Origin of the sequence: Robertmurraya sp. DFI.2.37, assembly GCF_029211245.1 — a bacterium.
Classification (GTDB): Bacteria; Bacillota; Bacilli; order Bacillales; family Cytobacillaceae; genus Robertmurraya; species Robertmurraya methanolica_A.
In genome coordinates, this window is the sequence record NZ_JARGEJ010000001.1 from 115,344 (window position 1) to 173,014 (window position 57,671).

The 57,671-nt window shown below is 37.5% G+C and carries 59 protein-coding genes (2 of these 59 cut by a window edge); 7 read left to right on the top strand and 52 right to left on the bottom strand.

Annotation, left to right across the window (positions count from 1 at the left end; translation table 11 throughout):
- The 28 genes from pgeF to PZE06_RS00710 all read right to left on the bottom strand — a co-directional run.
- Positions 1-380 carry the beginning of a peptidoglycan editing factor PgeF gene (gene pgeF, locus PZE06_RS00575; RefSeq protein ID WP_150913345.1) on the bottom strand. It extends 460 nt beyond the left edge of the window, so the window shows 380 of its 840 coding nt (coding positions 1-380); it begins with the start codon at positions 378-380; the stop codon falls past the left edge of the window.
- A gap of 99 nt (positions 381-479) precedes the next feature.
- Positions 480-743, bottom strand: coding sequence for a YlmC/YmxH family sporulation protein (locus PZE06_RS00580; RefSeq protein ID WP_150913343.1), 264 nt, complete (start codon positions 741-743; stop codon positions 480-482).
- 512 nt (positions 744-1,255) lie between these two features.
- A complete protein-coding gene (gene sigG / locus PZE06_RS00585) occupies positions 1,256-2,035 on the bottom strand; it encodes an RNA polymerase sporulation sigma factor SigG (RefSeq protein WP_150913341.1) in 780 nt (259 codons plus the stop codon).
- Between the two features lie 185 nt (positions 2,036-2,220).
- Positions 2,221-2,940, bottom strand: a complete 720-nt coding sequence (gene sigE / locus PZE06_RS00590; RefSeq protein WP_150913339.1) for an RNA polymerase sporulation sigma factor SigE — start codon at positions 2,938-2,940, stop codon at positions 2,221-2,223.
- Positions 2,941-3,030: 90 nt separating this feature from the next.
- Positions 3,031-3,963, bottom strand: coding sequence for a sigma-E processing peptidase SpoIIGA (spoIIGA, locus tag PZE06_RS00595; protein WP_150913337.1), 933 nt, complete (start codon positions 3,961-3,963; stop codon positions 3,031-3,033).
- Between the two features lie 240 nt (positions 3,964-4,203).
- On the bottom strand, positions 4,204-5,340 hold the full coding sequence (ftsZ, locus tag PZE06_RS00600; protein WP_150913335.1) for a cell division protein FtsZ: 1,137 nt from the start codon (positions 5,338-5,340) through the stop codon (positions 4,204-4,206).
- 110 nt (positions 5,341-5,450) lie between these two features.
- Positions 5,451-6,734, bottom strand: coding sequence for a cell division protein FtsA (gene ftsA / locus PZE06_RS00605; protein WP_150913554.1), 1,284 nt, complete (start codon positions 6,732-6,734; stop codon positions 5,451-5,453).
- A 264-nt stretch (positions 6,735-6,998) separates the two neighbouring features.
- Positions 6,999-7,340, bottom strand: a complete 342-nt coding sequence (locus PZE06_RS00610) for a small basic family protein (protein ID WP_095313063.1) — start codon at positions 7,338-7,340, stop codon at positions 6,999-7,001.
- Positions 7,341-7,342: 2 nt separating this feature from the next.
- Positions 7,343-8,071 carry a DUF881 domain-containing protein gene (locus tag PZE06_RS00615; RefSeq protein WP_150913333.1) on the bottom strand — a complete coding sequence of 243 codons (729 nt, stop codon included), beginning with the start codon at positions 8,069-8,071 and terminating at the stop codon, positions 7,343-7,345.
- A 46-nt stretch (positions 8,072-8,117) separates the two neighbouring features.
- Entirely contained in the window at positions 8,118-8,819 is a 702-nt protein-coding gene (locus tag PZE06_RS00620) for a DUF881 domain-containing protein (RefSeq protein WP_150913331.1), read from the bottom strand.
- On the bottom strand, positions 8,797-9,591 hold the full coding sequence (locus tag PZE06_RS00625; protein WP_309145441.1) for a cell division protein FtsQ/DivIB: 795 nt from the start codon (positions 9,589-9,591) through the stop codon (positions 8,797-8,799). The genes PZE06_RS00620 and PZE06_RS00625 overlap by 23 nt, the downstream gene beginning before the upstream one ends.
- Before the next feature lie 203 nt (positions 9,592-9,794).
- Entirely contained in the window at positions 9,795-10,703 is a 909-nt protein-coding gene (murB, locus tag PZE06_RS00630) for a UDP-N-acetylmuramate dehydrogenase (RefSeq protein WP_150913327.1), read from the bottom strand.
- A 68-nt stretch (positions 10,704-10,771) separates the two neighbouring features.
- Complete coding sequence (murG, locus tag PZE06_RS00635) at positions 10,772-11,872, bottom strand: undecaprenyldiphospho-muramoylpentapeptide beta-N-acetylglucosaminyltransferase (RefSeq protein ID WP_150913325.1); 1,101 nt, start codon at positions 11,870-11,872, stop codon at positions 10,772-10,774.
- Positions 11,873-12,280: 408 nt separating this feature from the next.
- Entirely contained in the window at positions 12,281-13,381 is a 1,101-nt protein-coding gene (gene spoVE, locus PZE06_RS00640; protein ID WP_150913323.1) for a stage V sporulation protein E, read from the bottom strand.
- Positions 13,382-13,451: 70 nt separating this feature from the next.
- On the bottom strand, positions 13,452-14,804 hold the full coding sequence (gene murD, locus PZE06_RS00645) for a UDP-N-acetylmuramoyl-L-alanine--D-glutamate ligase (RefSeq protein WP_150913321.1): 1,353 nt from the start codon (positions 14,802-14,804) through the stop codon (positions 13,452-13,454).
- Positions 14,805-15,779 carry a phospho-N-acetylmuramoyl-pentapeptide-transferase gene (mraY, locus tag PZE06_RS00650; RefSeq protein ID WP_150913319.1) on the bottom strand — a complete coding sequence of 325 codons (975 nt, stop codon included), beginning with the start codon at positions 15,777-15,779 and terminating at the stop codon, positions 14,805-14,807. It abuts the gene before it with no gap.
- 3 nt (positions 15,780-15,782) lie between these two features.
- Positions 15,783-16,235, bottom strand: coding sequence for a hypothetical protein (locus PZE06_RS00655; protein WP_150913317.1), 453 nt, complete (start codon positions 16,233-16,235; stop codon positions 15,783-15,785).
- Between the two features lie 74 nt (positions 16,236-16,309).
- The gene (locus PZE06_RS00660) at positions 16,310-17,779 is read right to left on the bottom strand and encodes a UDP-N-acetylmuramoyl-L-alanyl-D-glutamate--2,6-diaminopimelate ligase (RefSeq protein WP_191963108.1); all 1,470 of its coding nucleotides are present in this window, start codon (positions 17,777-17,779) and stop codon (positions 16,310-16,312) included.
- A gap of 252 nt (positions 17,780-18,031) precedes the next feature.
- Positions 18,032-19,975 carry a stage V sporulation protein D gene (locus PZE06_RS00665; protein ID WP_150913313.1) on the bottom strand — a complete coding sequence of 648 codons (1,944 nt, stop codon included), beginning with the start codon at positions 19,973-19,975 and terminating at the stop codon, positions 18,032-18,034.
- A gap of 290 nt (positions 19,976-20,265) precedes the next feature.
- The gene (locus PZE06_RS00670) at positions 20,266-22,449 is read right to left on the bottom strand and encodes a penicillin-binding protein (RefSeq protein ID WP_150913311.1); all 2,184 of its coding nucleotides are present in this window, start codon (positions 22,447-22,449) and stop codon (positions 20,266-20,268) included.
- Positions 22,446-22,802: a cell division protein FtsL gene (gene ftsL, locus PZE06_RS00675; protein ID WP_150913309.1), complete on the bottom strand. Its 357-nt coding sequence runs from the start codon at positions 22,800-22,802 to the stop codon at positions 22,446-22,448. Before ftsL ends, PZE06_RS00670 begins: the two co-directional genes overlap by 4 nt.
- A gap of 27 nt (positions 22,803-22,829) precedes the next feature.
- Positions 22,830-23,762, bottom strand: coding sequence for a 16S rRNA (cytosine(1402)-N(4))-methyltransferase RsmH (gene rsmH, locus PZE06_RS00680; RefSeq protein WP_150913307.1), 933 nt, complete (start codon positions 23,760-23,762; stop codon positions 22,830-22,832).
- 53 nt (positions 23,763-23,815) lie between these two features.
- Positions 23,816-24,247 carry a division/cell wall cluster transcriptional repressor MraZ gene (gene mraZ / locus PZE06_RS00685; RefSeq protein WP_150913305.1) on the bottom strand — a complete coding sequence of 144 codons (432 nt, stop codon included), beginning with the start codon at positions 24,245-24,247 and terminating at the stop codon, positions 23,816-23,818.
- A 255-nt stretch (positions 24,248-24,502) separates the two neighbouring features.
- On the bottom strand, positions 24,503-26,137 hold the full coding sequence (gene bshC, locus PZE06_RS00690) for a bacillithiol biosynthesis cysteine-adding enzyme BshC (protein WP_150913303.1): 1,635 nt from the start codon (positions 26,135-26,137) through the stop codon (positions 24,503-24,505).
- Between the two features lie 870 nt (positions 26,138-27,007).
- Positions 27,008-27,397 (bottom strand): DUF3397 domain-containing protein, encoded by a 390-nt coding sequence (locus PZE06_RS00695; RefSeq protein WP_150913301.1) that lies wholly within the window; start codon positions 27,395-27,397, stop codon positions 27,008-27,010.
- A 1-nt stretch (position 27,398) separates the two neighbouring features.
- A complete protein-coding gene (locus PZE06_RS00700; protein ID WP_150913299.1) occupies positions 27,399-28,298 on the bottom strand; it encodes a 2-dehydropantoate 2-reductase in 900 nt (299 codons plus the stop codon).
- 368 nt (positions 28,299-28,666) lie between these two features.
- Positions 28,667-30,208 carry an acyl-CoA carboxylase subunit beta gene (locus PZE06_RS00705; RefSeq protein WP_150913297.1) on the bottom strand — a complete coding sequence of 514 codons (1,542 nt, stop codon included), beginning with the start codon at positions 30,206-30,208 and terminating at the stop codon, positions 28,667-28,669.
- A gap of 25 nt (positions 30,209-30,233) precedes the next feature.
- Positions 30,234-30,446: a biotin/lipoyl-containing protein gene (locus PZE06_RS00710; RefSeq protein WP_150913295.1), complete on the bottom strand. Its 213-nt coding sequence runs from the start codon at positions 30,444-30,446 to the stop codon at positions 30,234-30,236.
- A 202-nt stretch (positions 30,447-30,648) separates the two neighbouring features.
- Between PZE06_RS00710 and PZE06_RS00715 the strand changes: the two genes are divergently transcribed.
- Positions 30,649-31,122, top strand: a complete 474-nt coding sequence (locus PZE06_RS00715) for an N-acetyltransferase (RefSeq protein WP_150913293.1) — start codon at positions 30,649-30,651, stop codon at positions 31,120-31,122.
- Between the two features lie 50 nt (positions 31,123-31,172).
- On the opposite strand, the gene PZE06_RS00720 is transcribed toward PZE06_RS00715, so the two are convergent.
- The 4 genes from PZE06_RS00720 to PZE06_RS00735 all read right to left on the bottom strand — a co-directional run bounded on the left by PZE06_RS00720 (position 31,173) and on the right by PZE06_RS00735 (position 33,565).
- Positions 31,173-31,778 carry an RsfA family transcriptional regulator gene (locus PZE06_RS00720; RefSeq protein WP_150913291.1) on the bottom strand — a complete coding sequence of 202 codons (606 nt, stop codon included), beginning with the start codon at positions 31,776-31,778 and terminating at the stop codon, positions 31,173-31,175.
- 87 nt (positions 31,779-31,865) lie between these two features.
- A complete protein-coding gene (locus tag PZE06_RS00725; RefSeq protein ID WP_150913289.1) occupies positions 31,866-32,639 on the bottom strand; it encodes an enoyl-CoA hydratase/isomerase family protein in 774 nt (257 codons plus the stop codon).
- 142 nt (positions 32,640-32,781) lie between these two features.
- Entirely contained in the window at positions 32,782-32,955 is a 174-nt protein-coding gene (gene rpmF / locus PZE06_RS00730) for a 50S ribosomal protein L32 (RefSeq protein WP_009791160.1), read from the bottom strand.
- 85 nt (positions 32,956-33,040) lie between these two features.
- Entirely contained in the window at positions 33,041-33,565 is a 525-nt protein-coding gene (locus PZE06_RS00735) for a YceD family protein (protein WP_150913287.1), read from the bottom strand.
- A gap of 213 nt (positions 33,566-33,778) precedes the next feature.
- On the opposite strand from PZE06_RS00735, the gene PZE06_RS29485 reads away from it, so the two are divergent.
- Positions 33,779-35,764, top strand: a complete 1,986-nt coding sequence (locus tag PZE06_RS29485) for a nucleotidyltransferase (protein WP_191963109.1) — start codon at positions 33,779-33,781, stop codon at positions 35,762-35,764.
- 60 nt (positions 35,765-35,824) lie between these two features.
- Here PZE06_RS29485 and PZE06_RS00750 read toward each other — a convergent pair whose 3' ends face one another.
- The 3 genes from PZE06_RS00750 to PZE06_RS00760 form a co-directional block, all read right to left on the bottom strand.
- Complete coding sequence (locus PZE06_RS00750) at positions 35,825-36,403, bottom strand: CDP-alcohol phosphatidyltransferase family protein (protein ID WP_191963110.1); 579 nt, start codon at positions 36,401-36,403, stop codon at positions 35,825-35,827.
- Between the two features lie 178 nt (positions 36,404-36,581).
- On the bottom strand, positions 36,582-37,607 hold the full coding sequence (locus PZE06_RS00755) for a SepM family pheromone-processing serine protease (RefSeq protein ID WP_150913280.1): 1,026 nt from the start codon (positions 37,605-37,607) through the stop codon (positions 36,582-36,584).
- Complete coding sequence (locus PZE06_RS00760; RefSeq protein WP_150913278.1) at positions 37,608-38,393, bottom strand: patatin-like phospholipase family protein; 786 nt, start codon at positions 38,391-38,393, stop codon at positions 37,608-37,610.
- Between the two features lie 294 nt (positions 38,394-38,687).
- Here PZE06_RS00760 and ylbJ point away from each other — a divergent pair, with 294 nt between their 5' ends.
- Positions 38,688-39,905: a sporulation integral membrane protein YlbJ gene (gene ylbJ / locus PZE06_RS00765; RefSeq protein ID WP_150913276.1), complete on the top strand. Its 1,218-nt coding sequence runs from the start codon at positions 38,688-38,690 to the stop codon at positions 39,903-39,905.
- A gap of 150 nt (positions 39,906-40,055) precedes the next feature.
- Here the strand turns inward: ylbJ and coaD are convergent, their stop codons facing one another.
- From coaD to PZE06_RS00780, 3 genes are all read right to left on the bottom strand, one after another.
- Positions 40,056-40,538: a pantetheine-phosphate adenylyltransferase gene (gene coaD, locus PZE06_RS00770; protein ID WP_150913274.1), complete on the bottom strand. Its 483-nt coding sequence runs from the start codon at positions 40,536-40,538 to the stop codon at positions 40,056-40,058.
- A gap of 12 nt (positions 40,539-40,550) precedes the next feature.
- Positions 40,551-41,108, bottom strand: coding sequence for a 16S rRNA (guanine(966)-N(2))-methyltransferase RsmD (rsmD, locus tag PZE06_RS00775; RefSeq protein WP_150913272.1), 558 nt, complete (start codon positions 41,106-41,108; stop codon positions 40,551-40,553).
- 442 nt (positions 41,109-41,550) lie between these two features.
- A complete protein-coding gene (locus tag PZE06_RS00780) occupies positions 41,551-42,975 on the bottom strand; it encodes a stalk domain-containing protein (RefSeq protein WP_191963111.1) in 1,425 nt (474 codons plus the stop codon).
- Positions 42,976-43,159: 184 nt separating this feature from the next.
- Here PZE06_RS00780 and PZE06_RS00785 point away from each other — a divergent pair, with 184 nt between their 5' ends.
- On the top strand, positions 43,160-43,549 hold the full coding sequence (locus PZE06_RS00785) for a DUF7147 family protein (protein WP_150913268.1): 390 nt from the start codon (positions 43,160-43,162) through the stop codon (positions 43,547-43,549).
- Between the two features lie 114 nt (positions 43,550-43,663).
- Here PZE06_RS00785 and PZE06_RS00790 read toward each other — a convergent pair whose 3' ends face one another.
- From PZE06_RS00790 to PZE06_RS00810, 5 genes are all read right to left on the bottom strand, one after another.
- Complete coding sequence (locus PZE06_RS00790) at positions 43,664-43,939, bottom strand: YlbG family protein (protein WP_095313137.1); 276 nt, start codon at positions 43,937-43,939, stop codon at positions 43,664-43,666.
- Between the two features lie 262 nt (positions 43,940-44,201).
- The gene (locus PZE06_RS00795) at positions 44,202-44,645 is read right to left on the bottom strand and encodes a YlbF/YmcA family competence regulator (protein WP_150913266.1); all 444 of its coding nucleotides are present in this window, start codon (positions 44,643-44,645) and stop codon (positions 44,202-44,204) included.
- A gap of 120 nt (positions 44,646-44,765) precedes the next feature.
- Positions 44,766-45,188: a hypothetical protein gene (locus PZE06_RS00800; RefSeq protein WP_150913264.1), complete on the bottom strand. Its 423-nt coding sequence runs from the start codon at positions 45,186-45,188 to the stop codon at positions 44,766-44,768.
- 127 nt (positions 45,189-45,315) lie between these two features.
- Positions 45,316-45,558, bottom strand: a complete 243-nt coding sequence (locus tag PZE06_RS00805; protein WP_150913262.1) for a YlbE-like family protein — start codon at positions 45,556-45,558, stop codon at positions 45,316-45,318.
- Between the two features lie 14 nt (positions 45,559-45,572).
- Positions 45,573-45,965, bottom strand: a complete 393-nt coding sequence (locus tag PZE06_RS00810; RefSeq protein WP_150913260.1) for a YlbD family protein — start codon at positions 45,963-45,965, stop codon at positions 45,573-45,575.
- A gap of 227 nt (positions 45,966-46,192) precedes the next feature.
- Between PZE06_RS00810 and PZE06_RS00815 the strand changes: the two genes are divergently transcribed.
- A complete protein-coding gene (locus PZE06_RS00815; protein WP_225310567.1) occupies positions 46,193-46,666 on the top strand; it encodes a PaaI family thioesterase in 474 nt (157 codons plus the stop codon).
- Between the two features lie 200 nt (positions 46,667-46,866).
- Here the strand turns inward: PZE06_RS00815 and PZE06_RS00820 are convergent, their stop codons facing one another.
- Together PZE06_RS00820 and PZE06_RS00825 are read right to left on the bottom strand one after the other, a co-directional pair.
- The gene (locus PZE06_RS00820) at positions 46,867-47,898 is read right to left on the bottom strand and encodes a CAP domain-containing protein (protein WP_150913256.1); all 1,032 of its coding nucleotides are present in this window, start codon (positions 47,896-47,898) and stop codon (positions 46,867-46,869) included.
- Positions 47,899-48,135: 237 nt separating this feature from the next.
- The gene (locus PZE06_RS00825; protein ID WP_150913254.1) at positions 48,136-48,570 is read right to left on the bottom strand and encodes a CBS domain-containing protein; all 435 of its coding nucleotides are present in this window, start codon (positions 48,568-48,570) and stop codon (positions 48,136-48,138) included.
- Positions 48,571-48,810: 240 nt separating this feature from the next.
- Between PZE06_RS00825 and PZE06_RS00830 the strand changes: the two genes are divergently transcribed.
- Together PZE06_RS00830 and ytvI are read left to right on the top strand one after the other, a co-directional pair.
- A complete protein-coding gene (locus PZE06_RS00830; RefSeq protein WP_150913251.1) occupies positions 48,811-49,170 on the top strand; it encodes a YugN family protein in 360 nt (119 codons plus the stop codon).
- Positions 49,171-49,610: 440 nt separating this feature from the next.
- Positions 49,611-50,669: a sporulation integral membrane protein YtvI gene (gene ytvI / locus PZE06_RS00835; protein WP_150913249.1), complete on the top strand. Its 1,059-nt coding sequence runs from the start codon at positions 49,611-49,613 to the stop codon at positions 50,667-50,669.
- 73 nt (positions 50,670-50,742) lie between these two features.
- On the opposite strand, the gene PZE06_RS00840 is transcribed toward ytvI, so the two are convergent.
- From PZE06_RS00840 to cyoE, 7 genes are all read right to left on the bottom strand, one after another.
- On the bottom strand, positions 50,743-51,210 hold the full coding sequence (locus tag PZE06_RS00840; RefSeq protein WP_150913247.1) for a DUF420 domain-containing protein: 468 nt from the start codon (positions 51,208-51,210) through the stop codon (positions 50,743-50,745).
- Between the two features lie 276 nt (positions 51,211-51,486).
- A complete protein-coding gene (gene ctaG / locus PZE06_RS00845) occupies positions 51,487-52,389 on the bottom strand; it encodes a cytochrome c oxidase assembly factor CtaG (protein ID WP_150913245.1) in 903 nt (300 codons plus the stop codon).
- 295 nt (positions 52,390-52,684) lie between these two features.
- Positions 52,685-53,017 (bottom strand): cytochrome c oxidase subunit IVB, encoded by a 333-nt coding sequence (gene ctaF, locus PZE06_RS00850; RefSeq protein ID WP_150913243.1) that lies wholly within the window; start codon positions 53,015-53,017, stop codon positions 52,685-52,687.
- A 3-nt stretch (positions 53,018-53,020) separates the two neighbouring features.
- Entirely contained in the window at positions 53,021-53,650 is a 630-nt protein-coding gene (locus PZE06_RS00855; RefSeq protein ID WP_150913241.1) for a cytochrome (ubi)quinol oxidase subunit III, read from the bottom strand.
- Positions 53,650-55,518: a cytochrome c oxidase subunit I gene (ctaD, locus tag PZE06_RS00860; protein ID WP_150913239.1), complete on the bottom strand. Its 1,869-nt coding sequence runs from the start codon at positions 55,516-55,518 to the stop codon at positions 53,650-53,652. The genes PZE06_RS00855 and ctaD overlap by 1 nt, the downstream gene beginning before the upstream one ends.
- A gap of 102 nt (positions 55,519-55,620) precedes the next feature.
- Positions 55,621-56,691, bottom strand: a complete 1,071-nt coding sequence (gene coxB / locus PZE06_RS00865) for a cytochrome c oxidase subunit II (RefSeq protein WP_150913237.1) — start codon at positions 56,689-56,691, stop codon at positions 55,621-55,623.
- 337 nt (positions 56,692-57,028) lie between these two features.
- Positions 57,029-57,671 carry the 3' portion of a heme o synthase gene (cyoE, locus tag PZE06_RS00870; protein WP_150913235.1) on the bottom strand. It continues 284 nt past the right edge of the window, so the window shows 643 of its 927 coding nt (coding positions 285-927); the start codon falls outside the window, past its right edge — the gene reads right to left on this strand; its stop codon occupies positions 57,029-57,031.

The window sequence follows — 57,671 nt, forward strand, 5'->3', positions numbered from 1 at the left end:
AGCGGAACACAATCGGCAAAACATAATGTCAGCAATACTCCAGCTTCCTTTGTGAAAAAACCGTCTGTCTCTTTAAAAGAATTTTCATATGCAAAAGCGCCTTTTCCTCTATGTTCCTTACGGATAGTGGCTATCTCAATATCGTGAGTTTGTTCGGCTCCAACCCAATTTTCAATTGGAAAATCGAGTAAACGGGCTACTGTTTCACGATTCTTGCATACAGCTTCGATGTGGTCATGTACATGGAAGCCTAAGTTTAAAGAGGAAAAATCTCCGGTACTTGCTCCTCCATTTTTGCTTGAAAAGCCGGCAATAAGAGAATCTGAGTGCCAGTCCTTAACTATATAATATTGTTCATTCTTTAAAAAGAAAGGTTCCATTCGACCATTACCTCATGTTGTTTTTTTTAGTTTAACATAGATAACTCAACGGTCACAGTAAAAAATAACGTTTCCGTAAAACGTTGCTAACCATAAATGCTATTCTTCCAAATATTTTACTTCTGCAACATCTTTATAACGAACTAATATGACATCCTCGCCAATTTTTAATATATTGTTCCAGGAAATCGTTACTTCCTCATCTTTCCCAAAAAAACCCAATACTTTCCCCGCACCTGTTATAATAATTGCTTCAATTTTACCTGTTTTTAAATTAATATCAATATCGCCAATGTTGCCGAGTTTTTTTCCATCGGATATATTTACAACATCCTTCATTTGAAATTCAGATATTCTTATCATGGATATCAACTCCTACCGTTTCTCTTTCTATGTATATGATAGAAGGGAGGCAAATAATGAACATTTCCGAAAGAGGAGGGAAAGTTTAGTACGAATTGCTTCTACAAAGCTTGATATAAATCTCTCAAGTATAACGAACGGGACATCTGCACAAATCGACTTATTTCAATCAACATAGGGACTATAACTGAATCTTTCTTTGTAGATATCGAGAGATTCAAGTATTCAACGTAAAAAAACAGCTATTTTTTTGCTAAAAACCAATGTACTCTCTAGACTCAAACAGGTTCTCTTTTTACATAATGCTTTGTTAAACAAAATTGTTGGTAAACTCGGTCTTTGACTTATTTCGTGTGAATCCAAAGTCTCCCACCCCTTTATGGTCAAAGAGAAAATAAGCAAAAAATCAGTACAGATACCAAAAAATTCCTACAAAAAAACTTGAGCCCGGTAAAATACCGAACTCAAGTCTTAAAAATTGCCTAGAATAGTGGACCAATTCACATCTGAAGTTAGCTTTGTATATTTTTATTCATTTGTTTTATAGCAGCTTTTTCTAAACGGGATACCTGCGCTTGAGAAATACCGATTTCCTCAGCAACTTCCATTTGCGTTTTCCCTTGAAAAAATCGTTTTCTAAGAATTAGCTTTTCTCTTTCGTTTAATCTTCTCATCCCCTCTTTCAGTGCAATTTCTTCGATCCACTGAATATCCTTATTTTTTTCATCACTTAATTGATCCATTACATAAATGGGATCGCCCCCATCATTATAGATCGGTTCAAATAATGATACCGGATCTTGAATTGCATCTAAAGCAAAAACAATTTCTTCATGAGGAACATCCAAAACTTTGGCAATTTCAGCAGCAGTAGGTTCCTTTGAGGTTTCACTCATTAATTTTTCTCGTACTTGCAGAGCCTTATAAGCAATGTCTCTTAAGGAGCGGGAAACGCGAATGGGATTATTGTCTCGTAAATAGCGTCTAATCTCTCCTATGATCATCGGAACGGCATACGTAGAAAATTTAACATTTTGACATAAATCAAAGTTATCAATTGATTTCATGAGACCGATACATCCTACCTGAAAGAGGTCATCGACAAACTCGCCCCTGTTATTGAATCGTTGAATTACACTTAATACTAGTCGTAAATTTCCATTAACGAGTTTCTCACGTGCCGAAATGTCACCATTTTGCATTTCTTTAAATAACTTTCTCATTTCTTCATTTTTGAGCACTGGAAGTTTAGATGTGTCAACACCGCAAATTTCAACTTTATTTCGAGTCAACTCTTTTCCCTCCTCACAGGAGTTGCTGTACAAAAAACAGTATCTCCTTGAGAAGGAAAAATATGCACTTTCACTCAAGACAAAGAAGGGCAAAAAAAGATGAAATTCTTTACAAACCTTTATCTATTAGTATTTTCGTTTTTTATTTTTTTCCTCAAGACTAGATTTTTTTTAATTCGAATAATTCACACCATTTTATTAAATTCTTTTTTTAATCTTTTGATAATCCTTTTCTCTAATCGCGAAATATATGATTGCGATATTCCGAGCATATCTGCAACATCTTTCTGTGTCTTCTCCTCACCATTTCCAAGACCGAAGCGCAGTTCCATAATTTGTTTCTCTCTATCAGATAATTGGTGCAATGCTTTTAAAAGTAGCTTTTTGTCAACAGTTGCTTCAAGATTTTTTGTAATAATGTCATCTTCTGTTCCGAGCACATCGGATAAGAGCAGTTCATTTCCATCCCAATCAATGTTAAGAGGTTCATCAAACGACACTTCTGAACGAATTTTATTATTTCTTCTTAAGTACATAAGAATTTCATTTTCGATACATCTTGATGCGTATGTAGCAAGCTTTATTTTCTTTTCAGGATTAAATGTATTAACTGCCTTAATTAAACCAATTGTCCCTATACTAATTAAATCTTCAATATTGATTCCCGTATTCTCGAATTTGCGTGCTATATAGACAACTAGGCGCAAGTTTCTTTCAATTAAGATGGAACGGGCAGCCCTATCTCCGTTCGGCAGCTTTTGCAATAACATTTCTTCTTCTTCTTTTGTTAATGGAGGAGGGAGAGCTTCGCTTCCACCAATATAATAGATTTCATCTGTTTTTAAGCGTAATTTAATTAATAGTTTGTACCAATAGTAGGATAAGCGAAGTTTCAATTTTTTCATCTGTTGTCCTCCTTCAAATCATGTTAAAATTGTTTTTCTGAAGCTGTTTTTGTTTTCATCATTTCACTACAGAAGTAAAATCAGTCCCTCTCAACTCACTTTCGTGGTTCCTTTGCTTTTAAAACCTGTTAGCATCTTGGGATGGACAATGCACTGAAAGGCACCATCAGAGGATAGCTCCTGAGTAGTAAATGAAACCAAACCTTTTTCTACTAACAAAATTTCTCCTTCACTTTCAATTAAAATCTCATTTGGTTTAACCGCAATAATTAATTGATGCTCTCGACCGACCACCTTGTAAGGAATAATTCGCAAAACAAAATCCAGATCCTGAGCGAACTCTTCTTCTCCTAATATGATTCTTTCTCCTTCAGTCGCAAGCTTCATAATTTCTTCTGGTACATCTTTGACATTTTTTAAAGAAACAAACATCACTGGCATTTTTGAAATTGGATCATATAATTGGTTGCCATTATCAATTAGTCCCTTAACCTTCATCATGGTGTTTCCAAGTTTTACCGTGACATCAACCATTTTCTCGTACTGTATTTTCGTCACTTCCAATCTTTCAAAGTTCGTCTTGGAAAAATGCCATGCAATTGGAAAGCCTATTAAAACAAAAAGCCAACTTATCGGATCACCAAACCCTTTAATGCTCCCTAATGCAACGTTAGAGGCTAAATTTAGGTCAAATTGGATAAAGTAGTGAACTCCGATTAAAGCTCCTCCTGCGAGAAATGTCACCAAATAAAGGGTAAAGACTCCACTAAGAAAATAACGGAAGCGTTTGTAGCCAAAAGCCGTTAAAATCATTAGGAAAGAAAAAAATAATTTAGTGATCGGATGCCCTGAATAGGCATTTATTGGAGTAATCGATAATAAAATAATGAATGAACCGATCAATCCACCAAGTATGAGCCGATAGCTTTGAACCTTCCTCTTCAAAATGATGGCTGTCAAATATAAAAGAAGGGTATCGAACAGAAAATTTAACGCCCAAATCACATCTAAATAGATGGTCAACTGCCCTCCCCCTTTTTCCTATTACCCTGCGGTTTCCTATTTTTGATTTCTATTAATCTGTTACGAAAAAGTATAGCGTACATCGATAAGGAAAGTGTGTCACTTCGTGAAGTAAAAAAGCAGTAATTTTCACATATTCATTCGGATTTTGTCATTTTTCCTCATTTTCACTATAGTCCCTAAATAAAGATCAAAAAAAGCACGATCCCTTTGGATCATGCTTTTTTTGATCTTTTCGATTTACCTTCTCCGATTGCGATTTCTTAAAAATGTCGGGATGTCTAGAGCATCCTCTTGTTGTGTTGTCGTTCTAGTTTGTTCTGGAACTTCCTCTTCTCTTCTAACCTCTCTCCGAGGCTTTTCAAAAGAAGAAGTTGACTTCGCTTGGTTTAATGTTGGACGAAACGCTTTTGCTTGCGCAACCTCTTCATTAAAGCCAGTTGCAATCACGGTCACAACTATTTCATCCTTTAAGTCCTCATTAATAACAGAACCAAAAATCATATTCACTTCTTGATCAGAAGCTGTTGCGACAATATCAGCAGCCTCTTGTACCTCATACAGGCTTAAGTTTGTTCCACCTGTAATATTCATTAGCACACCCTGTGCTCCATCAATTGATTTTTCAAGTAATGGTGAAGAGATTGCCTTTTTCGCTGCTTCAGTAGCTCGATTTTCACCGCTAGCAACGCCAATCCCCATCAAAGCAGAACCTTTATTTGACATAATCGTCTTAACATCTGCAAAATCCAAATTAATCAATCCTGGTGTAGCAATTAAGTCAGAGATGCCTTGCACCCCTTGACGCAATACATTATCAGCTTCTCTGAAAGCTTCCAGCATTGGAGTACTCTTATCGACAATTTCCAACAGTCTATCATTCGGAATGACGATTAGAGTATCAACAGCTTCTTTCATTGCTTGAATTCCACCTGCGGCTTGATTTGAACGTTTTCTTCCCTCGAAAGTAAAAGGACGTGTTACAACCCCTACCGTTAAAGCCCCTAGCTCACGTGCGATCTGGGCAATAACCGGTGCAGCTCCCGTCCCAGTTCCGCCACCCATACCGGCAGTTACGAAGACCATATCAGCACCGCTTAAAACTTCCTCAAGTTGTTCTTTACTTTCTTCTGCCGCTTTTTTACCAACTTCAGGATTTGCCCCGGCACCGAGTCCTCTCGTTAATTTTCCGCCAATTTGCATTTTTACTTCTGCTTTTGATAGATTTAAAGCTTGAGCGTCTGTATTAACAGCAATAAATTCAACACCTTGAACCCCGTGTTCAATCATTCGGTTTACCGCATTGTTCCCGCCGCCACCGACGCCGATTACTTTTATCGTCGCTAATGAATCTAAATTAGTATCAAATTCCAACATGACAAATCCTCCTAATTCGTCGATATTCCTGATAGCACTATTTATCCCGCCTTCAACAAGTAATTTCTAACTTACTTGAAGTTATCGTTTTAGCTGAAAGAATACTCCAGCTATTCAAAAAAGTAACCAAGGAATTTCTTTACTCTTGATGTGATTTTTTCTTCAGATTGTTTTTCCGGTTTTGCTTTTGTCTGTGCCTGTTTTTGCGCTCGTTTTTCCTTTGGTTCCATTACGGTCGTTTGACTATTTAAACTTCTTCCTTGAACCTTTGCATTCTTATAAGCAAATTTAATAAGTCCAACTGCAGTTGTATAAAGTGGTTCCCGAACTCCAATATAATCAGGAATAGCAATACGAACTCGATTTTGAAAAATAACTTGAGCTAATTCGAGAATGCCTTGAGTGTTTGCTACTCCTCCTGTGAGAACATAGCCTCCAGGTAAATCATGGATACCTAAGCGCCTTATTTCTGCTTGGATGAGGTCGAAAATTTCCTCCATTCTTGCTTCTATAATATCAGCAATCTCAAGCTGATTAAATTGTTGATGTTGATCACTTCCGATGATCGGTACGCTAAAAACATCTTCTTCAGAAGCGTGATCATAATAAGCATGTCCATGCTTTATTTTGATTTTTTCCGCATCTTCAGTAGAAGTGCGAAGGCCAATCGATATATCTTTTGTTATATGATCTCCACCAACTGGTATCACTCCAGTTGCCTTTAAATTGCCGTTCTCAAAAACAGCAATTGTTGTCGATCCTCCACCGATATCAACAAGGGCAACTCCAAGATTTTTTTCATCTTTTGATAAAGCAAAAGCCCCTGCTGCCAATGGTTGTAGAGTGATATCTAAAATTTCCAAACCTGCCCTCTCTACACATCGTAATGTATTATGTAAGATCGTTTTTGAACCAGTAATAATGGTTCCTTCCATTTCTAAACGAACACCTATCATCCCTCTTGGATCAGTAATTTCGTCAAGTCCATCGACAATAAATTGCCTTGGAATGACGTCAATGATTTCCCGTTCAGGTGGAATAGAGACAACCTGTGCAGCGTCGAGCACTCTTGCCACGTCTTCATTCGAGATCTCTCTATTTTCGCTTGAAACAGCGACTACGCCATGACAAGGTTGAAGAAGAACATGATTGCCTGTAACCCCAACAATCACTTGACGAATTTCCATACCAATCATTCTTTCGGCTTGCTCTACCGCCCTTTTAATAGAATGAACCGTCTCATCTATATCAACAATAGAACCTTTTCTCAAGCCTTCGGACTTTACGTTACCAACTCCAATAATATTCAAAGCGTCATTGACCATTTCACCAATGATTACTTTTACACTGGATGTACCGATGTCAAGACTTACATATATGTCGTTGCTGTTCATTCTCACTGGCACCTCCTCTTAAGCGCAATTCAAATTTCTTGAACAACAAGATAATGTCTATCTATATTTCTTTCAATTATTTAGTAAGCAACCTGTTACTAGCAACAAAAGAAAGAAACAGACTCTATTTTACGGATAGGCTAATTTTGAATTCTTCAGTCAGAAGATATTTTGGTTAAAAAAACAGCTTATCTATAAAATTATTCGGCAAAATTAATATTTTCCCTTTTAATTAATTGAATTTTTTCTAATTTTCTTGTGATGTCATTTCGATGACCATTTTGTAATTAATATTCTTCTTATGACAGCGATGTTTTGAAATAGCCTTACACCAAATGCAAAAACTGCTGCTAAGTACAAGTCTACACCAAGATGAACACCTAGAAAAGCTAAACTTGCAGCCAAGGCTATATTAAAGAAAAAACCGGAGACAAAAACCTTCTCATCGTAAATATTTTGCAAATGAGCTCTTATCCCACCAAACAATGTATCTAAAGCCGCTAGGACAGCTATCGATAAGTAATTGGAATATTCATCAGGTATGCTAAAGTTGCTCAATAACCCTAGAGCAATCCCAATAATAAGTCCTAATACTGGAAGCCACATCTTTAATTGCCTCCTTTATCAGATTTAACCGGCTCAATATTTCTAATTCTGATCGGGTCTTCATACGCTGGGATCGTAATTTTTAATTGAGGCTCCAATACTGTCATCTTCAAATTGTCAATAAAGAATTCCTCTGACGCGTTGGAAGCAAGCATACGATTATATAAATTTCTAGCCGTCTTCATATCTTCCGTTATCACCAAAATCTCCACCGGGTAATTCCTAAGCGAGCGCCCATTAATTTTCGTTTCCCCTGCAATTTCCCTGATTACAGTCGTATTAATGACTCGCTGCCCACCAATTGAAACATGCTTAGCTCCATACATATTAATCTCATTTAATAAACGCCTTAATAATTCTGGCGAGAGCACTTGCTGCCCTTGATCGAAAATTAGGGCATTGTCGATCAGATCAAGTTCAATTTTCACACCAGGTCCGGAGACATCTGTTAAACCGGCTTCTTCTTTTAACTCCTCCAACGTACTTCGCAAAGTTTGTTCCTGCCCTTGTGTTCTTTCCGTCTCATAGTTAGCAAGTTTTTCTTCGTTTGAGCGAATTTCTTTTATAAGCCTGGACTGCAATTCCATTTCTTTCTGTAAGTCTTCCCTCAATTCCCACGTGTCACGGGTGTCTCTGACAACTGGTTTTTTAACCGATTGGAATTGAATAGCAAGCATGAATCCAATAATGATTGTAATCACCGTAAAACTAATCATTTTATTTTTGCCCACCGAATCACCCAACTTTCTATTTATGTGGACAACATTTCCTATTTTATTACGAACCAAGGATCGGTTCTAGTATAATCTCCTGATTAACCTCTAACTTGAATTCAACGTTTTCACTGACAAGGCGATCCTTAACCCCTCCCGTTATATTTAATGCCGACGATAAAACCTCAGGTTCTCCAATTGCAGTGATCACAAACGGAGCTGGGTGAGGATTCCCATCAACCTCTATAACAGGACCGTTGCAAACAATATAAGAGTTGTGAGTAAGTCTTTGTCCGTTTATTGCTACAGCCGTTGCACCTGAAACATATAATTCATTGACAACGTTAAAGACATGATGCTCATGAACAAGATAATTGTTAATATTATCATCATTCGGGTTATATTGTCCGTCAGCTAATGTGACCGTTACCCCTTCCCCTTTTACACGGACCTTGCCGAGAAACATTCTATATTTTTCAGCGTCTTCCGCAAGATTGAAAAAAACTTGTTCCTCTTGCGCCAACAATTCCTCGATCTCGAGTACCTTTTCCTGCTTTTCAATTAGTTCCTGCTGCAATTCGCGATTTTTTTCTTCTTGTTCAATCAATTGATTACGCAGTTCAATATCCCGCTCCCATTGACTATTCGTCATTGTCATATCAGTATCATTTTTATCGGTTAAATGATATGAAAATGCCATTATAAAACCTAAGACAAGACTGACTAATGAGAGAATGACATGTTTACCCTTCACTTTCAGCTTCATTCTCTTCTTCAGCCCCTTCCCATTCATACGCTCTAAAAAATGATCCGACTTCTAAATCAATTACACCTTTGATTGTTGGATCTAACTGGCTAACAATAGATGGGTAATGGGCCATTTTTTCTGAGAAACTCCTTATCGATGCACTAACTTCAAATCCATCATTCATGAATAATCTAATATGATATTGATCCGTATCCTTCGGATCATGATGAATTTCTGAAATGGAATTAAGCACCTCAGCCGGGATTTGATTTAATTCTTCGATCATAGCCTCCATTACATTTCCCTCTGAGAAAAATTGCAGGACGGGAGAATTAACGGGGATTACATCAGTCCGTTCTTCGAGAATATCACCATTTTCTAAAATGGGTAAAAAAAGACCCTCTTTCATAATATAAGCAATCCGTTTCCATTCTTTAATTTCGATAGCAATATTATTTGGAAACTCCACTTCTATTTTTGCCGATTTTATCTCAGTAAGTTCTTCCAGCTTTTGCTCTATCTCGTTTTTATTAATTTTCCAGACGTTCGTATTTTTAGTCAATTCACTCACAGCGATAATTTCATCTTCTTGATAAACCTCGTTACCATTTATCATAATTTTGTTCACATGACTTAACGGTGATTGGAAATAAACTACACAACTTATCAGCAAAAAAAACAGAAACAAGAGAAAAATAAGGCGTTTATTTGCCTTTCTCCGCCTTTGTTGTTTAAGCTTAGGAACGCGATCTTCTAGTGAAACGATCTTCCCCTTTTCCAATCTATTCACCTCAATTTTACTTTTCCATTTGCTAATAGAAAGGCTTGTCCAGTTCTAGTATTTAATACCCAAGCCAAAACAAATATTACTGATATAAAGAGAAAACAACGGCACGATAACACATGCCGTTTTTCCTACTTTAATACATGTATAGCGTTCTATATAGTGTTATATTATACTATAAATTTTGGTAGCAAAAGGGGGAAAAAGGACTATTTTCGTCCTACAATTTCTACCTCTGTTTCCATCATGATTTGATAACTTTCGAAAATCTTATCTTTCACATATTGAATAAGAGAGAGAACATCCTCCGCCTTTGCTCCACCGCTATTAACGATGAAATTCCCATGCATTTCTGAGATTTTTGCTCCACCAATGGAATAGCCTTTTAAGCCAGCTTCTTCAATTAATTTCCCCGCATAGTTTGGCAAGGGGTTTCTGAAGATACTACCAGCACAAGGTGAGTCCCATGGTTGTGTTACTTTACGATATTCTTTATTTTTCTTCATTTCTGCCGCTATTTTTTCCCTGTCTCCTTCAGCTAATTGAAAAATTGCTTTTATCACAATACCTGGACGTTTTTTTTGAAGAACAGAGGTACGATATGAAAACTCCATTTCCTCATTCGTAAGCCATTCTAATTGTCCATCCTCAAAGAGAACAAGTGCTTTATCAAGTATTTTCGATATATCTGAGCCATGGGCACCAGCGTTCATGTATACCGCACCGCCTACTGAACCCGGAATTCCACTGGCAAACTCAAGACCTGACAGTCCTTTTCTGCTGATCTGAGTTGCTAATGCGACAAGAGAATAACCTCCACCAACCGTAATTTGAGTCCCATCAAGCTGAAGGTCATTGATTCCCGTTCCTAACTTAATGACAACACCTTCAATTCCCTGATCGGAAACAAGGAGATTTGAACCTCTTCCAATTGCTCTCCAATTTACTTGATGATCACGGATGACCTCCATCGTTTTTTGTAAATTTTCTATAGACGAAGGTTCAACAAAACAATCTGCCGGGCCACCAATCTTTAGCGTAGTATGATTTGCTAATGGCTCATTTTCTTTTACCTTCCCCACATTAATTTCTTTTAGTTTTGTACACAGTTCGATCATCTTGACCTCCCTTTCGTTGCTGGGTTATTTCATTATATGAAGACCTTATCGATTTGCTTAAAAGATCATTAAGTTCCATAGCGCGTCAATTCTTTCATAACTGAATAAAGCCGTGTAGCTGCATCTTGCACGCCGAGTTCTTTTGCTGATTTTTTCATGATTGCTAACTGTTCCTGATCCAGCAAAACCAGATCAATTTCCTCAACAAGCTTTTTACTCGTTAGCTCTTTCTCGACGAGTAATTTGGCTGCTCCATGCTCACTTAATGCCAAGGCATTTTTTTCTTGGTGATTATTTGTAACGTATGGACTCGGAATAAGGATACTCGGGATACCAAGTGATGTTAATTCTGCTAAAGTTGTTGCTCCTGCTCGAGACACAGTCAGATCAATCCCTGCTAATACCTCTGGCATATTGTGCACAAACGGTTTAATGATGACATTCGTAGGATTTCCAACAAGCTCCACCTCTTTAAGCACATCATTAAAATGAACGTCTCCAGTTATATATAAAATTTGATACGGTTTATTGCCAAATTCTGAAAGCGATTTTACGACCGCCTCATTAATAGGTCTGGCTCCACGGCTCCCACCAAAAATCAATACAGCCGGTTCGTCAAGCTTTAAACCAACTGATAAACGCCCTTTTACCCCATCCTGTTCCAATACTTCAGAAGCGCGGGGATTGCCAGTAAAGACGACTTTCTCACTCGGAAAGAAACTTTTAGCCTCTTCAAAGCAGATCGCTACTTTGTTAACATAGCGACTTAAAAATTTATTAGTCAAGCCTGGCACACTATTCTGTTCGTGAATAATTGTTGGAATTCCAAGCTTTGCTGCAGCGTAGACAACAGGACCGCAAACATAGCCACCAGTTCCAATTACGACATCTGCTTTAAATTCCTTGAGCATCTTTTTGCTATCCGCTACCCCTTTTATAAAACGATAAACTGTTTTAATATTATCAACTGACAACTTTCGTTTGAATCCAGAAATATGTATTGATTTAAAAGGAATATTCTCTCTTGGCACGAGCTTACCTTCCAACCCTTGTTCTGTACCAATATACAAAAACTCGGCATCTTTATTTTCTTTTTGTATTTCACGAATTAAGGCAAGCGCCGGATAAATATGACCACCGGTACCTCCGCCACTTACAACAATTTTCATTTCTTCACCTCATAAATATCTTAAAAAACGGTAAAAACAGCGACTGATAAAATAACGTTCTATTTGAACTTCTTTAAAGTAAATTGTTTAGCGATCATGCGCTTTTCCCATTTTACTATATTATCAAGAATCCTGAGATAACAACATGATAATGTTATTAATTTTTAATGTTTTTGTCATAAAAGAAGTTCACCTATATTTTACTAAAATGACCGCTAAATATCTAATCGTAGCCAATTAAAACGGTATTTTCACAACATTGCTACAATTAGTTTCTGAAGAGCTGAAACATACACGATCTTTCGTTTTTCTAAAGTAATAGTAAAACAGAAAGAAGCCCTGATATTCAGGGCTAAGAACAATTTCTCATTTTATGTGAATAAATGCTTTGCCATTTTTACTTTTTCATTAATAGCGTGAATGACGGCTAATATTTAAAAGGACGCCAATCGCAACTAACATCAATGTTAAAGAAGAACCGCCATAGCTGAGAAATGGCAAGGTTATACCAGTTACTGGCATAAGCCCAGTCACTACACCTATATTAATCATCACTTGAATGGCAATCATCGCAATAATACCAACCGCTAAAAAACTTCCAAACAAATCTGGTGCTCCTAATGCGATCCGAATTCCTCTCCACAATAGAAGCGCAAACAGTAAAAGGACGAAAGAACCGCCAATAAAGCCTAATTCCTCGGCTAATATCGCAAAAATAAAATCCGTTTGCGGCTCAGGCAAATAAAAGAATTTTTGTCTACTTTGACCTAATCCTAGTCCGAACAATCCGCCTGGACCAATTGCATACAATGATTGAATAATCTGGAACCCACTATTTTGCGGATCTGACCAAGGGTCTAAAAATGACGTAATTCGTTGAATTCGATAAGGGGCTGAGATAATCAGCCCTACAAAGCCTAAGAGACCAAGAACACCTAAACCAACAAAATGGCTGATTCTTGCCCCGGCGATAAAGATCATGACGATGCAAGTTCCTACCATTACCGTTCCCGTTCCTAAATCGGGCTGAAGCATAATCATGCCAAAAGCAAGAAATACTAATCCTAACGATGGAAAGAGACCTTTTTTTAATGACGTAATATGCTTTTGATTTTCGGATAAATACTTCGCTAAAAAAGCAATCATCGCTAGCTTCATAAATTCAGATGGTTGAACGGAGAACGCCCCTACCCCGATCCAACTTCTTGACCCATTTCTGACATTTCCTATACCCGGAATCAGAACAAGGATTAGAAGAACAAAACAGACGATCAATAGGACTTTTGCAAATTTTCTCCATGTCCAGTAATCAACATTCATGATAAAGAACATCGCGAAAATTCCTACTCCAGCAAAAAGCATTTGTCTTTTAGCAAAGAAAAAGGAATCATCAAATTTATAATCAGCCCAAACGGCGCTGGCACTATAAACCATAATTAATCCTAAAGCGAGCAATGCAAATGTCACGATTAACAAAATAAAGTCAGGAGTAGATCTTTTTGTCGGCAATTTATACACCTCGAATGCAAGTTTAAGGGCCGAGTTGCCTTATGCCAAACATGCGAAGTTGGACTAGCCCTTATTTAAGCTTATGCACCGCTTCGATAAAAATGTCTCCCCTAACCTCAAAAGTTTTATATTGGTCCCAGCTAGCACACGCAGGTGAGAGTAGTACCACATCTCCTGGGCTCGACAACTTAAAAGCAGCGGGTACGGCTTTTTCTACATTATCGACACGGATGATCGATTTTATTCCCGCCTCACGTGCTACTCTTTCAATTTTTCCTGCCGTTTCTCCAAAGGTTACAAGCGCTTTTACCTGTTCGAGATGCGGATGTAACTCATCGAATTCATTTCCCCTATCTAATCCGCCTGCAAGCAAGACGACCGGTTCTCGGAATGCAGCTAACGCTTTGCTTGTTGCTAAAATATTCGTGGCCTTTGAATCATTATAGAACTTACGACCTTCCTTTTCTGCTATAAATTGAAGGCGATGCTTAACCCCATTGAAGGAATTTAAGACTTGAAAAATAGCTTCATTTGCCACTCCAGAAAGTTTTGCTGCAGCCACCGAAGATAAAATGTTTTCGAGATTATGTTCACCAGGTAAAACAATGTCTTTGATATCGATAATTTTTTCAGCAATGAACCATATCGATCCGTCTTTCACATAAGCGCCATTATCGACTATTTTTTTAGTGGAAAATGGAATCAATCGCGCCTTTGAGCGTTTCGCTATTTCCACTACCTGTTCTTGGTCAACATTGACAATTAAATATTCCGCTTCCGTCTGATTTCTAGTAATATTTTCCTTTGCTTTCCAGTATTCATTTAAATTGCCGTGATAATCTATATGGGCTTCATAGAGATTTGTGATAATCGCAATCAATGGGTTAAACTGGTCGATACCCATTAGCTGAAATGAAGATAGCTCAATCACAACGATATTATCCTCCGTTGCCATCTGGGCAACATCCGATGCCACTGTACCAATATTTCCAGCAACGAGAGGCGCTTTGCCACCTTTAGATAGCATTTCATGGACAAGAGTGGTGGTGGTTGTTTTTCCATTCGTACCTGTAATCGCAACAAATGGTGCTTCGGAAATTTGATAAGCTAGCTCCACTTCAGTAATGATTGGAATCCCTTTCTCAAGTGCTCTTTCGACCATTGGATTGTGATATGGAATTCCTGGGTTTTTAACAATCAACTCAAAACCTTCATCCAATAATTCAACAGGATGATCCCCGCAAATGACCGTGATTCCTTGCTCAAGCAACCCTTGCGCTGCTGGATTTTCAGATAAAGGCTTCATATCATTGACCGTTACGAATGCCCCCAATCTATGTAAAAGCGAGGCTGCACTCACCCCGCTTTTGGCTAGTCCTAGTACTAATATTTTCTTATGATAGTATTTTTTTATCTGTTTCAATTACATCCACACCTCAATATAGATTCCAAGAACAGCCAAGAGTAATCCAACTGTCCAAAATGTAACGACGACACGCCACTCAGACCAGCCGACAAGTTCATAATGATGATGAAGAGGACTCATGCGAAAAATTCTTCGCCCCGTTGTCTTAAAAGAAATCACCTGCAGGATAACTGACAACGTTTCAATTACAAATACGCCACCAATAATAATTAATAAAATTTCTAGCTTTAATAAAATCGCCACAGCAGCAATTGCTCCGCCCAGCGCTAGTGAACCAGTGTCTCCCATAAAGACTTTCGCAGGATGGGCATTAAAAACAAGAAAACCAAGCACTGCCCCAACAACAGCGACCGAGAAAACAGCGATTTCCAATTGTGAAATATTCCAGGCTAATACTGCAAACGCTCCGAAAGCAATCGCGGACGTGCCAGATACTAAACCATCTAAACCATCAGTTAGATTGACTGCATTAGAAAAACCAACTAGCCAAAAAATAATAAAAAGTACATATCCCCAACCTAAATCAATCGAAAAATCGGTGAGAGGAATCGAAATGACTGTCGAAAAATCATAGTGCTGTAAAATTAAAAAGAAAATAACAGAAACAATGATTTGCCCAATTAATTTTTGCAAAGATGTAAGGCCAAGGTTTCTTTTTAACGCCACTTTAATAAAATCATCTAGAAAACCTAATAAGCCAAATCCAAATGTCACAAAAATAAGTAAGTACGTATGAATGGTAGGCTGAGCATATTTCCCGATCATAATAAATGTTGTTGCGACAATTGATAACAAAATGACAAGTCCACCCATCGTCGGTGTCCCTGATTTCTTTTGATGGGATTTCGGCCCCTCTTCCCGAATGCTTTGTCCAAATTTCAACCTTCTTAAGAAAGGAATAAATATAGGAGAAAGAATGACTGAAATCAAAAATCCTAATAATATGGTAAAAAATATCACTTGCTCGAGCATGTTCTATTCCTTCTCCTCTCGAAACTGCTCTATCAGTTTGTTAAATTTTGCTTCTATTACTGCATTATCATATGTCTCATAAAATTCTTTCAGAAGTTTTTCATCTAAAAAAAGGAATTTTGTTTTGTCCTTTTTTGCCATTTTCTTTCCACTTATCTTAGCTCGATAGGTGAAAAAAACTTCCATTGCCGCCCTAGCAGGATCGTCTGTGTAGAATACGGGAAAATGATTTGGCGTATATTTAGGTATTGCCTTTCCTTTTTCCCAAACAACGCCGACAGCACCATTAGCAATCGCTTGTTGAAGATCACAAGAAGCTGAATCTACAGGAATGTAAAGCCCTTTTGGTTGATGTAAATCGGCTTTTAGCGAAACCGTTTGATAATCCAAATCAAATTCTTTTGTTCCCGTTATATCTGAAAAAATCGTAGATAAGTCTTCATAGGTTAAGAACATCCTATCTCTCCTTTGCCTCATTGAATGAAGTATCTTAATCGTTCATAGACGTAGGATCCTTCTAGGAAGTAGTTCTAATCTTTCTTAAGTCGAGCAATCGCTTCTTTTGCTACTTCTCGATCATCGAAATCAAAAACATTGTCACCAACTAATTGATATGTTTCATGACCTTTGCCGGCAATTAAAATTACATCACCTGATTCTGCTGTTTTGATCGCATAATAGATCGCCTCTTTCCGATCGCTTAACACTTCGTAGCTTTTTCCGACAACCCCCGCTTCCATATCCTTCAAAATCTGCTCAGGATCTTCGCTGCGTGGATTATCGGAAGTAAAAATCGGACGTTCACAATATTCACAGGCAACTTTCGCCATCATCGGACGTTTCGTTCGATCCCTATCTCCGCCACAGCCTACAACGACAGAAATCTTATTTTGTGCGAACTCTTTAATTGTTTTCAAGACATTTTCTAAGCTGTCAGGTGTATGAGCATAGTCGACAATCACTGTAAAATCCTGACCTTGATCGACTAATTCAAAGCGACCTGCCACACCTTTTATTCCTGCAATCGACGCAATTGCATTCTCGATGGACACTCCCGAACAAAGTGCAGCAGCAATACTAGCAAGAGCATTGTAAACACTAAATTTCCCAATTAAATTCATTTTAACTTGGTGAGTGCCAAATGGACTAACTAGTTGAAACACCGTCCCTTGAGCAGTAATTTTTATATGTGTAGCTCGAAGATTGGCCTCCTTGTCAATTCCATAAGTAAGCACATGAGCACTTGTACACTCAATAAACATGTCGCTAGCTTCATCATCGACATTTAAGACTGCAAACTTAGGTTTATGCAAATGATATGTATTGCCTAATTGAGAGAATAATAAGCTCTTCGCCCTCTTATATTCATCCATTGTTTGATGGTAATCTAAATGATCCTGAGTCAAATTAGTAAAAACAGCAACATTAAAATCGGTTCCATGCACCCGCCCTTCGACTAAAGCATGGGATGAAACCTCCATTACGGTCGATTGTACTCCGGCGTCTACCATTTGTTTAAAAGTCTTTTGCAACGTCAAGCTTTCAGGTGTTGTATTTTTCGTTTCCAGTTGTTTTGCACCAATTTTCGTATACATCGTTCCGATCAATCCAGTTTGCTGGTTAGCATCAGAAAGAATTTTTTCGATCAAATGACTCGTCGTTGTTTTTCCATTTGTTCCAGTAATTCCTATCATATGAAGTTTATGACTAGGTTGACCATAAAATGCATCAGATAATACAGCCATCGCACGTTTTGTACTTTCAACAACAATAACCGGAACTGATAATGACAGTGGCTTTTCAGAAATGACAGCAACTGCCCCTTGCTGAACGGCCGCTTCAGCAAAATCATGACCATCAACCGTATATCCTTTTATACAAATAAATAAACTTCCTTTTACGACTTTACGATTATCATTTTCTATTGATTCAATTTCTAGATTATTGATGTTATCCAATTTAATAAAATGAAGGTGGCTCAGTAAAGTATGTAATTTCAATTTAATCATATCCTCTCTTAGAAAGTACGAACACCTTGCTTTTATGGGTAAGTTCTTTGCTAGTCTTGGCCGTGTACGCTTTTTTGCTGGATTCCTTCGAGAGCTCTTTCAAAAACTCGCGTATTTTATTTTACATGAAAACCACACATTTCGCTATTTTTTCTCAGGATATTGTTTTTCTTTATTAAAAAACAAAGATTTAGGTTGGTACGAAAAAAAGAGAGGCGAATTTCTTTCAGCCTCCCGCGCTCACTATTCCTTTTTCTCATCTGTTGTTTCTGGATCATCAAAATAGAGCCTAATCGTTGAACCTTCCTTCAACTTTATGCCACCTTGAGGAGTTTGTTTGACAACCGTACTTCCTTGACCGCTTGCATCTATTTTAAAATTCACGAAAATTTCTCTAATCTCTGTTTTTGTCATCCCAACCATATCTGGAACCTCGATCATGACAGGGTCATCCCAACCTTTTCTTACCTTTTCAATTTGCTCTTTTCTCGGCTTTACTCCTAAAGCCCTCAAGCTGTCTCCCATAATGTTTCCAACAATAGGTGCAGCTACTGTACCACCAAATTGAATCGTCCCCTTCGGATTATCAACAGCGACATAAACGACTAGCTGCGGATCATCGGCGGGAGCAAAGCCAATAAATGAGACGATGTGGTTGTTTTCCATATAACGTCCGTTCTTAACCTTCTGAGCTGTACCGGTTTTTCCTCCAACCCGATATCCTTCCACAAATGCTTTTCCACCTGTCCCCTGTGCAACAACCGTTTCAAGAGCATGACGAATTTCTTTTGACGTTTCTTCTGAAATTACTTTTCTTTTTGCAGTCGGAGAGGTTTTCATAACCACTTCACCACTAACTGGATCGACTAATTCTTTTGCGATATAAGGAGTATATAGTGTGCCCCCATTTATCGCAGCGGAAAGGGCGGTTACTTGTTGGATCGGGGTAACCGACACCCCTTGCCCAAAGGCAGTTGTTGCCAGTTCAACAGGACCTACACGATCTAAATTAAAAAGAATCCCTTTCCCTTCTCCTTGTAGATCTATTCCGGTTTTTTCTCCAAAGCCAAAATCTTTAATATACTTAAACAGCGTTTCTTTTCCTAATCTTTGTCCCAATTCTACAAAACCAGGGTTACAGGAATTTTGCACAACCTCTAGAAAGGATTGACTTCCATGTCCTCCTCTTTTCCAACAGTGCAGCGTTGCCCCATCTACCTTCACCGAACCAGAGTCATGGAAATGATCCTTCTCTAAGTCAACCTTCCCTTCCTCAAGGGCAGCTGCCAAAGTAATGATCTTAAAGGTCGAACCAGGTTCATACGTACTCCAGACTGGTAAATTTCGATTATAAACCTCGGGAGCAACTTCTTGAAAATGGGTCGGGTTAAAGCTAGGACGACTCGACATTCCTAGCACTTCACCAGTATTCGGGTCCATTGCAATAGCAATGGCCCCATCTGGCTTGTATGTCGCCTCCGCTATGTCAAGCTCTCTTTCAATTATCGTCTGCACTTTTGAATCGATTGTTAATTTCAGATCAAGGCCGTCTACAGGGGCTTGATATTCATCTGCCTTATCATTCATGCGGTTATGCTTAGCATCTGCATAAAATTGAACTGAGCCTTTCTTCCCTTTTAATTGCTCATCATAGTATAATTCAAGTCCCATTAATCCTTGATTATCTATCCCTGTAAACCCTAATACATGGGATAGATACTCACCAAAAGGATAATATCTTTTCGAATCTTCTCCAACATAAACACCTGAAAGTTCAAGATTTCGAACTTCTGCAGCCTTTTCGTTTGAAATCTTGCGCCCTTCAGATACCCTCACAATTAATTCTTTCTCGGTTATTTGTTTGTATATCTTTTCCTTCGAGCCATTCAATACTGCCGCTAATTTCTCAGCGGCAACAGCAGGATCCTTTACCTGTCTTGGAAAGACATAAACTGTTGGCGCACTCATATTGGTCGCTAATGCGACACCGTTTCTGTCAACGATTTCTCCTCGCTCTGGCTCGAATGGAATTTCACGGCTCCATAAATTTTCGGCTCCATCCGTTAACCAATCTCCAAGAAAAAATTGAACGTACCCCAGTCTGACATCAATAATGAAAAAAATAAGGAATCCTATGAGCAATGCAATGGTTAACCTTTTTCTAACTGTTACATTCGAAACCCGCATATTCGAACGAACCTCCCTTATGTTTGGCTCGTTCAAATATATGCTTGTACAAATATAAATAGAACGCACCATATGTTGGTACGTTCTGCTTTCTTTTTGGCACTGTTGTTTAAACGGTTCATTTTCGGGTCATTCGTGAGAAACCAAGGTATGTCACCCGTTGGAGATGAAGCTTCTTCAATGAAACACTAGGAGAAAATAAGCTTTCACCGCCGTTTTATCGAAAAAGGACCAAAATAAGTTCAAAAGCCACAATCAACAAGGCTGTTTTTTATTTTTAAGCGTTCTTCTTAGCCGCCTTTTGGGATTTCTGCCTCTTTTTCTTCATCTTCCCCGTTCATCTGTTCTTTCGTATCAGGACTTTGCAAATGAACAACTAAATAATCCCCCTCTTTTAATCTCGTTCCTGCCGCTACATTCTGCTGACTTACATAACCGTTTCCAGTTATGTTCAATTGCAGCTTCGCGAGATTCGCTACCTTCATTACATCTCTCAATGACCAGCCATGTAAGTCAGGAAGGGTAATTTCGCCGTCCGTTTGAATAACTACCTTTTCCCCTTCCAAGAGCGGCTGTTCTTTTGCCGGGAGTTGATTAACAATCTCCGTACCATTTCCTAAAACAATCGCATTAACCCCAAGATCTTGCAAAGCACTAACGCCATTTTCAACGCTTTTACCGATCACATCAGGAATTTCGATCGTTTTTGAGGATTGTTGCTCACTAGGCTGAATACTTAAATATTGCAAACTATTTTTCATTACCTGCTTAAAGATTAATGACACAGGTTTATATCCTTCAGAAGAGTTAGCTACTTTTGGTTGCTGAACCATGACATATACGATCAGCTCTGGATCATCCGCCGGTGCCATCCCCATAAATGAAAAGACATAATCATTATCCCCATGAATATATGCACCTTGATGCGTTAAATTTGCCGTTCCTGTTTTCCCTGCAATTTCATAGCCGTCAATATTATATCGCTCATAGCCAGTTCCTTTCGGTGACGTGATAACAGTTTCCATTACTTCACGCACTTTTTTAGCAGTTCCTTCAGAAATTGGTTTACCCACTACTTCTGGTTCTGTTTTTTGAATGGTTTTACTCGTAGTCGGATCCACGACCTTATTAATGATTTGTGGCTTTAACATACTCCCGTCCCCCGCGATCGCTGTCGCCGCCTGTATCTGCTGCAAAGGTGTGATTGCCGTTCCTTGACCGTATCCAGTCGTTACTTTTTCAGACGGATAGTTATAAACAATCTTTCCCCCGGTTTCATTTGGGAGCTCAATTCCTGTTGGATCTTCAAAGCCAAACTTCGTTAAATATTGACGATACTTATCAAATCCAAGCTTTTCCTGGACAATTTTTGCAATCGCCACATTCGATGAACGTTGAAATCCTTCCAAATAAGTGATCGATCCCCAGCCAACTTTATTATGATCTCGAATTAAATCATCCTTTGTTGGCTTATAAGAACCTGATTCGTAATAGTCGTTCAAATTTAACACCTGTTCTTCAAGTGCCGCTGCGAGAGTAAATATTTTCATTGTGGACCCTGGTTCATACGAAACTTCAACAGCCTCATTCAACCATGTTTTCTCAATTCCCTCTCGCGTTTTCGGATGGAATGTCGGTCTTTGCCCCATCGCCAAAATATCTCCCGTTTTTGGATCAGCGACAATGGCCACCATTTTCGTCGGTTTATACTGCTCATCTGCTTGATTTAATGCATCCTCTAAAAACGTTTGGATCTTCTTATCTAATGTTAAATAAACATCTTTTCCATCTTTAGCAGGTGTAATCTTTTGTTCACTATTCGGCAGAATGTAGCCCCAAAGATCACTTGCGTATTGCACAGAACCATTCTCACCCGTTAAGATGTCATTTAGGGATTTTTCAAGCCCTAATTGTCCTACTGGAGTCGATTCCCCTTCTTTTGTTTCGACAAAGCCAATTAAATGGGAGGAAAATACACCATTTGGATAGAATCGTTTTGATTCCCTAATAAATGTAATTCCCGGCAATTTTAACTCCTCAATCTCTTGTTTTGTCTGCAAAGAAATATCCTTTCCTGCAAGACCAAATTCCACTTGAAATTTCTCTTTCTTTGACAAAACTCTCAAAATCTCTGACTCTGATAAATCAAGATATTTTGCAAGCTCTCGCGCAGTCTTTTCCTTATCTGAAACATAGTTAGGCTTCATCTTTTCATCCAAAATTGCAATCAACGTGTAAGAAGAAGTATCTTCTGCGATCACTTCTCCATTGCGATCATAAATCGTCCCTCTTTTTGCCTCTAATACCCCATTTTTATTGTATATTTGCTGCGCCTTCGCAGCTAACGGTTGTCCCGCTGCTTCCCCTGTTACTTGAATAGATACAAAGCGAAATAATAAGACAAAAAAGAGCAGACAAAATAAAATAAATAAAATGGCTGCTCCTACATTCATATTGGGCTGTTTCCTAATCATTGTCCTTGCACAACCTTAACGTTATTTTCATTAAGTTTTAAGCCTAGCTCTTTAGCTTTCGCCCAAATTCTTTCGTATGTACTTAATTCTTCTACCTGCATCGCAAGATCAGCATTCACTTTTTGTTGCGATTGAATGATAGAAGAAGTTTCTTGAATATCCTTATTTATTTCATATATCGCTGCTTGGTTTGAAATGATTTTCACAGCGCCGAAGCAAAGGGCTACACAAAATATTAACGCTAATATTTTCTCACCAGGAGAGAAACCCAATCTATTTTTCTTGACAATTTTCGGCGCTTGCACCTGTTTCTGTTGTTGTTCTTGTTGCAGCTTCCTTGCTAAATTCCCCATTCCTTTCCCTCCTTGGATTTTTCTAGATTACAGCTTTTCAGCTATTCTAAGTTTTGCTGATCTGGCGCGATTATTTTCTTCCAACTCCTCATCGGAAGGTAAAATCGGCTTTCTCGTAATGAGTTTAAGAACCGGCTTGTATTCATCAGGTATAATCGGAAGTCCCGGTGGCAAATCTGGTATTTCACTTGCTTTCTTGAAAGTCACCTTACAGATCCGATCCTCTAACGAATGAAAAGTAATGACACTTATCCTTCCACCAGGAGCTAATATTTCAATCGCTTGCTGAAGCGATTTTTCAAATACACCTAGTTCATCATTAACAGCAATTCGTATAGCTTGAAATATCCTTTTAGCAGGATGTCCCCCTTTACGTCTTGCCGGTGCAGGGATTGCATCCTTAATAATTTCCACTAATTCGCCTGTCGTTTCAATAGCCTTTATTTCTCTAGCGGCTTCAATTTTTCGAGCAATTTGCTTTGAAAACTTCTCCTCACCATAGCGATGAAAGATTTTTAGCAAATCATTAAAGCTCCAATCATTCACAACATCGTATGCTGATATTGACGCTTCTTGATCCATTCTCATATCAAGTGGAGCATCGTGGTGGTAACTGAAACCTCTTTCTGGTGTATCTAACTGTGGGGATGATACTCCCAAATCGTATAAAATTCCATCTACTTGAGTAACTCCTCTTTTTGCAAGCTCTTCTTGCAAATGAAGAAAATTGCTCTTAATCATCACAATTTGCTCACCATATTGAGCGAGCTTTTCTTTAGCATTCGCTATCGCCGTATCATCTTGATCAAAAGCATAGAGTTTTCCTTTCGGCGAAAGCTTTGAGAGGATTAGCGAACTGTGCCCTGCCCCTCCCATCGTACAATCAACATATACACCATCTGGCTTAATATTTAATCCATCAACCGTTTCATGTAATAACACTGTTGTATGTTCAAACATGCTTGTCCACCTTTCCAATCGTAAGACTTGGAAGTTGATATTTTTAATTGATTTTAAATATCAAATCCAATCATATTTTCTGCAATCTCTGCAAAAGATTCTTCTGACTCTGAAAAATAGTCTTCCCAAAGATCTTTACTCCATATCTCAATTCGATTGGAAACACCTAACACAACACATTCTTTATCTAGTTTTGCGTATTGCATCAAAGGGGAAGAAATATTGATTCTCCCTTGTTTATCAAGTTCACATTCGGTGGCACCTGAAAAGAAAAAGCGAGTAAAAGCACGGGCATCTTTTTTCGTTAATGGCAACCCTTTTAGTTTTTCCTCAATTAGGGACCATTCAGATAGCGGGTATCCAAATAAACATTGATCTAAGCCTCGTGTCAAAACAAATGTTTCGCCTAGATGCTCACGAAACTTTGCAGGTACGATGAGACGACCCTTCGTATCAACATTATGATGGTATTCACCCATAAACATACCCACTACCCCCACTCTCTATCCTAAATGTACCACAATCCCCCACTTTCCTCCACCTTATTTTTAAAATAATTCTTCTTCAAATAAAAAAATCCTTCCGCATTTATCAAAAATAGGAAGGTTGTACTAGATGGCTCTTTCGAAGCATTTTTACCAGCCATTCACTTAAAAGTTACATAACTCTTTTTCAAAAGAAAAAGTGTAGATAAACTCGAAAATTTCTGAGTTTATCTACACTCTGTTTTAAGGAACTTTCTATATCTTTACAACTTTATGGGTACCGTCAAAATCGAAGGGAAGCTTTAATAAACGTTCAACAAAGTCTAGTCCGTATTTATTTAAAAAATAATATATATTCCAAACTCGTTCCTGCGGCCCGCCGAATGGCCTGATTGAATAATCGATACAGTCAAGCTGTTTTAGTGCAACATCATGCTTAATAAGCAGCGCTTCTTCGATTTTCCCTTCCATAAAAGCAATTTGTTGCAATAGAATGGATTCATTTTTCTGTAGTAAAGGGATAAGCCCTTTGTAATCCTTCTCTGATTGCTTTCTTATTTTTGTGTAACTTTTCATCAACTGCTCTTTCGCTTCAGAAAATAATTCGGCAAAGGATGTGTCCTTAACTGAGGTTAAAAATCTTTCCTTCTCTTCTGAAACTCCAGCCCGTAAAACTTCTTGTAAATTCAGGCCCCAGTCCGCTATGCTTGATTCTATTTCTCGCTCTAAAAATGTAATAGTAATCCTTGGAATAATTGGAGGCATTTTCATGTTAAAGATTTCAAATGCATTCTTCAACTCTGCCCAATAGGATATTTCCCCCGGTCCGGCAATAAATGCCAGTGTAGGAAACAAAACCTCCTGCATAATTGGTCTTGTCACCACATTATTGCTCAATTTTTCAGGTTGTTCATTCGCGATGGCGAGTAATTCCTCCTGCGAAAAGGAAATGTTCCCATCCTTGCCAAAAAAGGTTTTCGTTTCTTTGTTAAATTCCAGAAGAACCCGTTCAAAATGCTCTTCATCATAATAAAATAAATTTGCAGCTTCTGATGATAGCTCAATCGTTCTTGCAAATCCATATTCAGCAAGCTTTGCTTGTTGATTTTCAACAGAGGCTGTAATATTAGCAGCATGATTAATTTGTTCAGCAAACGCTTTTTTCTCCAACTGTCGTAATTGCCTATTTCCTGAATCGACAAGTAAGAGCCCTTGCTCTTTAAATAATTCCATCACAATGTAAGCAAAGAAATCAACAAAGGTTTCTGAGCACTCAACAGCTTTTTTCGAGAACTCAAGTAACTGGTTCGTATGCTCTGTCTCTCCAAAAGTTTCAATCACGTCTTCAATCCAGGATTGACAAACCTCTTTATTTAGTACACAGTCTGTAACCATTCTTTTATCTAATACTTTGTTTGGATAGACCCATTTTTCCAATTGATTTCGATTTTCCAGATATACATGGTTTACTTCAGCGTAATCATGATCTTCACCAGCAATCCAAAAAAGAGGAACAACAGGTACTCCTAGTTCTTTTTCTTTTTGTTTGGCAAACGCAATAATTGAAATCACTTTATGTATAGAATATAAGGGACCTGTTAGAATTCCAGCCTGCTGTCCTCCTATTACAACAACACTATCTTTTTTCTTCAGTTTAGCAATGGATTCAAATACTCTTTCCGAGCTCGGAAATGGTTTCATAAAAAACTCAATATGAGCAGCCAGTTCCTCCCTCATAAACGAGCGCTCAGATAATTCCTCCAACCTTTTTTGGTAATGAAAAGAATTTTGATATTGATAATGAAAAAAATTCTGTACCTCGTCAGTCCCATTGTAGTATGCCGTAGCAAACCTATTCGTAGCTGGGAGATTGAGATTCATCATCTCCATTTATGTACTTCCTTTCTAAGCAACAATTTACTACGTATGAGTATATCACTGAATACTCACAAAGAAAAAAACTTTGCCTATAAGAAAAGTGGAGGCGGCTTGTTCAGCACCGTACAAACTGGAAGGACTTCGAATGAGATAAAGGAAAACCAATGAGCTCTAGCGAATTGAGTTTGACTTATCGTAAGGAGAAGGCCTGAAGTTTGATAGGTGCTAGCCGCCGGAACTGGACAATGAAAAGTGGAGGTCGTTTGTTCAGCACCGTACGGACTGGACTGAACCGCAGGAGAAATAGGAAATCCGATGAACGCTAGTGATTCGTGATTTCCTTATCGTACGGAGGTGAAGGAAGTCTCGCTAGGGGCTAACGACCGGAACTGGACAATAGAAAAGTGGAGGCGGCTTGTTCAGCACCGTACAAACTGGAAGGACTTCGAATGAGATAAAGGAAAACAAATGAGCTCTAGCGAATTGAGTTTGACTTATCGTAAGGAGAAGGCCTGAAGTTTGATAGGTGCTAGCCGCCGGAACTGGACAATGAAAAGTGGAGGTCGTTTGTTCAGCACCGTACGGACTGGACTGAACCGCAGGAGAAATAGGAAATCCGATGAACGCTAGTGATTCGTGATTTCCTTATCGTACGGAGGTGAAGGAAGTCTCGCTAGGGGCTAACGACCGGAACTGGACAATGAAAAGTGGAGGCAGCTTGTTCAGCACCGTACAAACTGGAAGGACTTCGAATGAGATAAAGGAAAACCAACAGTGCTTTCTCAATATCAAAACCGACAACCGTCTATAAGACAATAAATAGCCTAGGAAAGTAGCAGAGCCTAAACAATTTTCTCAGACAATCTCATTCCTAGACGTTGCTTACGAAACCGCATGCGAAATGCTGCGTACGATCCCAATAATTAATAAAATCATATATGCGGAGAAGAAAACAAGGAAATTAAAACGCCAAAAGCCCCTGAATACTTTTTGGTAATCAATTTCTTGTTTAATTTTCCAATGGAGCAGAACTACAGCCACCCCAATTAAAAGGATGAGAATGAGGATCAACCAGAGAAATGATTTATTCCATATATTCATAATTAAATAGTGTACAGAAATGATAAATAAGAGCGTGCTACCATCCAATGCCATTTGAACAGCGCGACGATGCTGCTTCGTCACTTGTTTACAAATAACAAAAATAATGATATAGCCTAAAATTGGAATCGTAACAAGTGCAGCTACAACATTTGAAAAGACATTTGACATCTCACTTTCCTCCTCTCTCCAATTGTCTCCCTTTAATAAGATGAAAAAGTGCTGTTATAAGCGGAGCCTCCATTTTCCTCTGCCTTGCTTCAGCAATTAAATAACCTAAAATCGTCTCAATTTCCGTTTCTCTCCCTGCTTCCAAATCCTTAAGCATGGAGGAGTGATTATGAGCTGTATTTAAACAAATTTGCCGTGCATGTTCAAAATATAGCTGTCCATCATCAAGCCCTAATATGTTACTAACTTCTGTAAACACATCAGTAAAGGTTTGATAATAATGGGGATTGTTCATAAGCATACCGTTCTCGACATTCAAAAGAGCTGTAAGCGGATTAATAAGCGCATTAACAACAAGTTTTTTTTGAAGCATATCTTTATAATCGTCGACAAAGCGAAATCGAAATGAAGGATGTGAGGTATGAACTAATTCATTCACTATCTTTTGGTTATGCCCTTGATAACAAGCTATTTTTGTCTCCCCTATTCCCGTATGAACAACAGCGTGTCCATTCTCTCGATACGCTCCATGCTCCACAGAGCCGACATAAACGGGAGTTAATCTAAATCGGTCAATTATTTTTAAATGGGCCATCCCGTTCTGAATGAATAAGCTTGGTTTTCCATGTGTCAATTTCATGTCTTTAAGCAAAGATTCCAGTTGATATTGCTTAACACAAACTATAACAAGATCAGCTACATTTTCTTCCCATTCACTAATTAGCTCTACTTGAACATATGTATGAAATAAACCTTCTTGATTTCTAACCGTAATTCCATTTGCTTCTATCTCCATTTTTTGCGAGTGGCTCCGAACATAAAGAATCACATTATGCTCTTGTTTTAAGTAATAGGAAAATAATAAACCTATCGCTCCTCCACCAATAATGGCAACTCTCATTCTATCGCCCCATTAAAAACAATTTAAAACTTATTTCTATTTTACCAAAGACAAGGGCTATTTTCTCAGATTTTGTTGCATTTCCACGAAAAATATATAACTGGAAAAAGTGTGAGCATATCCACAGTGCGAGTTTTTTTATAACATCATGGTATAAAACGTAATCAAAAAAAGTAAGGGAGAAAAATAGACTTTTTTCACTCCTTACTTTTTTGTATTTCCATGATTTTAGACACCACTTGAATAGAGTAGAAAAGCTATTTCAGTCCGATTAAAAAGTTTGTCCTCGGCGGTAAGCAACGCGAACATCGAACATAAATAGAACTTTACCGAAAAGCCCTAAGGCTTCTATTCAGATGTATAGCAAATTAAACAGGATACACCGGATGTTTTTTATCACTAAAAACGACATCTTTTGTTTCATAAATGGTTAATCTGCCAATGAGCGTTTTTCTTAACTGTGAAGGAATAACAATATCATCAACAATCATTTCAGATGCTAGTTTATAAATATTTATTTCTTCTTTATATTCCCGTTGTTTCTCTTCGATAAAAGCCTGCCTCTCCTGCGGTTGAGCTAATTCGCTAATTTTATTTAAGTAGACAGCATTCACCGCTGCCTCCGGGCCCATGACAGCTATTTGAGCAGTTGGCAATGCCACACAATAATCTGGTTCAAACGCTGGACCTGCCATCGCATAAAGACCTGCTCCATAGGCTTTTCTAACAATGACTGAAATTTTCGGTACAGTAGCGGAACTCATCGCTGTTATTAACTTTGCACCGTGGCGAATAATACCAGCTCTTTCCACCTTCGTTCCGATCATAAAGCCAGGAACATCCGCTAAAAATAGGAGTGGAATATGAAAGGCATCGCAAAGCTGAATAAACCTTGCCCCTTTATCTGCCGAATCGACAAACAGCACACCACCCTTGACCTTTGGTTGATTGGCGACAACACCGACAGCTCTTCCATCAATCCTTGCAAATCCAGTAATTAATTCAGCTGCAAACAGTTTTTTTAATTCGAAAAAACTCCCATCATCCACAATCGCATCAATACAATCATACATATTAAAGGAAGCATTTTGATTGAAAGGAATGAGCTCTTCAAGCTGTTTTCCTTCTTTTGGTGGACACGATTTTACCCGTTTCGGTTTTTGTTGATAATTGGCTGGAAAATAGGCTAAATACTTTTTAGCCGTCGCGATAGCCTCCTTCTCATCAAAAACTAGAATGTCACCACAGCCACTTACTGTACAGTGCATTCTTGCTCCACCCATTTCCTCTAATGATACCTTCTCGCCAATTACTTTTTCCGCCATCCTTGGTGATCCTAAATACATGGAAGCATTCTTGTCAACCATAATCACCACATCACAAAAGGCAGGGATATACGCGCCACCAGCGGCAGATGGCCCAAAGAGAAGGCAGATCTGTGGCACCATTCCAGAAAGTTTAATTTGATTGTGGAAAATTCTCCCTGCACCTCTTCTGTTTGGAAACATCTCCAATTGATCCGTTATTCTGGCTCCTGCTGAATCCACTAAATAGAGTAAGGGTACTTTCAGTTTCTCAGCAACTTCTTGAATCCGAATGATTTTTTCTACCGTCTTCGCTCCCCAAGATCCTGCTTTTACAGTTGAGTCGTTAGCCATAGCGCAGACTGTCTGCCCATTAATTTTACCGATGACCGTTATCACACCATCAGCAGGCAACGTTCCATCCTCACAATTTGCAAATTTCCCATCTTCTTCGTACTGACCACCATCAAAAAGTATTTCAAGCCTTTTTCGAACGAAAAGCTTTTTTTGAGATTTTAATTTTTCGTGATATTTCGCACTTCCGCCCTCTTCTATTGCTTTTTGTTTTTTTATAAGATTTGCTGCTAATGCTTTTACTGTATCCATATTCCCCTCCAAAGATTTTAGTAACTTACTCTAAAATAAGCAAAACATCACCATCATTTATAAAATCACCTTTGTTCACCCTTACTTCACTAACGATTCCTTCCCCTTCGCTTTCAATTGGAATGTGCATTTTCATGGATTCAATTATGATGACCTCTTGTCCTTTTTTTACTACATCTGCCTTTTCAACTAATACATCTGAAACAATTCCTGCAATTGTCGATGGAATTATTTTCATTTCATCCCCGTCCTTTTCCCTTTTTTCAAGCTCTTTTGTTTTTTACCACTCATATCAATAAATCTCTGTAATCGCTTACGTCTTTTTGTGAGTATTTTCTGTATTTTTGTTATATAATGAAATAGAGTAAGTATCATTCTTCACATTAACTATATGAGACTTCTAAGCTATTCATGATTAAAGTTGGACTGGGGGGAACAATATGGATTATAAAGTAGAGAAATTAAAGGTTAATTACAAAACATTAGAGGAATTTAAACGTTTTAAAGAATATGGTTTACAGGAGCTTTCCATGCTTGAAGACTTGCAAGCGAACATTATTGACAATGACAGTGAATCCCCATTTTACGGGATATATTTTGGGGATCTGTTAGTGGCTCGAATGAGTCTATATAAAGTAGATGCCAAATTTAATCAATATTTTGAGCCACCGCACGATTATTTAGAACTTTGGAAACTCGAAGTATTACCAGATTACCAAGGAAAAGGCTATGGAAAGGCTCTTGTTGAATTTGCTAAAAAATTGAATTTACCAATCAAAACGAATGCTAGAATGAAATCAAAAGATTTTTGGGAAAAGATGGGATTTGAGTCTGTAACTTACGATATGGCAAGAGATCGTGGAGAGAATCCACTTTTTTGGTTCCCAGAGAGTTTTACCGAAAAGGAATTTTAACCTTGACGAAAAAGAAGCGAATCAATGATTCGCTTCTTTTTCATCAAAAACTAACCTTTATTTTCTACCCTTTCAAGATTTCCGTTTTTATCCATTTGAAATTTCACTTTTTGTTGGCGATCCTCTTCTTGAAGAACCACCATTTTTCTTGCCCTTTCCATAATTTCTATGAGAGCTTTATAATCCTGCTCGATCGTTTGCAGTTCTTTCTTCAAATTCTCATTTTCTGCTGTTAAATAAGCAATTCTTTCCTCAAATTCTTGAAACTTCTCCTCCGCTTCACTTGATTGTTCAAATTCTTGGTAGAGGAGCTTTAACGTACTGACTAAATCCTCAAAGCTTATCTTCGGTTTATCAACCTGCTGATATGTTTCTGTAGACTGCTCTCCTTCCATTTCAAGTGGTTCAACAGAAGATTGAGTTTGTTTTCTTAATTCTTTTCGTTGCTTTTTTGCTAATTCTATCCCTGATTTATATTGCTTACGCACATAGGAATTCCAGCGAAAACCACAAGCGGCCGCTGTTCTTGAAAGCTGCTTCCCTACCTCTTCAAACGCTTGAAGCTGGGTTCCTCCCTCACGTATATGCCTTAAAACTACTTCAGCAAGTAGCAAATCCTCATCATTTGACCAAGCATCTTGGCGATTCGTGGGCATATGCCAATCCCTCCTAGTGTTTTCGTTTTATTCATACATATGCAACTACTAGAAGAGATAGACTGATCTTCCCGATTTCTATTGAGATTATTCTTTAACCATTTTTTTATTTAAGAACTTGTCGACTTGCTTGTGATGGGCGTCCTTTTCCCATAGTATCGCGCATTGGCGAATCTCATTTTCAATTCTTTCCTTTAAATCAAGCAATCTCATCTTTCGAATGAACATCGTTTTATAAGCAATTAAGACCGTATCTTCCAAAGTGAAAATGAATTCTAGATTATTTCGTAATCCTTCCCAACGATCGCCTTCATATATGTATTGTACAAATCCTAACTCAATTAATTGCTCGCAGGAGTACACTTTTGCTTCTAACAGCATTTTCATCGCCGCTGAATGTTGTAGCCTTTCTAATAATATTGTTCCGCCCCCCCAACCCGTTGTAATCGCTAAATTTCCCTGAACAAAACCAGCTTTAATCCCTTTTCGGGCAATCCGGATATCGCAAGCAGTAGCAATTTCACAGCCACCCCCTATAGCGAGCCCATTCAGTAAAGCCACGGTAGGCTTTGGATGCATCACCAATTGATACAATAATTCTCCCATTTTAATGAGCATTTGATAGGCTTGGTCTTCTGTTTTTAATTGATGGAATTCACCCAAATCTCCACCGGAACAAAAAGCTTCTTCACCCTCACCAGTAATGACAAGTGCTTTCACCTTCGGTTTATTTGCTAATTGAATAGCCTTATTAAGGCCTGCCATTACTTCAAAATTAACGGCATTTCTTTTGTCTTGTCTAGTAATTGTAAAAACAAGGAGCCCATCATCCATCATACAAATATCATATGATTTCGACATATACAACCACCCTCTCTTTCTTCATTAAACTTCTAATCACCAAAAAATACAAGAATGAGGTTGACCTTTCTATTAAGAGGCTCAAAAACGACAAAAGCACAGGAACGAATTCGTCCTGTGCTTTTTATCTCATATTGAAGTATTAGTCGTTTACAACTTCTTTTCCTTTGTATGTTCCACAAGCTTTACATACACGGTGAGCAAGCTTCATCTCACCACAGTTTGGGCATTCTACCATACCTGGTACCTGTAGTTTAAAATGAGTACGACGTTTTCTCTTCGCAGTTTTAGAAGTTCTTCTAAAAGGTACAGCCATTATTCCCACCTCCTTAAAGAGTATTAAGAAAGTCATGAAAGCTAGACTAGCTAAACTTTCAACAGTTTCTTGTCTTCTTCAATCATTATGAATTGGAAGAAGGATCACTTTGATCAAATAATTTTGCAAGTCCTGCCAAGCGTGGATCAATTTTATCCTTCTTCTGCTCATGAATGACCTCCCAATCTTTCCCAGATTGTGGAGCTCCTTCTTCGCTTGATCCTTCGTCACAGAAAACTTGTATAGGTACTTCAAGCAAAAGGATTTCCTGTAGGACAGGATTAAGGTCAATAACATCCCCTTTTACTTGATGAACTTCCTCATCGGTTTCATAATCTAAACCTTTTAAGAGGAAGGTTTCAGTTGTTTCTACATCGATCGGATAATTCACGTCAACTAAAGTACGAGAACAAGGTAAGACTAAATGTCCTTTAATCTTTAGGTGAAAAGAAACTTTAGATGAGTCAATATCTGCTCGACCAGTGATATGCATTGGTGAAACCGAGCGTATCGTTTGATCGATTTCTTTTATCTCATCAAGGTTTACCATCTCATCAATTGGGAATTCCTTGCTTCGATGTTTTTGTAACTGACTTAATGTCCATTTCATAAGAATCACCCCAAGGCAACAAAGGTTATTATAGCTTTCCTATAATTATTTGTCAATATTTTTTCTTTACAGTCTAAAGTGTCCCCACACAACGATAACATACAAATTTACACAACTGCTATTATTATGGACATAATCAAATACTTTGAATAGCTTTTGATTGCATCTTTCTTTTTTTTAATGACCCATTCTTTGAAAATTAGTACAATAACAATGATAGGAACTAAACTAAAGGTATGGGTAACAAGTTATGAAGTCATATTAGCGCTCATGGCAATTGCCTCTGTATTATTAGTTTGGGATACAAACTTCAACTATATATGGCTAGACCGAATGATCTGGGTTATTTTCTCCGTTGATATTTTCACAAGATTATTCCGCGCTCAGAATAAATGGGAATTCATTAAAAAACATCCTTTTGAATTTATTGCGATTATTCCGTTTGATTCCATCTTTCGATTAGCAAGGCTCGTAAGATTAATGAGGGTATTACGTTTGTTTGCCTTCATTAATAAATACTTCCCTACGATCGTCAAAATATTAAAAACAAACCATTTGGATCGAATGGTCCTTTTTGTAGTCGTCATTATACTGATTTCTTCTATTCCTATCGTTTTGATTGAGCCATCCATAAACTCTATAACAGATGCCATTTGGTGGGCTGTCGTCACTACGACCACCGTTGGGTACGGGGATATTTCTCCAGAAACAAATCTCGGTAGAATAATTGCTATTCTGTTAATGATTGTTGGAATTGGAATTATTGGAGCGATCACAGGAAGTGTGGCTACTTTTTTTACTAAGAGCAATAAAGAAAATGAGCACCCTGCCATTCTTTACATAAAGAACCAGTTAGAGCGATATCCAGAGCTTACTCACGAAGATATTAAAGTGATGAAAAATATGCTTGATTCTTTAATTAAAGAACAAAGTAGTAAAGTATTAAATAAACGATTCATAACTTTTAAGGGAGTCGAAAAAATGAAAGCAGTTGGCATTGTAGTAGAATACAACCCTTTCCATAATGGGCATGCTTACCATTTAAAACAATCACGACTAATTAGCAATGCAGATATTGTCATTGCGGTGATGAGTGGACAATTTTTACAACGGGGAGAACCTGCACTATTACCAAAATGGCAGCGGGCAAAAATGGCATTATCCGCCGGCGTCGATATTGTCATTGAACTCCCCTATCAATTTGCTACCCAAAAAGCAGATACCTTTGCTTTTGGAGCTGTTTCTTTGTTAAGTCAAATTGGCGCAAGCGTGCTCTGCTTCGGAAGTGAGTCTGGGGAAATTGAACACTTTTATCACACTTTACAATTTCTAAAAAACAATCAAGAAAAATATGAAGAAAAAATCAAAGCGAAAATGGCCCAAGGAATGAGCTACCCTTCCGCAACATCTTCTGCTTTTCTTGAGCTAGACCCAAATGAAAAAATCATTGATCTATCAAAACCAAACAATATTTTAGGATTCCAATATGTAAAGGCAATCAATGACATAGGAATTAACATGCGTGCTTTAACGATACCGAGAACTAAAGCAGGCTATCATGATGAACGTTTCTCATCTGAAACGATTGCTAGTGCAACAAGCATTCGTAAGTCATTATTTACAACCGGAGGAAGCTTAAGTGAGATCAACAGCTACATTCCAAACACAACCGCTGCTGTCCTTGAAAATTATTACAAGACATACAAACAGTTTCAACGTTGGGAGAACTATTGGCCTTTTTTAAAATATAGGTTGCTCCATACTACTGGAACAGAATTACGTAACATATATGAAGTGGAGGAAGGTTTGGAAAATCGGGTTATTGAAGCAGCTTTAACAGCGAATTCATTCGAAGATTTTATGAATATCGTGAAAACAAAGCGTTATACTTGGACAAGACTACAACGGATGTGCACACATATATTAACCAATACTACCTTCGATGAAATGAATGAGACAATGAAAGAAGCGAACTACATTCGATTACTTGGTATGAACGATAACGGAAGAAGGTATTTAAATCAGTGGAAAAAACACGCTTCTATTCCATTGGTATCAAAATTGTCTTCGTATCATGGCGATGATATCAAACTTGATATACGCGCTTCTAGGGTTTACGCTTTAGGAGCAAAAGAAGAAGTGACACAAGAGCTGCTGCAGATGGAATATAAACAGCCTCCTCTTTATATGACAAAATAAAAAGGATAAACCATCAGAGGATTCCTTAATTTTGCTGTTATCAGAAGGGAAAAATGTCGATTACAGGTTATTTTTATTACTGTAATCGACATTATCCTTCCAAAATAGCAAGCTTTTTATATTCGGATTATAAGCAGTTAATCTCCATAGTAAGATAGTCTCTTCAATAGTTGCTAACATCGCAACAGCAAAAAGGATAAAAATAGTCCAACTCGGTATATTACCGAGTAAAATCACAGCTGGTAAGAATAGAAACAGGCAAACACCTGTCCCTTTATTGCCGAACGTATGGATAATACTCCATTGTCTGAATTTCATTTTTGTCACTAATAAATTTCCCAACCGCATGATCAAGATCGTCATGAAGCATAACCCTAACTGGAACATGATTTCATTGCTCGCCATTTGAACCATAACGAAAACCCAGACAATGTAAAACACGAAATCTCCTAAACTATCTAGTTTGCTACCAAGAATAGTTTCAGCATTTAACAGCCTTGCCAAATATCCATCGACGACATCGCTCAATCCACATAATAAATAGACAATGAAGAAAAAGAAAGAAGATTGACATAAAAATAATAACGTAACAGATAAAATTATACGCAAACAAGACAGAATATTAGGTAATGATTTCAAATTTTTTCTCCTTATTATTTAAAGCATGCATTGTTCTTATAAACAAAGCATGAGGCCATTTTCGAAACCTTTAGTGGCCTTGCTAAACAATATTGTTGCTGTAAGCCATCGACATATAAGCATTTTTTTTAAAAAAGGACCTCCAAAAAGCCACTTTAACTGACTTTTTGGAAGCCTCCTAGTTCTTTGGTTGCAACTCTTTCAAATAATCAATCGCCTCATCAAATGTATCAATTGGAACGATTTTCATTTTCGTTTTAATGTCTTTTGCCGTTTTAATGGCTGCATTATAATTTGAATCCTCCGCTCCCTCTTCATTAGGAGCAAAAAAGATCTCAGCCCCTGCTTTATCGGCAGCAACAATTTTCTGTTCAATCCCCCCAATTCTACCGACCTTGCCATCAGAAGAAATCGTACCCGTCCCAGCAATTGCATAACCTTTTGTTAAGTCTTCTTCAATCAGTTGATTATAAATTTCAAGAGAAAACATAAAACCCGCGGAAGGTCCTCCTATATCGTCCGTTTTGATTTCAACATTTGGATTCACATGTAGTTCTTTATCATCGACAAGTCCGATCCCAACACCTACACGGCTTGCGTCATCAGGAAATGGTTGAACTTGAATCTTCGTGTTCTCTTCTTCTCCTCTTCGCAAATAGGTGAGCGTAATCTCAGTCCCGGCAGTTTGCTTACTAACAAATTCAATAAATTCCTCTGATGAAGTAAACTCATGACCATTTATTTTAAAAATACGGTCACCCGGCAGTAATTTGTCAGCAGCAGGCATATTGTCGACTACATTTAGAACATATACTCCTTTATATTCATATTTAATCGGGATTTCTGCTTTCTTATAGGCAACCTCTATTGCAGATTGCTTCGAACTGGCCATCAGGTGCATTTGTCGTACATTATATTCCTCTTCAGTTTCTTCTTCACTTCGGACAGCATCCAACGGATAGATTTCTTGATAATCACTTAATGAGGCGAGCAAATAGGAATAAATATTTGCTTTCCCCATTCGAATGGTCGTCAACATAAAGCTTCCCTTTTCATCAAAGCCATTCTCAACTTCAATGATCGGATTCAACTCTTTTGCCATCCCCGGTTTAGAAACATAATATGGCAATGAAAAGAATGAGGCAATAACCATAAATAAGGCCGCTAAAATGAAAAAAAACCGAAAATAAAACTTCTTGTTCATCTAGTGCTGCTCCTTCCACTCCTCGATCTGTTGCTGAATTTTTGCAATATATTTTTCCGTTTCTTCTTCCCCTATTTGGATAATTTCATCTATGTTTGTAAATGCCCTCGAGCTATACATCTCAAGAGGCGGCTGAATCATAACATCAGAAGCAATTTCTCTATTTGCAACAATCTCCATTTGCAAAATATCGATACTCTGCATAATGACATCGTAGATAGACGTAATTTCTGTTGTCCGGTTTACACGAGAAACATCAACGGCGATAATAATATCCGCCCCCATTTCTTTCACAACGGAAACAGGTACCCTATCAACCACTCCCCCATCCACCAATAGCCTTCCTTCAAATTTTTCCGGAACAAAAATTCCAGGAATCGAAATACTTGCTCTAACAGCATCAGCTATCGACCCTTTTTTAAAAACCACTTTCTCACCGCTCATTAAATCAGTCGCTACAACATGGACAGGAATGTCTAATTGTTCAAGATTTTTCCCATAGGTAAAAATTCGAATAAGCTCTTTCACACGATTTCCTGCGATAAAGCCCATTTTCGGGAGTGTGAAATCCAAATAATATTTTCTCCTAAATACGCGAGATAAATGATATAGGCGTTCAATGTCTGAGCCAGCACCATAAAAACAGGCGACCATTGCCCCCATGCTGCTGCCAGCAATGAGATCAATCGGTATTTTTGCATCCAGCAGCTTTTTTATTACCCCTAAATGAGCAAATCCCCTTGCTCCACCTGAACCAAGCGCTAGACCAATTTTCGGTTGCTGCAAAAATAAGCGCCTCCTTTAAAAAGGAATGTGGGCCAGAATAAACAAGTTCCATCTTCTCCCACTTTTATATATTCTTATGGTCTATTTTATTTTTCTATGAGTATATTGATCTATATGAGGACAAGACCTAATGAAATAAGTTCCAACAAAGAAATGATCAATTAACATTGTTCTATATTTTACACGATTGAGTAATCGTGCATTTGCTGATTTAATCATTTTTATTTTAGCATTATTTTCTAGAAGATGCACTTTGCTTGTGTCATCAGTAAATCTTCGAGGGAGGATGCATGGGTGGTAAAATCGAAACTAAAAACCATTATACTAGCTTCAGCAGTTTCCATAATGGCTATTTCTTTAATTTCTTTTCCACAAGACTCTGTGAACGCGTCCATTAGAGGATTGGATATGTGGTGGAAAATCGTCTTTCCCTCATTACTTCCATTTTTTATTGTGTCCGAGATGTTAATAGGCTTTGGGGTTGTAAAATTTATTGGTGTTCTACTGGAACCTTTAATGAGACCGTTATTTCGAGTTCCAGGAGTCGGTGGCTTTGTGTGGGCGATGGGAATGGCCTCTGGCTATCCTGCAGGTGCGAAGCTAACAGCCCGTTTAAGACAGGAAGGACAGTTGACAAAAATTGAAGCAGAAAGGCTCGTAACGTTCACTAATTGCTCGAACCCATTATTTATCTTTGGGGCCGTATCTGTTGGCTTTTTTTATAATCCACAACTGGGGATTATTTTGGCATTAGCACATTATCTTGGTAATTTCACCGTCGGAATCATGATGCGATTTCACGGAAAAGATCATGAGCCAACCGCAAAAAAGAGTGCAAAATTTTCTTTAAAGAATGCTTTTAGGGAACTGCACCGGACAAGAATTAATGACAACAGGCCGCTCGGAAAGTTACTCGGCGATGCAGTGATGTCTTCTATTCAAACATTATTGATGATCGGTGGTTTCATCATTTTATTTTCTGTAATAAATCAACTTTTATCGAACTTAAACATTATTGAAATGGTTGGTTCTATAGTTGCTTTGCTACTGCAGTTAATCCATCTTCCAGAGTCATTTAGCATTCCATTAATATCCGGAATTTTTGAACTCACTTTAGGAAATAAGCTGACCAGTCAGGTAGAAAACGTTACGCTGCTTCAACAAGCTATCATCGCCAGTGTCATTCTTGCATTCAGCGGATTAAGCGTGCAAGCTCAAGTAGCTAGTATTCTTGCACAAACAGACATCAAATTTAAACCTTTTTTTATAGCGAGAATCTTTCATAGTGTTTTTGCTGGATTGTATACATGGTTGCTTTGGAACCCCATTTATGAAAACTTAAATCCACAGAATCCGGATTCTAAAACCGTCCCAGTCGCCCTTTTTGATGAAGGAAAGTGGGCGTTTGATACATTTGAACTGATTAGTGACACAGGACCAATATTAACGCTTATTTCATTGCTGGTCTACATCGTTGTATATGCAAGTCGGATGCTTAGAAACGAACATTAATACAAATGTATAAATGCTGTAAAAATAGATGGAAAGAGAAGCTGCCATTAGAATGCACAAAAACAACAATTGCGAAGCAATTAAAAAAGCGAGTGTTTGCAATTACTAGACAAACACTCGCTTTTTTACATAATATGTAAGATCCATTCACTATTTTTTAAATTTTGCTTGAAGTGCTTGTTCCACTATCGGTGGGACTAATTCTGAAATTTTTCCATTATATTGGGCAACTTCTTTTACAATACTAGAACTCAGGAAAGAATATTGGTTATTAGTCATGATATAAAATGTTTCAATCTCATGATTAAGAAAACGGTTCATAGAAGTTAACTGCATTTCATATTCAAAATCAGAGACTGCTCTTAAGCCCCTTATAATTGCATTTGCTCCAATATCCTTCGCATATTCAACCAGAAGTCCGTGAAAGGAATCAACCTTAACATTTGGAATATCCTTTGTTACTTCACGAATTAATTGGATACGTTCCTCCACAGTAAACAAAGGCTTCTTTGATGAATTGTTAAGTATCGAAACATACACTTGATCAAACACTTTTGCTCCCCTAGAAATGATGTCTAAATGACCAAACGTAATCGGGTCAAAGCTTCCTGGACATACAGCTATACTTGCCATCGTTCTCCCCCTTTAAAAATGGGCCTTTTCATATATAGATATCGTTATGATTCCATAGGTTTCTTGTTTGATTCGAACAAGACCTTCAATTTGTGCTGGGATTTGAACGTCTGAACTATGTTCACAAACAATAACTCCTTCGTCCTTCAACAATTGATGCTTATCTATCAATTCTAGCGTCTCTTTCAATTGTTGTTTAGCATATGGTGGGTCAAGAAAAATATAATCAAAACGAAGTTCCCTTTTTATAATTGCCTTTAATGCTCGAGTTGATTCATTTCTATATACTTCAGCCCGTTCTTCTAAATTACATTGTTTTAAATTCTCATAAATTGTTTGAATGGCTTTCCCATCACGGTCGATAAAAAGCACCTTATCTGTTCCCCGACTTAGCGCTTCTATTCCTAAACCTCCGCTGCCCGCAAAAAGATCAAGGCATAGTCCACCTTGAAAATAAGGACCGATCATATTAAAGATTGCTTCCTTCACTTTATCAGTTGTTGGCCTCGTCGATTTTCCTGGCACAGCTTTTAACGATTTTCCTTTCAATTTGCCTGAAACGACTCTCATGAAATAATCACCTGCATTGTCAAACTTCCTTACCATCCTAACATAATCAAAGCAAAGTGCCAATTATCGACATCCAGGTATTTTTTCATTACTTATCTGCCCATTTAAATAAAGGGAATGGCTGTCTACCGCAAAATCAATCACATTATAACTTTGCAAAAAAAATGATAATGATGTATATCCACCTCTATTGTGGAAATACTGTAATTAACAACATCTATTCGAGGATGTTGTTGCCAACCGCGGAGAAGACTTACGTTTCCCCATAAGTTCTTCCTCCGGTTTCTCCTCTCCCTTTGCCTTCTTTCCTTATAAAGGAGATGGAAGGACCCTGCAGTTATCTGCAGGGTTTTCTTTTTTTATTATTGCGATATTGTTGAGAAAAAGAGCGAAAATTAACATCGATATAGAACAAAGCTACTTTGTTAAGTGTCGCACATAATCATTCCGTAATTGCCAGTGAAAGTTTGATTTCATCTTCATTTTCATTAAATGAAATTTGAAAAAGTGACTTTAACATACGGTTTGACATATAAGGTCGGCCATTAATCATTCTAAGTGGATTTTCCAATAAACCGTAATGCTCTTGATTGTAAAAGTAAATATTTTGACTTACATAAAAGCGATAACTATCATTCCGTAAATTTACATTGACAGTCTCATGATCGTCAAGTAGCTGTGCTTCATAACCTAGAGAATTCATCGTTTCAATAAACGGAAAAAATTGTTCATTACCGACAAGAATTACATCGATGTCTTCCTTCAGAGCGTCTCCGATATAGAGTGAGCGCGAATCGTAAAAATAAAGCGGAAGCGCATTTGTTTTTGCATTTTTATTTAACGAAAAGAAACGGGTGTTTTTCTCAGCGATAGAGCTAAGAATCTCATCTAGTTTTTGCGGAGTGAGTGAATTTTCTTTTAAACTAAGCGCTAAAAACTGAGCAATCTCATCTTCCGTAAAATGACGTTTCAGCTCTTCAATTAGAAGGTTTACTTTTGGATTATGACTTTCTCGCTCTTCTACAATGGATGTTAACACACCCAGAATCCACCTTTCTTCAGATGGAAGTTCAGGAGCTTTTTCAATAAAATAATGATCGATCATTCTGCGCTCCAATTCCTGACTATCTAGACTTGGTTTCGCAATCATTACACCACTGCCGTAAGTTTCTGCGAAGCTATCTGTTAAAACTACTGCCATCTCATTGAAATTAGGAATTTTATCGAATGATGCCTTTGAAAAATTAGTTTGGGAATCATTTGTTGTATACAATTGAATTCCTTTTTCACCTACTCGCGGAACTAAAGGTGTGGGCTGCCAATAAAGAGAACCGTCACCACCTTTTCCTTCAAAAACATAATAGTCGATATACTCTAATTTGCTGTAACCTTTGAGCGGAAAGCCAACAACCCACGTTCCTTCTCTTCTCGCTGCCGAGATAACATCAACCGTTGTATGGGTTACTTCTACATCTGGCAATTGAATCAACCAATCACGCAAAAGAAACGCAGAGTCATCATCATTTAGCTGGATTTGATAACGAAAAGTTAGCGACTCATTTTGAGCCTGTAATGAATTGTCATCCTTAGAACTACAAGCAACTCCATCACCAGTAGCACATTCCCAATCCGAAATAGTATTGGGCGCATTTATCCGATACTCACCTTTCCCTGCCAAACCTTCAATAACCTGTGTAACAGAAAGAACTCCGCCTTTTGACTCAATCGTAATATGTTGAACCGCTTTTTCATCCTTTCCTAGTTCAGATGGATTATGGTATTCAGAATAAGCGTTCCATTGCCACAACAACATAGCTCCAATAGTAACATTTAAACTAATTAGTAATGTGAACGCAAGCTTCCACATATGCATTCCCCTTATATTTTATTCAATTTATCCTTCTATATTAACAATAGCAGAAGGCAGAATCGACGTCATTAGAAAATAATTAGAACAAAAGACCTACTTTATCTTCTCAATTCTTTCATAGCCATTCTAGCTTAAGCATGATAAAGTAGTCATGAAACTAAGATAAGGAGAGAATACAGTCATGATTCAGCGTTTTATTGAATTAGGAGAAGGATATTCTGACATATATGAGTTAATTGAGATAGCAAAAGCTAACAAAGAACGGCTTTTACATATGATGACCTATCACACCGTTATAGAAAATAAAGAGGTCTCTTCCCTCGTAGTTATTCTCAAACCGACCGTACCTGGGGATTTCCAACCTTTATACATTTGTCGTGAAGGAATTCCCAATCCAAACAAAAAACCAAATAAACGTTATCAACTATTCCAACAAGCTGCAACAGAGCTAAAAAAAGAAATTATTGAACTTGAAGTCAAGCCGTCCGTGCAATTCTCTGAAAAGGAACTTTATTATCAATATTTAATTGGAATTTTAAGAATGAACCGTTATATTCCACCTTTAGCTTAAGAAGAGGACAATGACAGACCAAAGTAAAGACACACTTTGCTAGTGAAAAAGATAGTAAAAAAGAAAAGCTATGGTTAAAAAGTTATTCCCGAACAACTTTTTAACCATAGCTTTTTAAATTCCCATCCGATAATCATATTCTTTCGCTTTATCCGGCTTTGAATTTTCGTACTCTGTTTTTAAAAATGGCTTAAATGAAGGCTCAACCTTTTTCACAAAGGAATAACTTTCTATTTTTTTCATAATCGTTTCAACATCCTCTAAATCACAATAGAGAACAACGTATTTTAATCGTTTGGAGACAAAATGGACATTTCCAAACTTTCTTAACATTTTGGCTTGTTTTAAAGAATAAAGCCATACGATTATCCCTTGACGTTGTCCCAGCATACTTTTTTCCCCTTCAAACACCTTGTTTTTTTCTAGTCTAGCAGACAAACCTGGATATTTCAATGCTCAAGAATAAAAGGCAGGATACCTTCAAAACATTGTTCCTGTGAGGATAAATCAAAGAGTTGAAGCCATAGTGATTTTTACAGGAACCTACTATTTGCTTGGCATTGCAGCTTCTACTAGAAGAAGGATTTCTATAAAAAGAACTACAAGTTCTGTAGTTTTAAAAGCCAAAAAAAGCTTAGGTTAACTAAGCTTTTTATGAACACCCACAGCTTCCGCCTGTACTACATCCACCGCCACAGCTAGAAGAACTATCAAAAAACGGATTTCCAGTTGGGACCTTTATTTGTTCAGATACAGATTTCCCAATTAAAACACTAACCTCATCCAACAAAGCCTGTAGGTCGTTTTCAGCTTTTTTGAATTCAGCTACGTGAATATCCATATCCATTTCTCTCTTTAACTCCCGAATATTTCTCATCACTTTATGATATTCAGGATGGTAGCGGCCAAATCGTTGCACCTCTTCATAGAGCTCCTTTTCCTTTGAAAAAGCTCTAATTTTACGTTGCGTATCTCTATTTGATTTAACTTTATTTAAACAGAACCTATAATATTCAACGACATCTGACTCCATAATCATCATTGACAACTGTTCAGCCTGATCTAATATTTCCATTCTTTCCAAAGTAGCAAGCAATTCTAGCTCACCTCCGCTACTTATTTTAACATGGAAATGTAAAAAAACGAAAGTTTAATGAACAATTTAAATTAGAATCACCCTTACATTACCCCATCATAAAGCCCATTAAGTTAATGTTTATGGAATGGATACTGTAAACTCCTTCTCTAACTGATATGGTTCATCATTATGGTTTACAACTTCTAATTTTACGCGATGCGTTCCTTTCTCTAATCCTTTAATAATAAATGCAGCCGTGGTCACCTCTTCCTTCTTCACACCGTTAATATAAAGAATGATTTTCCCTTGTTTTTGCTCACTGTCATCTCGGAATGAAATGGCTGGCAGCATACATTCGACAAAAACACTATTTCCTCTTATATGGTGCTGAACTTTAAAAGGCTCTCTATTTTGTTCAATTGTAACTGGCATATCATGGGCTGTGTTGACAGTACTCATCGGTATAACCGTAAACCTTTTGGCCTCTGGTTCCGGTAAGTCCTTTTGACAGCCCACCGCTATTAGCAATAGCATCATTAAACTTAAATATATGGATCTCATTGGCAATCCCCCCTGTATTTTAAGTCCCATTAACATAAATTATAATGATATTGTTTGCTATCAAATCCATTTTTACTCCATAGCATCCATGAAAAAACAACCTTCTCAATAAATGCGAGAAAGTTGTTCATGAGAGATTATTATTCATTGCTTGAAACATGCTCATCATCATTTGCGCCATATAGACGCCGTTAGAAAATTTTTCAACCCGATGCGGAATTGTTTTCCTATGATAGTGTAATGCTGCGATTTGAAATGCTTGAAAATCATTTGGATTCCTTGCTAATTTCCTATACCAAATCGGTTGTTCACGTAAAAACCTTTTCAAATCCGGATCAGAATTAATCATTTCCATCATATCTTTCCTCATATCCATCCCCCTTTTCAATCTTTTCTAAATTGGAATGGATGCGAGCTTTGAGCTGGCTGATTACTGCTCGTAGCGCTTCCTTGTTTTCCTCCCTGGAATTGGAGGATTAATCCTTGTATCGCACCTAAAGCTTGACTCAAATTAGTAATATGTCCCTGGAGTTGATTTGGATCTACATTTTTAACTGCATTCATAATTTGTGGAAGCCATTCTTTTTTATCTTCTTCTTTTTCCTGTACTCCTTTAAACTCATCCCAGCGAGAGTCTTCGTCTCCCAGTAAGTACCATTCCTCAAAAAGTTCCTGCCAAGTCGCATTTCCCTTCCTGACTTCCATCACCATTTTCGGATGCTCCTTAACGAATTCCTTAAATTGCTGAACAGAAGGATGGAGTTTTTTCTTTTCCATGCTTATTCACCTCAAACAAAGGGCATGTTTAGCAGTTTCGCATTGGTTTACTATGTCGCACTTCATCACCTTGAAATCGACAATGATTATCCACTTTTTATACCGCTGTACTTCATTTCGTTTTTTGTAATATTTCGTTACTAAGTTTCCTATGATACGATATGATAAAGCGATAAAAGTTGTGAATCACGCCTACTCTTTAGAACAATTATAAGGGGATGAACTTATTGCAAGAAAACTTAAAGAGACTTTTTCAGCAGGTACTAGAAAAAAGTACAAATGAGGAATTAGAGGTTCTAAATCATGTTCTTGAAGGATTGAATCATCAAGATCGTACTTTCATTAATCGGTTGCTTCATATGGAACACAAACAGACAAGTGAAGGAATAGAAGTAAAAATCCCTTTAAACCCAATGGTCAACAACCCTTTAAATATTCTTCATGGAGGAATTACAGCTGCAGTTATTGATAGTGCAATGGGGACATTGGTACATCAAAGCTTGCCTGATAGAAAAGCTGCCGTTACTACTCAGCTTAATATTCATTATATTGCCCAAGGCATTGGAGATTTTATTACATGCCATGCAAAAATCGATCACTTCGGTTCAAAAACCCTTCTAGCTTCAGCAGATGTATTTCGTTCTGATGGTCAAAAAATTGCCCAAGCAACCGGCAGTTTCTTTATCATCGAGAAAAAATAGAACAAAAAGTGAGAGCTCGCAACTATAGCTCTCACTTTCTATCCCCGGTTTTTACGCTATCACTATTGCCTTTTTTATGAACCTCTTATTGTCCATCTCAAAAAATGAATCAAAAATATCATAATGGCAAAGTTTGTAAAAATCGAGCTTCATCCACATCACATTCATACTATAAGGTGAAATAAAATCGCTATTGACTATTATTCTTCATGCCATTTTTGAATAAAATTTTGTGTATAGTGGAGATGATATACTCCGACACCAATATGTGTAAATTGTCCGTTTAAGAGCGTCTCGCGATGCCCTTTACTATTAAGCCACCCTTCCATTACAGCAGGTGCATCTGCGTAATTAGCAGCGATATTTTCTCCAGCAAGTTGATAAAAAATTTCCCCTGCTTCCAAACGATCAGATAGTTCACCAGTAGTTTTTGACGTATGAGAGAATTCTTCGCTTTCATACATATCAATACTATGAGCTAAAGCAACCTCCGCTACCATTTCATCCTTTTCGAGCGGAGCTAGATCGTGTCGTACCCGCATGATGTTAGAAATATCAAAAATCTGCTCCGCATTTCCTTTAGCCACTTCAGTCTCGCTCCCGGCTTCCCACGGCTTAACCTCTACTAATTCACCTACATAAACTAATTCATATGGCTGCAATTTAATTAAAGTCTCTGCATCCATAAACCTTACACTTGATAATGTTCCATCGAACTTATCAATATAAAATTGAGCATAAAAATCTCCCATTTGTACAAGCGGACGAGTGTTCATGTCATCCTCAGTTAGTTCAAAGCGATAAGAGCTCCCTTCATACATTAAGCTAATATATGGTCCAATCGGGACCGAAGCATAAATTTCTTCGACTGGCTGTCCTATTTTGAAAGGAGGAATGTCCACATCACTGCCTATCGCATATACGGTCACAACCGTTTCATCACGAATACCCACTTGAATATACTCTTGAAAACTCTTTTTGTAAATCCACCAGTCATATCCATAGGCAGAAGGATCTATCCTAGAAGGCTTACCTAAATTTTCTTCTAATTCGGATATATTTTTTCCTATCAATGTTGCTATTCCCGAACTTGGGGCATCAATTTGTGGATTATCTGTGCCGTCGTCTGTCTCTTCTTCTAGTGATTTATCAACCTGAGGTGAATCTGGATGCTCATTGACTAATATATCGTCTTCAAAGGATAAATTTAAATAGAAAATAACTGCTAACATTGCGGCGATTAATATTAAAATTCTTATAAGGGCACGCAGAGGTATGCCTCCTCTCTTTTCTTGAACTCATTATTGATTATCCTATCTATATTTTCTAATATTCTATGCATATAGTAGTTTAATATGATTATATCATCTATTATTTTCTTTGAAATCTTTCAATCCAAATATAAAACGTTCCCACCGTTAAAATGGGAACGAAAATATTAACTCGAGTTAGATTTTGTTATCGATTAACTAATGTTCTATTTGCATATCATTCGGTTCAGATATTTCTGAAAGAGCCTTTCCTGCTTGGCTATCTGTTAACTTTCTTACCGCAAAATCACCAAGGGAAACAATGCCGATTAATTTATCTCCTTCAACGATCGGAAGGCGTCGAATTTGATGATTTGCCATTAATTCCGCGGCATCTTTTGTGCTCATTTCTGCAGTCGCCGTTATGAGCTCTTCACTCATTACCTCTTCAACTTTCGTGGAACCTGGTTTTTTCTCGGCAATGCCGCGAATGACGAGATCTCGATCTGTGATCATTCCAACCAATCTCTCTCCATCAACAATCGGAATTGCACCGACGTTCCATTCCTTCATTTTGACAGCCACTTCATATACATTATCAAGTAGCGTACAACATTCCACTTCATCACTCATAATTTCTTTTAATTTTTGCACTTCCTTACCTCCTTATTATGCAATATCACTATCATTAAAGATTCCCTTTAAATAGTATTTCCAATTCACATTAATTCATTAATAAAGCCTAATTGAAATGTGAAAGAACTATGTTTTCTTTTAGCTTGTCATTGCAACTTTTTCACTTTTCCACTATTATTAGATTTGGGATTATTTTAGTAAAATTCTACATAAAGTATTCAAACTTATAATGTTTCACTTGTTTGAGGAGGGATCGAGATGAAATTTGAGAATTTTGGATTCGATAAAGTAAAAGCTGATTTAAAAAGGTTAGACGATGTTATGGCGGATTATGGATTAATCCGTGCTGAGCAGTGGGATTATGAGAGGGTATCCTACGATCGCAAATTTGAATTAAAGGAAGGGGTATTCTATCTTCGCATTTTAGGTTATGCAGTTGAAGGTGATGTTGGTGCTAATAGAGCAGTTCTGCAACTCCTCACACCATTGTTAGGAAAGCATTATTATCCTCATGGAGTTGAATATGGTGAAGGAGAAGATTTCCCAAGCTCTTTAGTAAGCCAATGTGAAAAAATTTTAACCGATGTTAAAGCAGAAATAGACAAATTCGTTAAGTAATTTCACCATTATCTTCCCAAAATGTCAACGAAAAAGACCCATTTAACCAATGGTGTCTTTTTCTTTACCTCCATGGGGTGATCCATCTATAATAAAGATAAATTAACAGCAAATCATGTTGTTTCAATAATGTTTCTTTTGCACTATAATTTATCTATAGGTATATGTTAGAAGAGTCAATCATTGATATTACCTTTTTAAAGTTTATACCCCAAACTAAGGAAAGAGGGAGTCGCCTAAATACATACGAAAATTAGATTCCATTTTTCAGTTGAGCGCCCAAGCTAGATCATTAAATGCAAATGGTTATATCAATAAAAGCAATAAGCCTATATTTAAGATTATAGAAAATTTACCCTCCGATTCATTGATCTCAATTTTTAACATAAAATAGAAAAAACGAATGGTTGTACTTTTGTTATTTAGAAAGGGGTTCTATCTTGTCCAGTATTTTCACAAAGCGGATGGCACTGATTGTTTTAATTGTAATCCTCGTCGCTGCCCTTCTTTATTTTATTCTACCTGTATCAGTTCCACTGATCGTAGCTTTCATAACAGCTCTATTTTTGCATCCAGTTGTTAAATGGCTGCGCAAAAAGACGAAATTAAATCAACAGCTTGCAGTATTAAGTGTATTCCTACTTTTTCTATTATTCATTGGAGTTAGTGGCTATTTTGTGACAACAAAAGTGGTGACAGAAATTATTAGACTTGTCGAAAACGCTCCACTATACATCAATGAAATTACGAAAGCTTGGCTTAATATTGAAAAAGACTTTGCAAATGCAGCAAAAGATATGCCTAGAGAAGTGGTTAATGAAATTAGTAATCAAATTCAAAGCTTCCTTAATAAAACAAGAAACGATCTTGTTGCATATGTCAATATCGATACGGTAAAATCGCTATTAACAAATATTCCAAACTATTTAGTGAGCTTCCTTGTTTATTTAATTGCCCTTTTCTTGTTCTTGCTTGAACTTCCGAGGCTCCGTGAAGGAATGTATTCCTTCTTAAAGGAAAAAACTGCACAAAAAGTTCAGTTTATGACATCAAGACTTTCTTTCGTCATTTTCGGATTCTTTAAGGCACAATTTTTAGTGAGTATTATTATTTTCGTCGTTTCTCTAATCGGCTTATTCTTTATTAAGCCTGAAGTTGCTTTAATAATGTCGCTTATCATTTGGGTAATTGACTTTATCCCGATTATCGGCTCAATCGTGATTCTAGGACCTTGGGCGCTCTTTTATTTAATTACAGGGGACATTTCGCATGGTACACAATTAGCAGTTCTCGCAGCTGTATTGTTAATCATTCGCAGAACGGTAGAACCGAAGGTAATGGGAAGTCATATTGGATTATCACCTTTAGCAACATTAATTGCCATGTATCTCGGATTAAAAATCCTCGGCATTCTTGGCTTCGTAATCGGACCATTATTGCTAATCGCCTTTAATTCTGCAAAAGAGGCTGGCATTATAAAAATGAATTTCAAAATTTAAAGTTTATTGAAAAAAATAAAGATCAATAAAAAACAGCTCCAAAGTCTGTTAAAAAGACTTCGGAGCTGTTTTTTTATATCCCTAAAATCGCTTTAATAACCGATGTTGTTTCTCCACCATGGTAAAACACATAAAGGAGTAGATAGACAGCCACACCAGTAATCGCTGTAAAAAACCAAATAATGCTTGTAATCGGTCCTATTTTGCGATGCACCGCATATTTCTTTTGGTAGCCGGTAACAAGAGATATAATCCCAAGAACCGCTCCAACTGTAGCTAATGTAATATGGAAAATAAGAAAGATCGTGTAATAAATTTTAATATCATCGGGGCCGCCAAATGCAGTATTTCCAACGAAAATCGTTCTGGAAGCATAAATAATAAAGAAAATGATCGCAAAAATGGCTGCTAAAAACATCGTTTTTTGGTGAGCTTCTCTCTTCCCTTTTTTTATTTGGCTCCAACCAATGGCCACTGTTATTGCGCTTAAAATAATAAAAGTCGTACTGATTGTCGGTAAAATAGGTAAAGTAAAATTCATCTCTTTTTTCCTTTCTTAATATCCAAATAAGTAAATGTCAAACCTCAATCCAAAGCAATTAGAGGAGAACCGTGCTCATTACAATAAATTAATTTTAGTAGACTACCATCATATTTTCAATCTTAAGATAGAAAAACAACAAAATTGTACTATTTTTGTCATATTTATTGTGGTAAATGTGATTTTTTTAACTGATTCTATTTACTTCTATTAGAATATAAGGAACAAGCAGAGGGTGCGCTCATAAAAAAAGCACCCGGCTAAGGTGCCAATTGTTTATTTAATGGTTTGTGGATCTAGTAAATGCAACTCAGGCTCAGATTCCTCTTGCTCTCTTCTATACCATTCAAAGAACACTTGAAATAATACTACACCATAAACGATTTCTTGAATAACTTTCATAAGTACCCCGCCTAATTGCTGATCATGAAGCAATGACATGGAATTAAACATTTCAGGTCCACTCAAGTTTAACCCTGATAAGACAGTTGGTGAAACACAAAGCTCAAGAGCTTGAGCCCAAGAACTTGGATCGGAAAAAGTTGCATACATTGGAACATCAGCAAAAATAATTAATGCACATGCAGGTGTTAACAATACACCATCAGCAAATATGTAGCCAATCTTCTTTACTCCGCTTAATCTCTTTTCACCTTCCACTTGATTAACGAGTGGCCACCACATGAAGGTCGCCATTAAAAACAGCAGAATCGTATAGGATGTGTGGAGCAACATATCTGTCTTGATAACATCAAAGATCAATGGGATATGATAAAATGAAAAGATCCCATTAAAAAGAATTAAAGCAATGATTGGTTTTGTAAAAAATTTGAATAGTGGCCGAATAATAGGAAAACCTAATATCTTTTTCCAGATCCACTGTGGAGTTCCTACTATAAATAGTGGTGGAATAATCAAATATAAGACAGCCATCTGAATCATGTGAGCATAAAACATAAGATGACTTAGTAGGTCAATTGGTGAACCTTTGATGATATATAAAAGAATAACCCCTGTTGAAAAAAGGATGCCTTGTCTTGTTGTTAATGGTTCTGAATCGTTAATACGTTTTCTCCATATGATCGTGATGAGAAAATAAGCAGCTAACAATGCAACCATTGCCAAAAAGAAATATGGACTCCATAACGCTTGAAAACCAAACATATCTAAAGATAACATTTTGACCCATCACCTCTGTAATTTCCTTTTTCATTTCTCTTTAAGTGTAAATACTACGTTAATATTATAACTCAAAGAGTTAAAAAGTTCTCCACTTCAAACGAAAGCAATCGTTTCCTTAGTTAAAAGCATTGATAAAAAATATTATCAACTAAATGTTTTTAGTTTTTTTGTGACATATTGCTTTCACGACGCCTTTCAGTTATCACCAAAATGTATCCTAAAACCAAACCGACATATAACTAAACTTAGCAAAAAGAAAATCGGCCAATTATTAGCCGATTTTCAAATGAATTTACCACCAAACAATCGTCACAAATGCGAGGACTGTTATTAAGCCAACAAGCAGGCCAGAATACAAAAATAGCGCTGGTGCTTCATGACCTTTATGGCTCATGTGCATAAAATAATAAAGCTGAAAGACCACTTGGACTGCTGCAAGCAACAGAATAAATGGAACAGTAAACCAACCTGACATTCCCGCTCCAACCGCTACAAAAGCAATGATTGTTAAGAAGATCATCAAAGTAAAGGTAATTACCTGATGTCTCATTTCTTCTGCATTCTTTTTACGGCGATAAGCGATATCTACAGTCGCATTTCCCGTATTCGTCTGATTATTTTCCATAGTTTATCCCACCATTCCCATTAGATATACTACAGAGAAGATAAACACCCATACAACATCGATGAAATGCCAATATAGACTAGCAACATAAAATTTTGGTGCATTGTATAGACTTAATCCTCTTTTCGCATTCCTTACCATTAATGTGATAATCCACGCTAAACCAAAGGCAACGTGTGCGCCGTGAAAGCCAACTAACGTGTAGAATGCTGAACCAAAGGCGCTACTAGTAAATGTATGACCATAGTGGTGTACATAATGATAAAACTCATAAATTTCAAGAGCAAGGAAACCGAAGCCTAGTATGACGGTAATCCCAAGCCATAGCTGCATCTTTTTAAATTCAAAGTTTTTCATGTGGTACATTGCATATACGCTCGTTAGTGAACTCGTTAAAAGAATCATGGTCATTAAAAATGCTAACGGTATTTCAAATAAATCCTTAGCTAATGCGTGATCCGGTCCTGGAACCTTGTCTTTTAATGCGAGATAGGTTGCAAAGAGAGAGGCAAAAAGAACAGTCTCTCCGCCAAGGAACAACCAGAAACCAAGGAATTTATTTTTTGCTTCAAGGGTTTGCTTTTCAGGCGAAGCAGGCCATTTTTCAAGTGTCATTTTTTCTTCAGCGTGCATTATGCCTTAACCCCCTTATCATCTTCATCGATCAATTCTTCCTTATGAATATGGAAGCCATGATCATCTTTTACAGAACGTAGGAACATTGATCCGAACGTGATTAACAATCCAATTATAAGAACCGGCAAGCCCCATCCATAATCTAAGCGGTACATCGCACCGAATGCTGCCACAAATAACCCAAAGGAAATAACGAAAGGAATGAAAGACGCATTTGGCATATGAATGTCTCCTAACGGTTCTGCTGGAGTCATTCCTTTTTTCCCTTCCATTTTTTCAATCCAAAGCGGGTCTAAACCACGTACTAATGGAAGTTGTTTAAAGTTATAGAATGGTGGTGGAGATGGGATTGCCCATTCAAGTGTTCTACCATCACCCCAAGGGTCATTGCCAACTTTTTCATTTTTAACAGTTGTTATAATGATGTTAATCACTAATACCACAGTTGCAGCAGCCATAAAGAAGGCGCCTACTGTACTAACAAAGTTCCCTGTTTCCAGACCTTGACCTTCAAGGAATGTGAAAATACGTCTTGGCATTCCCCATAGCCCTAAGAAATGTTGGATAAAGAAAGTCAAATGGAAACCAATGAAGAATAACCAGAACGTAATTTTACCTAAAGTTTCATTTAACATCGTACCAAACATTTTAGGCCAATAGAATGCGGTCCCAGCTAGGATTGCAAATACTACTCCACCGACAATTACATAGTGGAAATGAGCGACTACAAAATACGTATCATGGTATTGATAGTCAGCTGCTGCACTTGCTAACATTACCCCTGTAACTCCTCCCATTAAGAATGAAGGAATAAAGGCTACAGCATAGTACATCGGCGTCGTAAATTTGATACTTCCTCCCCACATCGTAAAGAGCCAGTTAAATATCTTTATACCTGTCGGTACAGCAATCGCCATCGTTGCAACAGCAAAGATCGCATTGGCAATCGGACCAAGACCAACCGTGAACATATGGTGAGCCCAAACCATGAATCCTAAAAAGCCGATTAAGACTGTCGCGAATACCATTGAGGAGTATCCGAATAGTCTCTTTCTAGAGAAGACAGGAATAATTTCTGAGAAAATACCAAACGCTGGTAAAACAAGAATATATACTTCCGGATGTCCAAAAATCCAGAATAAATGCTCCCAAATAATCGTGTTACCACCTGCAGCAGTAACAAAGAAATTAGAGCCAAATAGTCTATCAAACATTAACAAGAAAATTCCAACTGTTAATGGTGGAAATGCAAATAAAATAAGGGCAGATGCGACAAATGTTGTCCATGTAAACAACGGCATGCGCATATAAGTCATCCCAGGCGCACGCATGTTAATGATTGTGACAAGGAAGTTAATTCCTCCCATTAACGTACCAGCACCAGATATTTGCAGACCTAATAGATAGAAATCTATTCCATGCCCTTCAGATGCAAGAGATAATGAAGCATATGACGTCCACCCTGCATCAGGCGCTCCACCTAAAAACCAAGATAGATTTAAGAATACTCCTCCAAAGAAGAATAACCAAAAACCAAGCGCATTAATGAAAGGAAACGCTACATCGCGAGCACCGATTTGCAACGGCATAATTGCGTTCATAAATCCAAATAACAATGGCATTGCTGCCAAGAAAATCATCGTCGTACCGTGCATTGTCAAAATTTGATTATACATACCAGCACTAACGAAATCACTGTTCGGTACCGCTAGCTGAATTCGGATAAACATTGCTTCGAGGCCACCGACAACGAAAAAGAATCCCCCTGCAATTAAGTAAAGGACTGCAATTTTCTTGTGGTCAACCGTTGTTAAATAGTCCCAAACGGTTGCTCCGAACCCCTTTTTTTGAGCGTACGTACTCACAATTTTACCTCCCTTTGAAAACTAATCCCCTTGCTATACAATCACAATATAATTAAGGTTTTGTATCGTTGTAATTTGTCGCTCTTCTATATGAGAAGACGACTATTCTTTTACCTTTAACTCCATTAAATAAGCAGTTAATGCATCAATTTGCTTAGGTGTTAATTCTCCATATGTCCCAGACATTTTATTTCCTGGCTTAAGCGTTTCTGGATCTTCCAACCACTTTTTAATGTTTTCTTCATTATTCTCTAGAATCCCCGCAACATATGCTCTGTCAGCAAAATCTGTTAAATTTGGAGCAACGCGAGCTGCTTCTGGAGAAGCATTGTTTGGTGTGATCGCATGACATCCGATACAGCTTTGATTGAAAAGTTCTTGCCCTTCTTGAGCTAGAGCTGTTTCCGGTTGAACCGGTTCTTCGATTCCTTGCATGGATGCAACCCATTGATCAAATTCGTCACTAGAAATGGCTCTTACTTTAAAATCCATTAAAGCATGGGATGGACCGCAAAGCTCAGCACATTTTCCATAGAATAGCTCATTGGCCTTTTCTGCACCTTTGGAATCAAATTGCAACCAAAACTTATTAATATTATCTGTATTTGTATCCATCTTTCCACCAACTGACGGAATCCAGAAGGAATGCTTTACATCAGATGCTTTTAAGTTAAAATAAACCCTCTGATCTGTAGGAACCACTAACTCCTGACTTGTAACAATCTCTTCGTTTGGATACTCAAATTCCCACCAATAAAGACTAGCACGTACGTTTATTACTAGTGCATCCGTCTTTCCATCTTCATTTACCTCGTCCATGGCAGAAACATCAGCAAGTCTAAAGGTTTCAATTACCGTTGGAACAGCTAAAACAAGTAATAATAGAATTGGAATAACAGTCCATATGATTTCTAATTTATGACTACCTTCCACTTGTTTAGGAATTTGTTCATCTTTGCGTTTAAAACGGAAAACGACAATGAGAAAGATGATGGTTACAACTGCAATTACCCCAACCATAATAATCGTACTTAATTGCATGAGATCATATTGTCTCTGGGCAACCTCACCAGCTGGCTGGAGAGTTGATAAGTACGGCTTGCCGCAACCGGAAAGAATGAGCGCCATTAACGCTAATAATGAGAACAGACGCCATTTTGCTAGCTTTTTCATAGCTTGAACATACCCCTCTTTCGTAAAAAAATAATTGAATTTGGATGAGTAAATTTCACAAAGTCAACTTATTTAACAAAACGAATACGATTCCAATGAAATGGTCAAGAATTTCATATACACTTCTTGCTAAATTAATGTCTGATTCGGAAGTCGTTATCATCAGCCGTGCTTTATGAAATAAACTCTCCCTGAAAATTTTATAGATAAATCCCCTTTACTAAAATAGCGTAAAGAAAAATTCTCCCAATAATTAATGGTTCATTTTAGATGTACTATAATTTTGTTTAATCTAAAGTGGAATTTCTTATGTAAGCGACAAAATGCTGTAACATGATTACACAAGTGTGACAATTACCATAGCTACAAACATAATCGTCATATATTGTAGAGAGTATACAAACATTGACCTTGCCCACTTCATGTCATCTTTTTTGCGATAACCATTAATACCAATTAACAACCAGCCTATATTTAATAGGGTAGCTAGTATTAAGAAAGGTATACCTAGCGAAGTTAATAAAAATGGTATTGGAAATAATATGATGACCCAAGCAAGGATATGTTTTTTCGTTACATCAAACCCCTTTACTACAGGGAGCATCGGGATACCAGCTGCCCTATATTCATCTACTCTTCGCATTGCTAATGCATAAAAATGAGGTGGCTGCCAGGCAAACATGATTAAAAACAAACTCCATGCAATGACATCAAGACTTGGATCTACAGCAGCCCATCCGATTAGAGGAGGAACAGCACCTGAAATACTACCAATAATCGTATTAGAAATTAATCTCCTTTTACTCCACATCGTATACAAAAACACATAGCTTACGATCCCTACAATCCCAAGCAGAGTAGCTGTAAACGTTGTCAGTAGAAGAGAAAGAACTCCTAAAACAATAAAGCCAATTCCGAGTAGCAACGTAATTGTCGGACTTATCTTTCCAGTTACCGTTGGCCTCGCCTTTGTTCGCTCC

What these genes read in the sequence shown, in the direction of transcription:
- PZE06_RS00580 (WP_150913343.1), bottom strand. Translation starts at nt 743, where the DNA reads ATGATAAGAATATCTGAATTTCAAATGAAGGATGTTGTAAATATATCC.
- sigE (WP_150913339.1), bottom strand. Translation starts at nt 2,940, where the DNA reads ATGAAAAAATTGAAACTTCGCTTATCCTACTATTGGTACAAACTATTA.
- ftsZ (WP_150913335.1), bottom strand. Translation starts at nt 5,340, where the DNA reads ATGTTGGAATTTGATACTAATTTAGATTCATTAGCGACGATAAAAGTA.
- ftsA (WP_150913554.1), bottom strand. Translation starts at nt 6,734, where the DNA reads ATGAACAGCAACGACATATATGTAAGTCTTGACATCGGTACATCCAGT.
- PZE06_RS00610 (WP_095313063.1), bottom strand. Translation starts at nt 7,340, where the DNA reads ATGTGGCTTCCAGTATTAGGACTTATTATTGGGATTGCTCTAGGGTTA.
- PZE06_RS00620 (WP_150913331.1), bottom strand. Translation starts at nt 8,819, where the DNA reads ATGAAGCTGAAAGTGAAGGGTAAACATGTCATTCTCTCATTAGTCAGT.
- murB (WP_150913327.1), bottom strand. Translation starts at nt 10,703, where the DNA reads ATGATCGAACTGTGTACAAAACTAAAAGAAATTAATGTGGGGAAGGTA.
- murG (WP_150913325.1), bottom strand. Translation starts at nt 11,872, where the DNA reads ATGAAAATTGTTGTAAGTGGCGGAGGTACCGGTGGTCATATTTATCCG.
- mraY (WP_150913319.1), bottom strand. Translation starts at nt 15,779, where the DNA reads ATGCTCGAGCAAGTGATATTTTTTACCATATTATTAGGATTTTTGATT.
- PZE06_RS00655 (WP_150913317.1), bottom strand. Translation starts at nt 16,235, where the DNA reads ATGTTCTTAACCTATGAAGACTTATCTACGATTTTTTCAGATATAACG.
- PZE06_RS00665 (WP_150913313.1), bottom strand. Translation starts at nt 19,975, where the DNA reads ATGCGGGTTTCGAATGTAACAGTTAGAAAAAGGTTAACCATTGCATTG.
- PZE06_RS00670 (WP_150913311.1), bottom strand. Translation starts at nt 22,449, where the DNA reads ATGATTAGGAAACAGCCCAATATGAATGTAGGAGCAGCCATTTTATTT.
- ftsL (WP_150913309.1), bottom strand. Translation starts at nt 22,802, where the DNA reads ATGGGGAATTTAGCAAGGAAGCTGCAACAAGAACAACAACAGAAACAG.
- rsmH (WP_150913307.1), bottom strand. Translation starts at nt 23,762, where the DNA reads ATGTTTGAACATACAACAGTGTTATTACATGAAACGGTTGATGGATTA.
- mraZ (WP_150913305.1), bottom strand. Translation starts at nt 24,247, where the DNA reads ATGTTTATGGGTGAATACCATCATAATGTTGATACGAAGGGTCGTCTC.
- bshC (WP_150913303.1), bottom strand. Translation starts at nt 26,137, where the DNA reads ATGGAGATGATGAATCTCAATCTCCCAGCTACGAATAGGTTTGCTACG.
- PZE06_RS00695 (WP_150913301.1), bottom strand. Translation starts at nt 27,397, where the DNA reads ATGTCAAATGTCTTTTCAAATGTTGTAGCTGCACTTGTTACGATTCCA.
- PZE06_RS00700 (WP_150913299.1), bottom strand. Translation starts at nt 28,298, where the DNA reads ATGAGAGTTGCCATTATTGGTGGAGGAGCGATAGGTTTATTATTTTCC.
- PZE06_RS00705 (WP_150913297.1), bottom strand. Translation starts at nt 30,208, where the DNA reads ATGGATACAGTAAAAGCATTAGCAGCAAATCTTATAAAAAAACAAAAA.
- PZE06_RS00710 (WP_150913295.1), bottom strand. Translation starts at nt 30,446, where the DNA reads ATGAAAATAATTCCATCGACAATTGCAGGAATTGTTTCAGATGTATTA.
- PZE06_RS00715 (WP_150913293.1), top strand. Translation starts at nt 30,649, where the DNA reads ATGGATTATAAAGTAGAGAAATTAAAGGTTAATTACAAAACATTAGAG.
- PZE06_RS00720 (WP_150913291.1), bottom strand. Translation starts at nt 31,778, where the DNA reads ATGCCCACGAATCGCCAAGATGCTTGGTCAAATGATGAGGATTTGCTA.
- PZE06_RS00725 (WP_150913289.1), bottom strand. Translation starts at nt 32,639, where the DNA reads ATGTCGAAATCATATGATATTTGTATGATGGATGATGGGCTCCTTGTT.
- rpmF (WP_009791160.1), bottom strand. Translation starts at nt 32,955, where the DNA reads ATGGCTGTACCTTTTAGAAGAACTTCTAAAACTGCGAAGAGAAAACGT.
- PZE06_RS00735 (WP_150913287.1), bottom strand. Translation starts at nt 33,565, where the DNA reads ATGAAATGGACATTAAGTCAGTTACAAAAACATCGAAGCAAGGAATTC.
- PZE06_RS29485 (WP_191963109.1), top strand. Translation starts at nt 33,779, where the DNA reads ATGATAGGAACTAAACTAAAGGTATGGGTAACAAGTTATGAAGTCATA.
- PZE06_RS00755 (WP_150913280.1), bottom strand. Translation starts at nt 37,607, where the DNA reads ATGAACAAGAAGTTTTATTTTCGGTTTTTTTTCATTTTAGCGGCCTTA.
- coaD (WP_150913274.1), bottom strand. Translation starts at nt 40,538, where the DNA reads ATGGCAAGTATAGCTGTATGTCCAGGAAGCTTTGACCCGATTACGTTT.
- rsmD (WP_150913272.1), bottom strand. Translation starts at nt 41,108, where the DNA reads ATGAGAGTCGTTTCAGGCAAATTGAAAGGAAAATCGTTAAAAGCTGTG.
- PZE06_RS00780 (WP_191963111.1), bottom strand. Translation starts at nt 42,975, where the DNA reads ATGTGGAAGCTTGCGTTCACATTACTAATTAGTTTAAATGTTACTATT.
- PZE06_RS00785 (WP_150913268.1), top strand. Translation starts at nt 43,160, where the DNA reads ATGATTCAGCGTTTTATTGAATTAGGAGAAGGATATTCTGACATATAT.
- PZE06_RS00790 (WP_095313137.1), bottom strand. Translation starts at nt 43,939, where the DNA reads ATGCTGGGACAACGTCAAGGGATAATCGTATGGCTTTATTCTTTAAAA.
- PZE06_RS00800 (WP_150913264.1), bottom strand. Translation starts at nt 45,188, where the DNA reads ATGAGATCCATATATTTAAGTTTAATGATGCTATTGCTAATAGCGGTG.
- PZE06_RS00805 (WP_150913262.1), bottom strand. Translation starts at nt 45,558, where the DNA reads ATGAGGAAAGATATGATGGAAATGATTAATTCTGATCCGGATTTGAAA.
- PZE06_RS00810 (WP_150913260.1), bottom strand. Translation starts at nt 45,965, where the DNA reads ATGGAAAAGAAAAAACTCCATCCTTCTGTTCAGCAATTTAAGGAATTC.
- PZE06_RS00820 (WP_150913256.1), bottom strand. Translation starts at nt 47,898, where the DNA reads ATGTTAGCAGTTATTTTCTATTTAAATTTATCCTTTGAAGACGATATA.
- PZE06_RS00830 (WP_150913251.1), top strand. Translation starts at nt 48,811, where the DNA reads ATGAAATTTGAGAATTTTGGATTCGATAAAGTAAAAGCTGATTTAAAA.
- PZE06_RS00840 (WP_150913247.1), bottom strand. Translation starts at nt 51,210, where the DNA reads ATGAATTTTACTTTACCTATTTTACCGACAATCAGTACGACTTTTATT.
- ctaG (WP_150913245.1), bottom strand. Translation starts at nt 52,389, where the DNA reads ATGTTATCTTTAGATATGTTTGGTTTTCAAGCGTTATGGAGTCCATAT.
- ctaF (WP_150913243.1), bottom strand. Translation starts at nt 53,017, where the DNA reads ATGGAAAATAATCAGACGAATACGGGAAATGCGACTGTAGATATCGCT.
- PZE06_RS00855 (WP_150913241.1), bottom strand. Translation starts at nt 53,650, where the DNA reads ATGCACGCTGAAGAAAAAATGACACTTGAAAAATGGCCTGCTTCGCCT.
- coxB (WP_150913237.1), bottom strand. Translation starts at nt 56,691, where the DNA reads ATGAAAAAGCTAGCAAAATGGCGTCTGTTCTCATTATTAGCGTTAATG.